General features: G+C 68.5%; 48 protein-coding genes (1 of these 48 running past the window's edge). 10 read left to right on the top strand and 38 right to left on the bottom strand.

Annotated elements, in window-relative coordinates:
• Positions 1-473: 473 nt before the first annotated feature.
• Positions 474-1,922 carry an MFS transporter gene (locus FHL79_RS05760; RefSeq protein ID WP_138757665.1) on the bottom strand — a complete coding sequence of 483 codons (1,449 nt, stop codon included), beginning with the start codon at positions 1,920-1,922 and terminating at the stop codon, positions 474-476.
• 204 nt (positions 1,923-2,126) lie between these two features.
• Between FHL79_RS05760 and FHL79_RS05765 the strand changes: the two genes are divergently transcribed.
• Positions 2,127-2,498: a heavy-metal-associated domain-containing protein gene (locus FHL79_RS05765; RefSeq protein ID WP_138757666.1), complete on the top strand. Its 372-nt coding sequence runs from the start codon at positions 2,127-2,129 to the stop codon at positions 2,496-2,498.
• Here FHL79_RS05765 and FHL79_RS05770 read toward each other — a convergent pair.
• Together FHL79_RS05770 and FHL79_RS05775 are read right to left on the bottom strand one after the other, a co-directional pair.
• Positions 2,485-3,924, bottom strand: coding sequence for a hypothetical protein (locus FHL79_RS05770; RefSeq protein WP_138757667.1), 1,440 nt, complete (start codon positions 3,922-3,924; stop codon positions 2,485-2,487). The genes FHL79_RS05765 and FHL79_RS05770 overlap by 14 nt on opposite strands.
• A 778-nt stretch (positions 3,925-4,702) precedes the next feature.
• Positions 4,703-5,773, bottom strand: a complete 1,071-nt coding sequence (locus tag FHL79_RS05775) for an AfsR/SARP family transcriptional regulator (protein WP_171058038.1) — start codon at positions 5,771-5,773, stop codon at positions 4,703-4,705.
• A 143-nt stretch (positions 5,774-5,916) separates the two neighbouring features.
• On the opposite strand from FHL79_RS05775, the gene FHL79_RS26400 reads away from it, so the two are divergent.
• Entirely contained in the window at positions 5,917-6,120 is a 204-nt protein-coding gene (locus tag FHL79_RS26400) for an Ltp family lipoprotein (RefSeq protein WP_171058039.1), read from the top strand.
• Positions 6,121-6,953: 833 nt separating this feature from the next.
• On the opposite strand, the gene FHL79_RS05785 is transcribed toward FHL79_RS26400, so the two are convergent.
• Positions 6,954-7,208, bottom strand: coding sequence for a helix-turn-helix domain-containing protein (locus FHL79_RS05785; RefSeq protein ID WP_138757669.1), 255 nt, complete (start codon positions 7,206-7,208; stop codon positions 6,954-6,956).
• A gap of 605 nt (positions 7,209-7,813) precedes the next feature.
• Between FHL79_RS05785 and FHL79_RS05790 the strand changes: the two genes are divergently transcribed.
• Genes FHL79_RS05790 through FHL79_RS05800 form a run of 3 tightly spaced genes read left to right on the top strand, consistent with a single transcriptional unit; the run spans position 7,814 to position 9,200 of the window.
• A complete protein-coding gene (locus FHL79_RS05790; RefSeq protein WP_138757670.1) occupies positions 7,814-8,719 on the top strand; it encodes an LAPAL motif-containing putative phage structural protein in 906 nt (301 codons plus the stop codon).
• Positions 8,703-8,897: a hypothetical protein gene (locus tag FHL79_RS05795; protein WP_138757671.1), complete on the top strand. Its 195-nt coding sequence runs from the start codon at positions 8,703-8,705 to the stop codon at positions 8,895-8,897. Before FHL79_RS05790 ends, FHL79_RS05795 begins: the two co-directional genes overlap by 17 nt.
• 48 nt (positions 8,898-8,945) lie before the next feature.
• A complete protein-coding gene (locus tag FHL79_RS05800; RefSeq protein WP_138757672.1) occupies positions 8,946-9,200 on the top strand; it encodes a hypothetical protein in 255 nt (84 codons plus the stop codon).
• A 248-nt stretch (positions 9,201-9,448) separates the two neighbouring features.
• Here the strand turns inward: FHL79_RS05800 and FHL79_RS05805 are convergent, their stop codons facing one another.
• The 5 genes from FHL79_RS05805 to FHL79_RS05825 all read right to left on the bottom strand — a co-directional run bounded on the left by FHL79_RS05805 (position 9,449) and on the right by FHL79_RS05825 (position 18,035).
• Entirely contained in the window at positions 9,449-9,631 is a 183-nt protein-coding gene (locus FHL79_RS05805) for a hypothetical protein (RefSeq protein ID WP_138757673.1), read from the bottom strand.
• A 225-nt stretch (positions 9,632-9,856) separates the two neighbouring features.
• Positions 9,857-12,169: a hypothetical protein gene (locus tag FHL79_RS05810; RefSeq protein ID WP_138757674.1), complete on the bottom strand. Its 2,313-nt coding sequence runs from the start codon at positions 12,167-12,169 to the stop codon at positions 9,857-9,859.
• 9 nt (positions 12,170-12,178) lie between these two features.
• Complete coding sequence (locus FHL79_RS05815) at positions 12,179-15,271, bottom strand: type I restriction endonuclease subunit R (protein ID WP_138757675.1); 3,093 nt, start codon at positions 15,269-15,271, stop codon at positions 12,179-12,181.
• On the bottom strand, positions 15,268-16,470 hold the full coding sequence (locus FHL79_RS05820; RefSeq protein ID WP_138757676.1) for a restriction endonuclease subunit S: 1,203 nt from the start codon (positions 16,468-16,470) through the stop codon (positions 15,268-15,270). Before FHL79_RS05820 ends, FHL79_RS05815 begins: the two co-directional genes overlap by 4 nt.
• A complete protein-coding gene (locus FHL79_RS05825) occupies positions 16,467-18,035 on the bottom strand; it encodes a type I restriction-modification system subunit M (RefSeq protein WP_138757677.1) in 1,569 nt (522 codons plus the stop codon). The genes FHL79_RS05820 and FHL79_RS05825 overlap by 4 nt, the downstream gene beginning before the upstream one ends.
• 745 nt (positions 18,036-18,780) lie before the next feature.
• Here FHL79_RS05825 and mobF point away from each other — a divergent pair.
• Positions 18,781-24,330 (top strand): MobF family relaxase, encoded by a 5,550-nt coding sequence (gene mobF / locus FHL79_RS05830; RefSeq protein ID WP_246080390.1) that lies wholly within the window; start codon positions 18,781-18,783, stop codon positions 24,328-24,330.
• 711 nt (positions 24,331-25,041) lie between these two features.
• Complete coding sequence (locus FHL79_RS05835) at positions 25,042-25,785, top strand: hypothetical protein (RefSeq protein WP_138757679.1); 744 nt, start codon at positions 25,042-25,044, stop codon at positions 25,783-25,785.
• A 579-nt stretch (positions 25,786-26,364) separates the two neighbouring features.
• Here the strand turns inward: FHL79_RS05835 and FHL79_RS05840 are convergent.
• The 15 genes from FHL79_RS05840 to FHL79_RS05910 form a co-directional block, all read right to left on the bottom strand.
• Positions 26,365-27,366: a caspase family protein gene (locus tag FHL79_RS05840; RefSeq protein WP_171058040.1), complete on the bottom strand. Its 1,002-nt coding sequence runs from the start codon at positions 27,364-27,366 to the stop codon at positions 26,365-26,367.
• The gene (locus FHL79_RS05845) at positions 27,363-27,776 is read right to left on the bottom strand and encodes a TIR domain-containing protein (protein WP_138757681.1); all 414 of its coding nucleotides are present in this window, start codon (positions 27,774-27,776) and stop codon (positions 27,363-27,365) included. Before FHL79_RS05845 ends, FHL79_RS05840 begins: the two co-directional genes overlap by 4 nt.
• 562 nt (positions 27,777-28,338) lie before the next feature.
• A complete protein-coding gene (locus FHL79_RS05850; protein WP_138757682.1) occupies positions 28,339-28,821 on the bottom strand; it encodes a hypothetical protein in 483 nt (160 codons plus the stop codon).
• Complete coding sequence (locus FHL79_RS05855; RefSeq protein ID WP_138757683.1) at positions 28,818-30,332, bottom strand: type IV secretory system conjugative DNA transfer family protein; 1,515 nt, start codon at positions 30,330-30,332, stop codon at positions 28,818-28,820. Before FHL79_RS05855 ends, FHL79_RS05850 begins: the two co-directional genes overlap by 4 nt.
• A 23-nt stretch (positions 30,333-30,355) precedes the next feature.
• On the bottom strand, positions 30,356-31,651 hold the full coding sequence (locus FHL79_RS05860; protein WP_138757684.1) for a serine/threonine-protein kinase: 1,296 nt from the start codon (positions 31,649-31,651) through the stop codon (positions 30,356-30,358).
• Entirely contained in the window at positions 31,651-31,962 is a 312-nt protein-coding gene (locus FHL79_RS05865; protein ID WP_138757685.1) for a hypothetical protein, read from the bottom strand. Before FHL79_RS05865 ends, FHL79_RS05860 begins: the two co-directional genes overlap by 1 nt.
• A 142-nt stretch (positions 31,963-32,104) precedes the next feature.
• The gene (locus FHL79_RS05870; protein WP_246080392.1) at positions 32,105-32,509 is read right to left on the bottom strand and encodes a conjugal transfer protein; all 405 of its coding nucleotides are present in this window, start codon (positions 32,507-32,509) and stop codon (positions 32,105-32,107) included.
• 209 nt (positions 32,510-32,718) lie between these two features.
• Positions 32,719-33,876: a M23 family metallopeptidase gene (locus tag FHL79_RS05875; protein WP_138757687.1), complete on the bottom strand. Its 1,158-nt coding sequence runs from the start codon at positions 33,874-33,876 to the stop codon at positions 32,719-32,721.
• Positions 33,873-35,180, bottom strand: coding sequence for a putative type IV secretion/conjugal transfer ATPase (locus FHL79_RS05880; protein ID WP_246080394.1), 1,308 nt, complete (start codon positions 35,178-35,180; stop codon positions 33,873-33,875). Before FHL79_RS05880 ends, FHL79_RS05875 begins: the two co-directional genes overlap by 4 nt.
• Positions 35,181-35,392: 212 nt before the next feature.
• Positions 35,393-36,919, bottom strand: a complete 1,527-nt coding sequence (locus FHL79_RS05885) for an SCO6880 family protein (protein WP_138757688.1) — start codon at positions 36,917-36,919, stop codon at positions 35,393-35,395.
• The gene (locus FHL79_RS05890) at positions 36,916-38,328 is read right to left on the bottom strand and encodes a type IV secretion system protein (RefSeq protein ID WP_138757689.1); all 1,413 of its coding nucleotides are present in this window, start codon (positions 38,326-38,328) and stop codon (positions 36,916-36,918) included. Before FHL79_RS05890 ends, FHL79_RS05885 begins: the two co-directional genes overlap by 4 nt.
• A complete protein-coding gene (locus FHL79_RS05895) occupies positions 38,321-39,085 on the bottom strand; it encodes a hypothetical protein (RefSeq protein WP_246080395.1) in 765 nt (254 codons plus the stop codon). The genes FHL79_RS05890 and FHL79_RS05895 overlap by 8 nt, the downstream gene beginning before the upstream one ends.
• Before the next feature lie 77 nt (positions 39,086-39,162).
• Positions 39,163-39,450, bottom strand: a complete 288-nt coding sequence (locus FHL79_RS05900) for a hypothetical protein (RefSeq protein ID WP_138757691.1) — start codon at positions 39,448-39,450, stop codon at positions 39,163-39,165.
• Positions 39,450-40,085, bottom strand: coding sequence for a hypothetical protein (locus FHL79_RS05905; protein WP_138757692.1), 636 nt, complete (start codon positions 40,083-40,085; stop codon positions 39,450-39,452). The genes FHL79_RS05900 and FHL79_RS05905 overlap by 1 nt, the downstream gene beginning before the upstream one ends.
• A 362-nt stretch (positions 40,086-40,447) precedes the next feature.
• Complete coding sequence (locus FHL79_RS05910; protein ID WP_138757693.1) at positions 40,448-41,206, bottom strand: hypothetical protein; 759 nt, start codon at positions 41,204-41,206, stop codon at positions 40,448-40,450.
• 260 nt (positions 41,207-41,466) lie between these two features.
• Here FHL79_RS05910 and FHL79_RS05915 point away from each other — a divergent pair, with 260 nt between their 5' ends.
• On the top strand, positions 41,467-42,450 hold the full coding sequence (locus FHL79_RS05915) for an ATP-dependent DNA ligase (RefSeq protein WP_246080397.1): 984 nt from the start codon (positions 41,467-41,469) through the stop codon (positions 42,448-42,450).
• 239 nt (positions 42,451-42,689) lie between these two features.
• Here the strand turns inward: FHL79_RS05915 and FHL79_RS05920 are convergent, their stop codons facing one another.
• Both FHL79_RS05920 and FHL79_RS05925 read right to left on the bottom strand, forming a co-directional pair.
• Positions 42,690-42,944 (bottom strand): hypothetical protein, encoded by a 255-nt coding sequence (locus tag FHL79_RS05920; RefSeq protein WP_138757695.1) that lies wholly within the window; start codon positions 42,942-42,944, stop codon positions 42,690-42,692.
• A gap of 242 nt (positions 42,945-43,186) precedes the next feature.
• Positions 43,187-43,576: an ArsR/SmtB family transcription factor gene (locus tag FHL79_RS05925; protein ID WP_218938338.1), complete on the bottom strand. Its 390-nt coding sequence runs from the start codon at positions 43,574-43,576 to the stop codon at positions 43,187-43,189.
• Positions 43,577-43,643: 67 nt separating this feature from the next.
• Between FHL79_RS05925 and FHL79_RS05930 the strand changes: the two genes are divergently transcribed.
• Entirely contained in the window at positions 43,644-45,593 is a 1,950-nt protein-coding gene (locus FHL79_RS05930) for a heavy metal translocating P-type ATPase (protein ID WP_281283853.1), read from the top strand.
• Positions 45,594-46,030: 437 nt separating this feature from the next.
• Here the strand turns inward: FHL79_RS05930 and FHL79_RS05935 are convergent, their stop codons facing one another.
• The 12 genes from FHL79_RS05935 to FHL79_RS05990 form a co-directional block, all read right to left on the bottom strand.
• On the bottom strand, positions 46,031-49,336 hold the full coding sequence (locus FHL79_RS05935) for an AfsR/SARP family transcriptional regulator (RefSeq protein WP_138757696.1): 3,306 nt from the start codon (positions 49,334-49,336) through the stop codon (positions 46,031-46,033).
• The gene (locus FHL79_RS05940) at positions 49,336-49,761 is read right to left on the bottom strand and encodes a hypothetical protein (protein ID WP_138757697.1); all 426 of its coding nucleotides are present in this window, start codon (positions 49,759-49,761) and stop codon (positions 49,336-49,338) included. Before FHL79_RS05940 ends, FHL79_RS05935 begins: the two co-directional genes overlap by 1 nt.
• Positions 49,758-50,219: a TadE/TadG family type IV pilus assembly protein gene (locus FHL79_RS05945; RefSeq protein WP_138757698.1), complete on the bottom strand. Its 462-nt coding sequence runs from the start codon at positions 50,217-50,219 to the stop codon at positions 49,758-49,760. The genes FHL79_RS05940 and FHL79_RS05945 overlap by 4 nt, the downstream gene beginning before the upstream one ends.
• Positions 50,216-50,686: a TadE/TadG family type IV pilus assembly protein gene (locus tag FHL79_RS05950; RefSeq protein ID WP_246080399.1), complete on the bottom strand. Its 471-nt coding sequence runs from the start codon at positions 50,684-50,686 to the stop codon at positions 50,216-50,218. Before FHL79_RS05950 ends, FHL79_RS05945 begins: the two co-directional genes overlap by 4 nt.
• A gap of 15 nt (positions 50,687-50,701) precedes the next feature.
• Complete coding sequence (locus tag FHL79_RS05955; protein ID WP_138757699.1) at positions 50,702-50,938, bottom strand: hypothetical protein; 237 nt, start codon at positions 50,936-50,938, stop codon at positions 50,702-50,704.
• 26 nt (positions 50,939-50,964) lie between these two features.
• Complete coding sequence (locus FHL79_RS05960) at positions 50,965-51,876, bottom strand: type II secretion system F family protein (RefSeq protein ID WP_138757700.1); 912 nt, start codon at positions 51,874-51,876, stop codon at positions 50,965-50,967.
• Entirely contained in the window at positions 51,873-52,565 is a 693-nt protein-coding gene (locus FHL79_RS05965; RefSeq protein WP_246080401.1) for a type II secretion system F family protein, read from the bottom strand. Before FHL79_RS05965 ends, FHL79_RS05960 begins: the two co-directional genes overlap by 4 nt.
• 170 nt (positions 52,566-52,735) lie before the next feature.
• Positions 52,736-54,115 carry a TadA family conjugal transfer-associated ATPase gene (locus FHL79_RS05970; protein ID WP_246080403.1) on the bottom strand — a complete coding sequence of 460 codons (1,380 nt, stop codon included), beginning with the start codon at positions 54,113-54,115 and terminating at the stop codon, positions 52,736-52,738.
• A 98-nt stretch (positions 54,116-54,213) separates the two neighbouring features.
• Positions 54,214-54,996, bottom strand: coding sequence for a CpaE/TadZ family protein (locus FHL79_RS05975; protein WP_138757702.1), 783 nt, complete (start codon positions 54,994-54,996; stop codon positions 54,214-54,216).
• Positions 54,997-55,000: 4 nt separating this feature from the next.
• Positions 55,001-55,576, bottom strand: a complete 576-nt coding sequence (locus FHL79_RS05980) for an SAF domain-containing protein (RefSeq protein ID WP_246080405.1) — start codon at positions 55,574-55,576, stop codon at positions 55,001-55,003.
• A 140-nt stretch (positions 55,577-55,716) separates the two neighbouring features.
• Positions 55,717-56,646 carry a hypothetical protein gene (locus FHL79_RS05985; protein ID WP_246080431.1) on the bottom strand — a complete coding sequence of 310 codons (930 nt, stop codon included), beginning with the start codon at positions 56,644-56,646 and terminating at the stop codon, positions 55,717-55,719.
• 20 nt (positions 56,647-56,666) lie between these two features.
• A complete protein-coding gene (locus FHL79_RS05990) occupies positions 56,667-57,257 on the bottom strand; it encodes a hypothetical protein (protein ID WP_246080406.1) in 591 nt (196 codons plus the stop codon).
• Positions 57,258-57,656: 399 nt separating this feature from the next.
• Here FHL79_RS05990 and FHL79_RS05995 point away from each other — a divergent pair, with 399 nt between their 5' ends.
• Positions 57,657-57,671, top strand: the 5' portion of a protein-coding gene (locus tag FHL79_RS05995) for a peptidase (RefSeq protein ID WP_138757704.1). It continues 507 nt past the right edge of the window; 15 of the gene's 522 nt are visible here — the first part of the coding sequence; its start codon is at positions 57,657-57,659; the stop codon falls past the right edge of the window.

Consider the following 57,671-nt stretch of genomic DNA (forward strand, 5'->3'; position numbering starts at 1 on the left):
GGATGGGGGCGGGCGTCGCCGGAGTGACAGTCACGATGCACTCCCTTCCTGCACTGCAGGGGTCGCGCGGGTCCAGGTAGCTGCACTCGTGGCACGTCCCCTCACCTCGGCACGACTGGCGCGCCCACGAGGGGGGCGAGCTGCGCGGCGGTCTGACGTGCCCGGTGAGCGCTGTCGCGCCCCCACCGATCGGTGATCGGCTCGGGAGGCCACGCTTGGGCACTCCACCAGCCGCCGCCGGTAAGCACCAGGTCGACGCTGCCCGCCAGCCTGGCGACGGTGCGGCTTGCGCTCGGCGTTGTGTCCGGTTGTTTCCATGACAGCTCCAAGTGGTTGAGCCGGGGTGAGGGTCGTGGGAGGGCAAAGCGGCCCAGGGACAACGGGCGTCTGGACTGGCGGCGGGGTCGGCTGGCTGGCGCGGCCGCCAGGTGTGACCGCGCCAGCCGGGTAGTGCCGCAGGGCGTGAGGTGGCGCTAGGCGTCGACGAGCTTGCTGTCGGTGCGGTCAGCGGCCGGGCTGGCGGCGGGCTTCTGCAGCAGCACGGCGGCGAGGACCGCACCGACGGCGGCGATGCCGGCGGCGCCGAGCAGAGCGGCGGAGAACCCGTTGGTGAGCTCGGCCAGGTTGCCGGCCTCGTCGGCACCGAACGCAGCTGCGACCGCGGTCATCGCGGCCAGGCCCAGCGCGGAGCCGATCTGGTAGCTGGTGTTGACGATCCCGGCGGCCAGGCCGCCCTCCTCCGGCGCCGCAGACGACAGCGCGGTACCGAGCGAGGGGATGAACGCCATCGCCATGCCGGCCGCGGTCACCAGCGACGCAGGCAGCACATCTACGACGAAGCTGCCGTCGGCGTCGATGAACGACAGCCACACCAGGCCAGCGGCCAGCGTCGCGAGACCCGAGACGGTCATCGCGTTCGGGCCAAAACGGGCGATGAGCCTGGGGGCGACCGCGACCATTCCGATCATGATCGTGACGGTCAGCGGCAGCAGTGCGGCGCCGGAGGCGAAGGCACCCAGGCCGAGGATCTGCTGCAGGTACAGGTTCACGAAGAAGAACATCGGGATCCAGGCGGCTCCGAGAAGCAACTGTGCGACGTTGGCAGCGGCGAGGTTCGGTGCGCGGAAGATGCCCAGGCGCATCAGCGGCTGACGGAGCGTGGCCTGCAGCGCGACGAACACACCCAGGAGCGCGAGGCCGCCGAGGCCGGCAAGGAGCGTGCTGGCAGACGTCCAGCCAGCCTCCGGGGCGCGGACGATCGCGAAGACGACCGCGCCGAGGCCGAGCGTGGCGGTGGTTGCACCGGCGAGGTCGAGCGAGCCGCGGCCGGTCTTCCCGGCGGGCATGACCGAACGGGTCAGCAGCAGGACGACAGCGGCGACCGGGATGTTGATGAAGAACACCCACGGCCACGACGCGTATTCGGTGAGGACGCCGCCGAGGAAGACGCCAGCGGTGCCGCCGGCAGGTGCGGCCGCGCCGTACAGGGCGAGGGCCTTCGGGAACTCGTTACTGCCGCCGAACACCTGGAACAGCAGGGTGAGCGCGGCCGGAGCGATGAGCGCCGAGCCGGCGCCCTGGATCGCGCGGCCAGTCAGCTCGACCGCGACGCCGTCGGCCAGGCCGGCGACGAGCGACCCGACACCGAGGATCGCCCAGCCCGTGGTGAAGATCCGGCGGGCGCCGAACAGGTCGGACAGCCGCCCGCCGAGCAGCAGCAGACCGCCGAACAAGATCACGTAGGTGTTGAACACCCAGCTGAGGTCCTGCGGGTCGAAGCCGAGATCGGCCTGCATCTTCGGCAAGGCAACGCCGATGATCGAAGTGTCCATGATGACCATGAACTGAGCGGCGGCGATGAGCGCGAGAGCGAGCCAGCGCCGGCTGCTCGTCGAACTCGCCGCGGGTGCGGTGGTTGTCATGACGGTTCCTGTCTTCTGCGAAGGACAGCCGGCGGTGGCTGTCGAGACGCAGAGTCATGTGCCCTTCTGTCCTGCCGCTGTCCTCGCTCTGTCGTCCTCGCCACGGCTCACCCGCGACAGCTGCGGCCCTCGAGATCCGTACTGACCCTGTCGCCACGCCTTTCGGGCTGGATACGTCTTCCGCGGACCGTGCTGTCGCCGCGCATGAGCTTCGTGGCCGTCGGCGCCCGCGACGACGCCCTCGTGGCGGGCGCTGTCCCGGGTCGCGTCGGTGGACAGCGGACGGACAGCGCAGCAACGCACCTTGGGTGGCGTCAGAGGAACGCCCGCTGGACAAAGGTGAGCGCGATGCTCGAGGTCAGGCTGTCGGTCGGCTCGATGCGGTGCAGGCACTGTGTGCGCGAGGTGACCGGCTGGCTCCGTGACGTCGCCGGCGTCCAGACCATCACGGCCGACGCGAGGACCGGCACAGTCGTCCTCGGCGGCACCATGACCGTCGCCGATGTCCTGGCCGTGTTCGCCGGCTCCCACTACACCGCGCGGGTTGTGGACGCAGCGCCGACTACTGCGACGTGAGCTGCCCGGACTTCGCCACGTCCCCCGAGACAGGAGGCGCGCCCAGCCGACCGGCCGCACCGACTGCATCGCCGACCTGACCCCACAAGTCGTCGAGCTCAGCCTGCTCGTGCGGCGGTGCGGGTCGCGCCGACGCCTGCCGAACCTCGGCGGCACTGCTCAGCCGCTCCTGCGCCTGGTCCCACTGATTCACGGATGCGGCCACGCGCGCCAGACCCTCCAGGCCGATCGCGAGCAAGGTCGGTTCGGTGTATTGCTCCCCGGCTGCGTGCACCTGCCCGTACCGGTCGGCGGCGTCGTCCAGCAGCCCCTCGCGCCAGTCGCACCAAGCGACACCGGCGAGTGCCTGACCGACCCACAGCGGAGTACCCAGTCGGGTCAGGCCGCGCACCGCCTCCTCGAACAGCGGCCGGGCCGTCGTCGCATCCCCGTCGATGCGGGCAATCTGCGCCCGTCCCAGGCCGGCGAGGACAACACCGGCGGCGTCCCCGACCTCCTCGGATGCAGACGCAGCTCGGTCGAACGCGGCCGAGGCTGCCTCACGCTCACCGAGAGCCAGCAACGCGACGCCGAGGTCGGACAACGCCCACTGGGCGGTGTTGAAGACCCCCGCCGAGCTCGACACCTCGATCGCCTGCTCCAGCACGGGTATCGCCTCGGCGTACCGGCCGAACTCCGTCAGCCCCCACCCCAGATGAAGGAGAACAGCTGACAGGCCCCAGGCGTCATCAAGCCGGCGGAACGCCTCCGACGCGGTCCGGCCCAACGCCCGCGACCGCGGCTCGTCGCCTCGGCGGATGAAGTTCTGCAGGCGGACGAACGCGACGACCGCATGACCCCAGTCGTCGGCCTGGGCAGTGAACTGCGCCTCCGCTTCGGCGAGCAGCTGCGCGAACCGGCCGGCGTCCGAGCCGTCGAGCAGCTCGACTGCGAGCAGCACCTTCGACAGGGCAGCGCGATGCACGTCACCCTCGGCCTCGAACAGCTGCAAGCTCTCCAGCGCCGTCTCCGCACAGCGCGGGCTGGGATGCACCAGGCAGGCCCGTGGACGCTCGACGATCGACAATGCCTGCAGCGCACGGGCTCGGGCCTGCTGGCTCCCACCGGGGGTGGCGATGAGCCTGGACAGCACCTCTCGACCTTCGACGTGCCGTCCCAGGTGCCAGAACAGCGCCAACGAGCCCGCCAGGCGTAGACCGTCTTCGACCCGACTCGGGTCGGCTGACAGCCACGTCCATGCGGCACGCAGGTTGGGCTGCTCGTTGCGCAGCCGTTGCAGCGCCGCCCGTTGCCCGTGGCCGCGCAGGCCCTGCTCGGCCTGCTCAGCGACATGCCGGAAGTACGTCGCATGCCGGGCAGCCGCCTCGTCCCGCTCCCCGACGGCGTCGAGCTGCTCGACTGCGTACTGCCGAAGCGTCTCGAGCATGCGGTAGCGCGACGGCGAGCCGGGCAGAGCACGACCATCGACCGATTGACCAGGTGGTCGAGCACGTCGAACACCTCACCGCCGGGGATGTCCTCGCCCGCGACGACGGCCTCCGCTGCCTCCAGCGTCCAGCCGCCGTGGAACACGGCCAGGCGCCGGAACGTGCGCTGCTCGGGCTCCGACAGCAGCGCGTGACTCCACTCGACGGTCGCGCGCAAGGTCCGCTGCCGCGCATCTGCGGTGCGTGGCCCGCTAGTGAGCAGCCCGAAGCGGTCACCCAGACGATCGGCCAGGTCCGGCAGCGACAGCGACGACATACGTGCCGCCGCGAGTTCGAGTGCGAGCGGCATGCCATCGAGCTGCCGGCAGACCTGCGCCAGCGCCAGCAGGTACGGCTCCGACAGAGGCAGCAGGCTCGCGCGGACGGCCGACGCCCGCTCGACGAACAGCGCAGCAGCTGCGAACTGCAGTACCTGCTCGGCCGGTGTCCCCTCGGGTGGCACCGCGAGCGGCGCGACGCTGACCTGCACCTCGCCGGGAACGGCGAGGGCTTCCCGGCTGGTTGTCAGCACGGTGACGTGTTCGGCCGCGCCGAGGATGGCGTCGACGAGCCTGGCGACCGCGTCGATGACGTGCTCGCAGTTGTCCAGCACCAACAGCAGCCGCCGGTTGGCGAGATAGGCAAGCAGGCGGGCGCGCACCGCCGCATTCGGATCGGCACCGTCCAGCGGCACGCCGAGCGCGTCCGCGACCGTCAGAGGCACGTCATCCGGGTTGCTCACCGCCGCGAGACGGGCCAGATGGACATGCTGCTCGAAGTAGTCGGGAGCTGGTGCGCAGCGGCCATGGCCAGAGACGTCTTCCCAGCGCCACCAGGGCCTACCAAGGTGACGAGGCGCTGACGGGTGAGCGCGTCGCTCAGGTGCGTGAGCTCGTCGTCGCGTCCGATCAACCGCAAAGTAGGGATCGGCAGGGTCCGCTTCGGTCCGGTGTCGGCTTCCTGGCCCACCGCCGGGGTCCGCAATCCTCGCGCGGCGGGTCCGGGCTCGGCAGGCACCGTTGCAGCCAGACCCGGCTGTGCGGGCACGGCTGCGAGCGCATCGTCCTGCTCGAGGATGCGCTGGTGCACCTTGCGGAGCCCAGCGGACGGCTGCAGCCCCAGCTCGAGATCGAGGTGCCGGCGGGTGCGGGCGAACACCTCGAGCGCGTCCGCCTGCCGCCCGGCGCGATACAGAGCCGTCATCAGCAGACCGGCGAGCGCCTCCTGCCCGGGGTCCAACGCGACGAACGGCTCGAGGTCCGCCGCCACCTCGACGTGCCGGCCCGCCACCAGGGCCGCCTCGGCCCGCTCGGTCAACGCGGCCTGCCGCAGCTGATCCAACCGGGCGGCCTCGACGGAAGCCCAGCCCTGACCGGCGAAGTCAGCGAGCGGATCACCGCGCCACAGCCCGAGCGCCCCGTCGTACAAAGCCAGCGCGTCACCAGCAGCGGTGCCGCGCGTGGCGGTGCGCGCGGCCTGCACCAAGCTCACGAAACGGTGCAGATCCACACGGTCGGCGTCGACGTCGGCGCGGTACCCGGACGCCTCCCGAACGATGACGTCAACGTCCTGCGCGGCGAGTGCCCGACGCAGCTTTGACACCCGGAGCTGCAGGGCGTTCAGCGGGTCGGCCGGCAAGGCGGACTCCGACCACAGCCGGTCGATGAGCGAGCTGGCGGCGACGGTCCGGCGCGGTGAAAGCAGTAGCAGGGCGAGCAAGCCGCGCTCGGCCGCCCCGGGCAGCTTCGCTGGGTCGTCGTCGACTCGCATCTGCATAGCGCCGAGCAGGCGGAACTCGACCTCGGTCACGGCGCACCCCTTACTGGCAGTCCGCAAGTCTGCACCCACCGACCCCGCTCGTACAGGAGACGGAACACCACTGTCCGGACGCTGTCCACGGCCGTCGGACCCGGCCGGTGGCAGACAGCGCGCCGACAGGACCGGCCGCGACTGTGACATCACCGGCCGGAACGCCGCCGGCACCAGCAGGAGGACCCCATGAGCACCGAGACCTACACCGTCATCGGGATGACCTGCGGCCACTGCAGCTGCCGTCGTCCTCCCAAGCTGGGCTGGTGCAGCAGCTATCCAGCCAGTACGGCGACCAGTTCACCACTGAGCAGGCCGAGTACGGCGTCGGCCAGGCCGGCCTCTGAACGAGGGTGCCTCCGCCGGGCGGGGCGTCAACAGGCGGAGGCGCGCTCAACCGTGGCGACCCGCTCTGTCCGGATCCTGCGCCCGCTACCGCGGTGGCACCCATTCGGCCGACATTTGCTGCACGCACCCTCTCTCCAGCTTGGTGAAGTGGTTCACCGCCACTCGCCGGCAGCCGTCCATTCAGCGCTTCCCTGCGAATTGATCTTGGTCCGTTTGCTCACGTTGACCACAGGAGATAAGCGCAGTTAGGGGTCGTATACGTGCTGAACTGAGCGAACCTTTAATTGCGATTAACGGTCATATTGAATGCCTAAAGAGTGCCTGCTGCCGTGCAGACGCGCGACGTTCGCCAACAGAGCCGCGTCGCGGCATCGCGTTTCCGTTGCCCGAATGCTTGCTTTGCTCGGTCCTCGTCGAGGGCCGCCGAACAGACGCCGCATCATCTCCCGCACCGGGAGCCCCCCGGCGGCCAGCAGCGCATGGCCGAGTTGGCTCTATCGAGCTGGCTGCTGGCCGAACTTGACTGAGCCGTGCGCTTCCGCCCCGACTTGCGCCGGCGCGGGAGCGCACGACTGCCCCGACAAAAGTCAGCCAAGAAGCTGTGCAGCGAGGGCGTGCATCCCCTCAAGCAGAAGTCCCGCCGCCAGTTGCTCGGCGAAGCGTCCCGCGAACCGCACTAGGCGACGAGAGTGCGATTGCTGGGAGGGGTGGGTTGCAGCGGCCACGATGGCTCCTGGCTGCTCGGTGGGAGGCGCTCGGCAGGAGACCAGCGGTCGCTTCCCATACTTGCGCTCGGCCCACAGCCAGCAGCGCTCGCGCAGAGGTTACCTCGCTACACCGGTGGTCTGGGGTCGATGCGTGCGGCGCCGACGTCGCGTCGCTGCACCCGGTGCTTGTCAAGGATCTTGCGGACGGCGGAAAACGACCGGTCGGTCAGCTCGGCGATCTCGCGCAGGGACCGGCCGGCGGCGTACTGCTCCAGCACGAACGCCTCGACCCGGGCTTGCACCGCAGGGTCTGGCCGGGAGACGGCGGTAGCGACGAACTCGGGCAGCGGCTGGAGCTGCGGCCGCGGCGGGTAGGGCACGGGGAAAACCCTAGGCACCTTCCGCTTCTCTGCCCCGGCCGACGGGGGGCTACCGCCGCAGGTGCCGGTACAGGCGAGGGGCGGGCGATGCCGCCCGCCCGGGCGACGTCGGCCATGAGTGCACCGGCGGCCACCGCCTGCCGGATAAAGGGCCGACCCCTCGTTGCTGTCGCGGATCGCCGTCCACGCCGGAGCCCGCTCGGGCGACCGGGCCCGTGCTCGGCGGTGAGGTCGACGATCCGCCGACGAGCGGCACGGCGTGCGGCAGCTGCGTCACGGAGCTCCGCAAGCACCTCAGGCCGCCCGTCGGCCACACCGGGAACGTAACGGGTCGGTGAGCAGGAGCGGCACCCGTCGCAGACGTAGGGAGCACCGGAGACGCACTCCGGGAGGGGGAAGGTCGCCATGGTGCCCCATCAGTTCACCGGTCGCCGTCGCTGGAAGATTGACCCGCAGGCATGCCTACTGCTGCTCAAGCTGTTGATTGAGGCGGTGAGCTCGATGTAGCTCAGGCCGGGCGCGGTCCCACGCAAGCCGGCGGGGACGGCGCTATGCGCCCGCCCGTCACGCGGCTCTGCCCGCGCTCGCCAAGTAGCTTCCAGCCCATGACTGCGGCACTTCCGGACGATGTGGACTCTCTTACCCTGCGCTTCGTGGGGGCGGAGGAGGATGGCACCCCGATCCACGAGCTGCGGGCGGCCCACGTCGCTCAGGTGCTTCAGGGGTTGGTCGAGCTGTCTAGCGACTTCGGGAAGGCTGGGGCCTTCGGCGACGGACCCGGCGGCTCGGAGGTGCTGGTCCGGCCAGCCCAAGAGGGCTCATTCATCATCGAGGTCATCCGCTTCGCGCAGGACAACTGGGAGACCGCCACAGCGATGGGCGTGCCGTCGCTGGGCACGGTTCTCTGGTGGGCGACGAAGTCGGTCAGGGCGGACGTCAAGGACTTCGACCGCCTGGAGAACGGCAACGTGAAGGTCGTCTGGCAGGACGACACCGTGGACGAGATCCCTGCGCGCGCGTGGGACGCGTTGAAGAAGAACAAGCGGCGGCGCAAGAAGCAACTCCGCCAGATCATGACGCCGTTGAGCGACGAACGGATCTCAGCACTCGAGGTGACGAGTGAGCCGGAACCCGCAGCGGACGAGGCGGACGCAGCGACGCAGGATGCAACGTCGTTCACGCTCACCAGGCCCGACTACAACGCCGCCCGGCCCGAGGATGAGGTCACGGAGACCCACGACGTCTTCGAGACCGAAGCCCGGATGTCGGCCATCGACTTCGACGACCCGACGAAGTGGAGGGTCAAGACCGCGGACGAGAAGCGGTCGGCAACGGTCGAGGACGAGGACTTCCTCCGACGCGTCGCCCGCGGCCTGGCGATCAGCCAGGACGACATCTTCAAACTGACGGTGCGCCGCGATACCGTCGTGAAGAACGGACGGACGACGACCACGTGGACCGTCCTGAAGGTCGAGAGTCACAGGAAGGCCGCGCGTGACAACGACGACTAGTCACCGTCGCCTGGACGTAGCCAGCCTGGCCCTGCTCCTCGTTGGCTTGGTCTTCGGCGTGCTCGCCTACTGGCTGATCACCGCGCACGACGTAACCCCGCTCGTCCTGATCCCATCGGTCGTGGCCATCACGATCGGGGCCACGCACCTGACCCAGCGCGAGGCGCCGCGGCGGTAACGCCGACAGGTGCGTTGCTCGGCATGGGCGGCGCCTACCGTGCGACCCATGCAGACCTGGGAGCACGGCACCCTCCGCTTGACCACCGCGCCCCTCGAACTCACATTCCATACCGCGGGCGGGGCGACCGTCGCAACCGACGGCGTCGGTCCCCGCCACGTGATGCAAGCCCTGGACGCCCTTTCCGAGGACGGCTGGGAGGTCATGGGGCCGCCGACGCCCGACCAGGCAGGTGGCGTCGTCATGGCGACCAGCTACTTGCTGCGGCGCCCCAGGTCGGCCGGGGAGCCACCGGTCCACTGACTGCACCCCGTCCGGCACGCCGCGTCCCCGTACACCGTCGGGCGGCACCCAGCGCAGCACCGGCCGGTGAAAAGCAGCGTGCCCAGCACGGAGGCGAACAGCTCCAGCGTCGCTCGCCCCCGGCGCACCTCGCACCGTGCCGCGTCCAGTGAGCCGGCGAGCGCCCTCGCCGTCTGCACCGAGCACGGCCGGCACTCCAGCTGTCCGACGTGGGCGGCCAGGTGCACGACCTGGCAGCCCTCCAACAGTCAGTGCGCGCACGGGGTCCGTCTTGCTCGACCCACCAGCCGCAGCAGCCTGCCCGACGGCGCCCGCGTGTAGTTCACGCCGCGGGCGCCGGCCAGCTCCTCGAACAGCGCCGCCGCGTGCTCATGGGCGGCGGTCGGCTGGTCGTCGAGGAACACCCGGCGCTGACCTCTGGCGACGGCCATCCGCCCCTTGTAGGAGCGCAGCCCGGACCATCTAGTCTAGGCAGAGGCTGAAGCGCCCGACCCGTTTGCTCGCAGTGGGCGGTGTCGATGCAGGAGCTACGCCAGGCGTGCACGAGGCACCGCGCTCGCGGCAACGGCCGCCACACGTCTCCCAGACGTGGTAGCCGTCAGCCTTCGCCAGCTACCCGCCCTCCCGGGGTGCCTGCCTATATGGCCGATGCCTACCTATCGCGGGCGCGCCGGCCCGTCAGCACTAGTGAATTGCTGCGCAAGGTTCTCAAGGTCCGCATCCTGGACCTGGATGCGCGGCTCATCCTCGAAGTGATACGACACATAGGAGACCGCACCTGCCTGCCGTGACTCAAAGAAGTAGACGGCATTCTTGGTTTTGCTGGTGGTTGCGCCGATACGCACCAGTGGCACCAGCTTGAGCACCGAGCTGATCGGCGCCTCCCGGGCAACGAAGCTCAACTGCTCGCTCTCCATCGGCTGGCGGGTGCGTACCTCGAACTCCTCGAAGGACGCGTTGGCGCCCCGGAGCCGCTGCGCGCGACTGTAGGTATGAAGACCGTGCTTGAAGCGCCCTTCTGCGGCCAGCACGAGGTCAACATCTTCGAAGGCGGTGCCAAGCGCCTGCTCCACCTCGCTGAGCAGCGTTTCCAGGGAGCTGAGCCAGCTGTCGAGTTGGGCCGCCGACGTCACGCCGCCGTGGGACCGCTGATTACGCACGACGCGTGCCTGGTGCAGCCGCGTCCATAGCGTCTTGTCCGCCAAGCGACGCACTAGCTCGCCGGCCGGTCCGGTCGCCCGCTCCAGGGCATCGCGCTGCGCCGTATCGCCGGCAAGCCGGCGCACGTGGCGGGCCAAGGTCGGCCCAAGGCCAAGCCACAAGGCGAAGTCCGCGCGGTCGAGTAACTGGCGACCTGGCGGGGCGGCCTTGATCAGGTCCGGCTGGACCTCCGTGAACAAGCCGAGATCCGCTTGAAAGACGCTTAGCAAGACGGCACAGCCGAACTGAGCCGTCGCCTCGAAGAAGTTGATCAGGCTCTGGACGCGGGCCTCCGTGTCGCGCTGAGCGACGTAACGCTGCAGGACCGAGGCCAGCGGGTACGGCAAGGACTCCAGCCAGCGCTTGACCGGGTCGGCCTTGGCCGCCCGCTCCAGCCGCTCGACGACACGGGTGGCGGCTTCCGGGTGGCGCCATAGGTCGCCGCGCAACCGGCCAATCGTCGCTTCCATGCTGGCGAGATGCGCGGCGGCCCGGATCACTTCGTCCTGGGCGGCGACAGGCGGCAGCGGGATGCGGATGCCGGCCAGTGCTGCCGCCTTTAAATTCGGAATGGTGCTGCCCGTGGCGACGGCTTCGCGCAGCCGCTTGCCGACCGGACTGGACAACAGTGAGGCGACGTACTCCGAGCGCGCCTTGGCCGGGTCGAGTTCGACTTCGATCAACCGGTACGGCCGCTGACCGGTCACCTCGGGCGGGGTCGTCCAAACTTCACCAGCGCCAAGCGTCGGCACGAACAGCGCGTTCGGCGGCGCCTCGTAGGGCTGATCGGGGCGCAAGTTGAGATTTCGCACGATTCCCAGTTCGCCGACCGATTGCAACTCGTCAGCGGCGAACGCGTCGGCCAGCTCGCGGTTTAGAAGGTAGGGCGCCCAGCCGCGGTAATCGAAAGAGGTGAGCGCGCCGAGCGACGACTGCTCTCGGTCCGGTCGCCGAGCCAGCAGTTGATCGATGAGGCGCGCCACCGGCGTCCGGGCATCCAGGCGTGCCACAAACAGATCCGCGGTAGCTTCACCCTCGAAGACGGCCAGGGACGACGGGATGCCTGAAGCCGGAGCAAAGCCAGCCTCAACAGACACCACCGCCGTTAGGTACAGGCCAGCATCGGCTAGCGCCCGGCGCAGTGCCATCCCTTGGTCCCCAAACCAGTTGTCAGCCGTCTGGTAGATCAACCGCCCATGCGGGGCGACGAGCTGCCGCGCCTGCCACAGCATGGCGCCGGCCACGTCGTTCACAGCGGCTGGCGTCACGACTGCGGGACCGTGCGTGGGCAGCCGAAGGCCTATAGGCGGCCCCAGCCAGACCAGCTCGTAGCGGTCCAGCGCTTCGCCAGATAGCGCCGCCAGGGGATCGCCAAGCTGCCAGTCGGCGCCCGGCAGTATCAGCTTGCCGGCTTCGAACGTGTCGTCATGAGGGACGATGCCAGCGACCCGCGCTGCACCGCCGTTGGCAAGGGCCGCCAGAGGCAACGGCGAGGTGACGTAGGGGTCGATGATCGAGACCGGTGCTAGCCGCTGAGCAAGCGCCGCCAAGAAGTCGAGCAGGTAGCGCGGCCGCCCGAAGCCCCGCTTGCCGGCCGCCGCGGCTAGATCCGTCACGTCACGCCAGTCAATGGCGATGCCGCGCTCCGTGGCCTTGGCGAGAACTCGGAAGACCTCGATCGGGCCCTCGTTCCGCAGCCGGTCCGTCTCGGCCCACAGGGGGTTTGTCCGGGGAGGGGCATTGCCACCAGCCGCACTGTGGTCAGTCATCGCAATGCCTCACCGCTCGGAGGACAGATCAAGGAAGCGCTCGAAGAAGGCACCGAGCCGGGCCAGCACGCGCCGCTTGGTCTCGCCGTGGCCGCCATCAGGCGCGAAGCGCGACACCGGCGGCAGGATCCTGGTGACGGCGGTGCCGGAGGTCGGGATGGCCCCGTCGCGGAAGGCGTGATCGACGAAGGCTCGGGCCTCCGCTGGCTTGAGGCCTTCGTCGCCGATGATGGCCTCAAGCTCAGCCGTGCGCCGGGCCTCAACGAAGCTGCGCCACTGCTCGTCAATTTCGCCGCTAGCTGACACGCGGTCGACGAAGTCGAGGATGAGGTCCTTCTTGTTTCGCAGCGCCAAGCTGCCATCGACGGCGCGGCGGATCTGGGCCGCGGCCTCGACTTCCTTATCCGTGCCGTTGCCCCGGGCCTCGCGCAGCTTTTGGACGAGCATCAGGATGTAGTCGACGTTGATCTCGACCTGCTTGATGAGCTCGATCTCAAAAACGATGTCGTCGTTGATCGACTCCTTCTCACTGTCTCCCGCCTTGCGGAAGTCGGCGTACAGGTTGAGGTAGATACTGCGGTAGTCCTGGCCCTGGCGCTCGGTCAGCAGTTCATTGCCGGCGAACTCATCGAAGGCCGTCAGGATGTTCTGCACCCGCAAGATGGCCCCGAAGAGGGCGATGAATTCTTTCTGGGCGACCTCTCCGATGATCGGCTCACCGATCGGGAACTGGTCGAGCAGTTCCTGGGCCCGCTCGGTGTATTCGGCATAGTAGTCGCCAAACGGCTGGAGTAGGACAATGCCGCGGGCTTCCTTGTTACCAAACAGGGCGATGGCGTCGTTCGTCTCGTCCTCCAGGTTACGGAACGAGACGATATTGCCGTAGGTCTTGACCGAGTTCAGGATGCGGTTGGTCCGAGAGAATGCCTGGATCAGGCCATGGTTAATCAGGCGCTTGTCGACGAACAGCGTGTTGAGGGTCGTGGCGTCGAAGCCAGTCAGGAACATGTTGACCACGATGACCAGATCGATCTGGCGCTTCTTCAGCCGCTCCGACAGATCCTTATAGTAGTTCTGGAACTTGTCGGACGAGGTGTCGAAGCTGGTGCCAAACATGGCGTTGTAGTCCTGGATCGCGCTATCGAGGAAGTCACGGGACGAATGGTCCAGCGCACCCGTGTCGAAGCCTTCGTCGTCGAGGTAGTCGTTGCCGACCTCCTCATTGGCGGCGTAGGAGTAGACGATGCCGACCTTCAGCCGGCGGTCCGGCGTCGCGTCCTGCTGCTGAGATTCAAACTCCGCGTAGTAGCGCTTGGCGGCCTCGATCGAGGCGGTGGCGAACAGGGCGTTGAAGCCGCGGACCCGCTTGCCGGCCAGGGCGTAGTGCTGGGCCCGCTTGGTCTTCTGGTCGAAGTGCTCGAGCGTGTAGGCCGCCACCTGGCGCAGCCGCTCCGGGGCCAGCAGCGCCCGCTCGGTGTCGATGGCCGCGACCTGCTTGTCGGTCAGGCCCTCCGGCAGCTTGATGGTGTTGACGTAGTCGATCCGGAAGGGCAGAACGTTCTTGTCGTTGATGGCATCGACGATCGTGTAGGTGTGGGCGGCCATCAGGTGCTGCTCGGGTGGGCAGGTGCTGGGGTCACCGTGTAGGAAGCAACCGAAGGCCTGGGCCGTGGTGCGCAGTTTGGCGTTGCCGCTGCTGCTGGCGTTGACCGCGAAGATCGGCGTTCCGGTAAAACCGAATAGGTTGTAGCGCTTGAAGGCCTGCGTGATATCGGTGTGCATGTCGCCGAACTGCGACCGGTGACATTCGTCAAAGATGATCACGATGTGGCCGTTGTAGACGGCATGGCCCTTGTTGCCGTTGATAAAGTTGGACAGCTTTTGAATCGTGGTGATGATGATCTTGGCACTGGGGTTTTCCAACTGCTTCTTTAGCACCGCAGTTGAGGTGTTGGAGTTGGCCGCACCCTTCTCGAAGCGGTCGTACTCGCGCATCGTCTGGTAGTCGAGGTCCTTGCGGTCGACCACGAACAGCACCTTCTCCACCTGCGGCAACTTCGAGGCCAGTTGGGCCGACTTAAAGCTGGTCAGCGTCTTGCCGGAGCCGGTGGTATGCCAGACATAGCCGCCAGCCGCCAGGCTCCCAAGCTGCTTGTAGTTGGTGGAGACCGCGATCTTCTGCAGGATCCGCTCAGTGGCCACGATTTGGTACGGCCGCATCACTAGCAGCAGCCGGTCGGCCGTCAGCACGCAGTATTTTGTCAGGACATTGAGCAGCGAGTGCTTAGTGAAGAACGTCTGGGTGAAGCCGGTCAGGTCCTGGATAGGCCGGTTTGTGGCGTCGGCCCACCAGGAGGTGAACTCGAAGGAATTCGAGGTCTTGCGGCCGCGCTTGGCACCGGCGCTCGCGCTGAGGTGCTGCCGCCGGGTGGTGTTGGAGTAGTACTTGGTCAGCGTGCCGTTGCTGATTACGAACAGCTGGACGTACTCGAACAGCCCCGAGCCAGCCCAGAAGCTGTCGCGCTGGTACCGGTCGATCTGATTGAAGGCCTCACGGATGTCGATGCCGCGCCGCTTCAGCTCGATGTGCACCATTGGTAGGCCGTTGACCAGGACCGTGACGTCGTAACGGTTGGAGCGGGCGGCGCCGCCGTCGCCCTGACTGATCTCGTACTGGTTGATGACCTGCAGGCGGTTGTTGTGGATGCTCGCTTTGTCGATCAGCTTGACGTTCTTGGTCGAGCCGTCGTCGCGTTGCAGAACCTGAACATGGTCCTCCTGGATGCGCACCGTCTTCTCGACGATGCCCTCGTTCGCGCCGGCGATCTTCTCGGAAAAGAAGCGCTTCCACTCGGCGTCCGAGAAGGCGATCGCGTTCAGGGTCTCAAGCTGCGAGCGCAGGTTGGTGACGAGCTGCGTCTCGGTCGCAATCGGCAGGTAGTCGTAGGCCTGCGATTGCAAGAGCTTGATTAGTTCGCGCTCCAGGTCAGCTTCGGACTGGTACGAGCTCGCCGATGCAGTGTCCGGGATGAATTCGGCGACGACTGTGCTCTCGGCACTAACCGCGATCGGCTCGTAACGAACCGGGCCCTGGCCAGTCACGCCACGGCCTCCTCGAAGGTAAGCAGCTTGTCGCGATAATGCTCATACTGTTTGCGCCGGGCGCCGCGCTCAGCACGCAGGCAAATCGAGAGATCGTCCACCAATGCAGAATAGTTGTCGAGAATGGCGACAATCCGTTCCTGTTCCGACAGTGGTGGACTAGGGATAGGGATTCGATTTAGATTCGACTGGTTTAGCTTCGGCTGCGCACTGCCCGTAATGTACGGTGAGAGGTCAATGGAATTGAGATATAGCTCAACGAATCGACGCTTTGCGTACGCGTCGAATTCCAGAATGTGAGCGTGATTATTGACCCAGGTCTTCCCTGAGATCGAGAAGGCTATCGGCGTCGACCGGGCGAGGAGGTTCGCCCCGTCTTCGGACACAAGAAGATAGTCTCCGTCAAAAATGTATTCACTGACATAATCGACAACTCCGGATGCGCCGTAGTAGGGAATCTCACCAGGCTGCCGCGCGGCTTTAGTAACAGGTCTGCGCCGTGAGTCACGGTTTCCGGCAAGTCGATCCAGCGTCGACCACTCAACGTCATCTTGGAACGAGAGCAGCGCGCTTCGGAAGTGCACGAATTGGTGTCGCCGCGCCGCCAGCTCTGCCGCTAGCTCGCCTTCGAGCTGCACGTTCAGTGACGTAGATAGGTCGAGGATGCGGACAATCTCCTTTTGTACCTCGACGGGCGGAATCGGGAATCGCACCTTCGCGAGGCGCGTCTTTGAGACGTTGTAGCGCGTGACGCCACTCGCAGTGCGAACGATCTGCATTCTTAGTCCCGACGACCTAAACAAATATTTCGCGAAATCGGGTTCGAGAATACTGACGTCATCAAGCCGGTAACCGATACAGAAGCTGTTGAGATACAGCGGCTCGCTGACCTCGTCAGTAATTACTGACGACATGCCAACCTCTTCGGGCGTCTCAGAGGACGCGGTGAAGATGACGTCACCTCGGGCCAACGTGCGCTGCTTCTCGCCAGGCGCAATCCGAACGAAGTCGTCGGCCCCAATATTCACGTCCATGTTGTTGAATGCATTCACATAAGATACGTAGCGAGATTTCCCGCCGGTAAAGTCTGCCTTTGACTTTCCGGTTAGGCCACCAAAAATCGTACCAACGTCCCCCAGGGCGGCATACTGCACACCATCCGAGCAGTGCAGGGCGATCAGGTCGTCGATCGCGCTCACGAAGCGCTCTTCAGCTCGGCGACAATGGCGTCGATCTGCGTGCGCAGCCCGCCCTGGCGCTCGACTATGCTCGCAATCTCCGCATTGAGTGCGTCGATATCGACTATCTCGCCGGTGTGTTCGGCCTCGACATACGAGGTGACCGCGAGGTTGTAGTCATTCGCCTTGATGTCCTCAAAGGGTACGAGCTTTGTGAAGTGATTAACGTCTTCGCGAGCCGTGAAGGCATCAAGGATCCGCTGCTGGTTCGCAGCAGTGAGCTTATTTTTGTTTCCCGGATGCACGAACTCGGCGGATGCATCAATGAACAGTACCGCATTGTCTGTTTTCGACTTCTTGAGCACGAGGACACAGGTCGCAATACCTGTACCGAAGAACAGGTCTGGCGGTAACTGGATAACCGCGTCGACGTAGTTGTTGTCGATGAGGTACTGCCGAATCTTTTTTTCGGCTCCGCCACGGTAGAGCACGCCTGGGAACTCGACGATCGCTGCAGTGCCGTTGACGGCAAGCCAGTGCAGCATGTGCATCGTGAAGGCCAGATCAGCCTTCGACTTCGGTGCCAGGACGCCAGCCGGCGCATAGCGTGGATCGTTGATGAGCAGCGAGTTACTGTCGCCCTCCCAATTTATGGAGTAGGGCGGATTCGAGACGATCGCCTCAAACGGCTCGTCATCCCAGTGGGCGGGGTCAATCAGCGTATCGCCGTGTGCCAGGTCGAACTGTTCGTAGTTGACGTCGTGCAGGAACATATTGATGCGGGCTAGGTTGTAGGTGGTCAGGTTGATTTCCTGGCCGTAGAAGCCCTGGCGGACGTTGTCCTTGCCGAGTACTTTGGCGAATTGCAGCAGCAATGATCCTGAGCCGCAGGCCGGGTCGTAGACCTTGTTAACCGCCGTCTTACCGACGACGGTGATGCGGGCCAACAGCTCACTGACCTCTTGCGGCGTAAAAAACTCACCGCCAGACTTGCCGGCGCTGGAGGCGTACATAGTCATCAGGTACTCGTAGGCATCACCGAAGGCATCGATGGTGTTCTCGGTGAATTCGCCACCAAGGTTCAGGTCGCCGATAGCCTCGAGCAGGTTGGTGAGCCGTTCATTGCGCTTCGCCACCGTGGGCCCGAGCTTTCCACTGTTGACGTCGAGGTCTTCGAACAAGCCCTTCAGATCGTCCTCGCTGGCGGTGCCGATAGCCGAGCCCTCAATGTTCGCGAAGACGCGGGCGAGAGTCTCGTTCAGATTCTCGTCCCCAGCGGCGCTCTCGCGAACATTGACGAATAGTTCGGTAGGCAGAATGTAGAATCCCTTTTCAGCCACCGTTTCTTTGCGCCCGAACTCTGCCCGGTCATCGCTGAGGCTGGCGTAATCAAAGTCAGTCTCCCCGGCCTTCCGCTCCTCGGCGTCGAGGTAGGCCGTCAGGTTCTCCGAAATAAAGCGGTAGAACAGCATACCGAGGACGTAGGTCTTGAAGTCCCAACCGTCGACGCTGCCACGCAGCTGATTGGCAATACGCCAGATCGTTTTATGCAGCTCAGCGCGCTGTGATTCTTTGGTATTGCTCATGGATTACCCCCATTATAGAGCATTGCAATAGCAAACAGCAGTTTAGACGGTCTGGCTGGCGGAGCTTCGGAGGTCGCGACGGGCTTGGCGTGCCTTCTCGTCCCGATTGAGCGGCTGACCACCGTCAACGGGTAGGGAAGGCGCTGCAGGAAAGATCAGCAGCGGGGCGGTTCGTCCAATGCGTCCGACGGCATGAAGCCGAAGACGAGCGGGGCGTACTGCGGCTGGTCCGACTCGTCGTTCCCCTGCAACGGCGGCCAGAGGTCGGATGACCGGCCCCGTCGTCGGTGAACATGACGGTGACGCTGACGGTGATGTGCGGGTCGAACGGTATGGGCTTCCAGCACTCCCTCTGCGGCGATGGAGGCCGACCGGCCGGACACGCCGCCTAGGTAGCCCAGTCGTCGGGGCCGTTGCCCGGGCGGTCGACAGAGAGGCTGGGTTCGACCACACCAGCCTGTGCGCGCCGGGCCACCTCGCTGCTGTCGGCTGCTTCCGGTGCTAGCTGTCCGGCCCGGCGTGCCTGATCTCCGGGATGCTCCGAGCGCCTTCCAACTCCTGGGCTCCGGACGGAGGCTCAGAGCACCTACACGCCAGCAGCGCCCTTCAGACCAGCCGACCCGGGCCACATCCGAGCGCGTCAACCGCCCGCCAGCGACCCAACAGGAACAGCGTCCGATCCGACACACCTGGTGCATCACGGATGATCTTGTCGCGGGACAGGGCTCCTTAGCGTCAGTTTGTGATGACGCTGCACAAGCTCACGGCGGGCGACGGATACACGTATCTGACCCGTCAGGTAGCCGCGCACGACGCCACGGAGCGCGGGCTGGGGGGCCTCGGCGACTACTACAGCGAGAAGGGCGAAGCTCCCGGCGTCTGGCTGGGGCGCGGCCTTGCCGGTGTGACGGACTTTCCGGTCGGTGAGCAGGTCACCCAGGCGCAGATGGTCGCGCTGTTCGGCAAGGGACGTCACCCCAACGCCGAGGCGATCCAGCACGCGGCACGGCTGGCCGGCAAGGATCCACAGCAGGTCGACAGGGCCAGCCAGCTGGGCGCGCCCTACCGTGTCTTCGACCAGGGCAACGAGTTCCGGCGTCGCTGCGCCGAAGGGTTCCGCGATTACAACGTCGCCCACGACCTGGACGCCGTCACCCCGGTTCCGGAGGCGGACCGCGCCCGGATCCGCACCGCGCTCGCACGAGCGATGTTCGTCGAGAAGTACGGTCGCCCACCGGCCGACGCCCGAGAGCTGTCGGGTCACCTGGCGCGGATCTCCCGTCAGGCCACGACGGCCGTCGCCGGCTACGACCTGACCTTCAGCCCGGTCAAGAGCGTCTCGACACTGTGGGCCATCGCCCCGCCGGAGGTTGCTGCCGTCATCGAACAAGCGCACACGGATGCCATCGCCAACACGCTCGCATGGCTGGAGGACCGCGCGACTTACACGCGGACCGGCCGCAACGGGATAGCCCAGGTCGAGGTTCGTGGGCTGATCGCGGCGGCGTTCACCCATCGCGACTCGCGAGCGGGCGACCCGGATCTGCACACCCATGTCGCGATCAGCAACAAGGTGCAGACGCTCGACGGCCGGTGGCTGGCGCTGGACGGGCGCCTGATCTACCGGAACAAGGTCGCCGCCTCCGAGCGGTACAACACCCGGCTTGAGGCGCTGCTCGTCGACCGTCTCGGCGTCGCCTTCACCAACCGCCCCAGCACCCAGCCGGGCAAGCGCCCCGTGCGCGAGATCGTCGGCGTGGACGGCGACCTGCCCGGCTTCTGGTCATCGCGCCGCACGGCAATCGACGCCCGACGGGCGCTGCTGTCGGCTCAGTTCCAAGCCGACCACGGCCGGCCGCCGACAACGACGGAGGCGCTGGCACTGGCGCAGCGGGCCAACCTGGAGACTCGACGGGCCAAGCACGAGCCGCGCTCCTACGCCCAACAGCGGTCCAGCTGGCGGCGAGAGGCGCTGACGGTGCTGGGCGGAGAGCACCGACTGCAGAGCTATCTGGACGGCGTGCTCCGTCGGCGCTCTGGCCAGGGCTGGGTCCGGCGAGCGACTGACGCCTGGGTGGCCGAGACTGCCGCGAGTCTGGTGCCAGTGGTGGCCAGCACCCGCGCTATGTGGCAGGAGAGCCACGTTCGGGCTGAGGCCGAACGGCGGACCCGCGCCGCCGGAATACGGCTGGCTGATACTGACCGCGCGGTCGACGCGATCGTCACCGCGGCACTGTCACCCCCACTGTCTATCCGATTGGGCAGCCAGGAGGCGATTGGCGAACCGGCCGCGCTACGCCGCTCCGACGGCACTTCGATGTACACCGTTGCCGGCTCGGCGTTGTACACCTCAAGCGCGGTTCTCACCGCTGAACGAGCCGTCCTAGCGGCGGCCGAACAGCGCGACGCCCGTGTCACCTCGGCCGCGTCGGTCGACATGGCACTGCTCGAGTCGGTGGCCAATGGGGTGACTCTCAACCCCGGTCAGGCGGAGCTGGTCCGCGAGCTGGCCACCTCGGGGGCCCGGGTGCAGCTCGCGCTGGCACCAGCCGGCACGGGGAAGACCACAGCACTGCGAACTCTGGCCGCAGCGTGGCGGCATGGAGGCGGCACCGTCATCGGCCTCGCCCCGTCTGCGGCGGCAAGCGCAATGCTGCGCGAGCAGGTCGGCCCCGACACCGACACCCTCGCCAAGCTGGTCCACGCCATGGGCACCGGCGTCGACGTCCCGGCCTGGTTTTCCTCGATCGGCCCAAACACCTTGGTCGTCGTCGACGAAGCCGGCATGGCAGGTACCGGTGACCTGGCCCGGGTGATCGAGTTCGTCACCGCCGCGGGTGGGTCGGTTCGGCTGATCGGCGACGACCAACAGCTGGCCGCCATCGGCGCTGGCGGGGTGCTGCGAGACCTCGCTGCCAGCCAGGGCGCGGTGACCCTGACGCAGGTTGTTCGCTTCACCGACCCGGACACCGGCGCCCCTAACCACGCCGAGGGTGCGGCGTCGCTGGCGCTGCGCGACGGCGACCCAGCGGCCCTGGCCCACTACGTCGACCACGGCCGGGTGCACGTCGGCGACCTGGCCACGGTCACCGAGGACGCCTACACCGCCTGGGCGACCGACCAGGTCGCCGGCCGCGACGCCATCATGCTGGCGCCCACCCGCGAGCTGGTCGCCGAACTCAACGACCGAGCCCGCCGCGAGCGCCTGGCCCAACGGACCGAGCCGATCGGCGCTGACGTCCCGTTGGCCGACTCGTCGCGTGCCTCCGCCGGGGATGCGGTGATCACCCGCCGCAACGAGCGCACCCTCCCCGTCGGCGCGACAGACTGGGTGAAGAACGGCGACCGATGGACCATCGCCGCCGTCCACGAGTCCGGCGCCCTCGATGTGATCCACCGTCGGACCGGCCGGCACGTCACCCTCCCGGCCGACTACGTCCAAGCGCACGTCACCCTCGGCTACGCCACCACCGTGCACGGCGCCCAAGGCGTCACCGCGGACACCTCCTACGCCATCGCCACCGGCTCCGAGTCCCGCCAGCTGCTCTACGTGGCCCTGACCCGCGGCCGGCACGCCAACCACGTCTTCCTCCCCATCGCCGGGGATGGCGATCCGCACAGTGTGATCACCCGCGATGCGCTGCTGCCGCCCACTGCTGTCGACGTACTCGCCCGCGTCTTGGCCCGCGACGACGCACCGACCTCGGCCACGAGCACGCTCCGCGAGCTGGCCGATCCTGCTGTCCAGCTGCATGAGGTCGCCGACCAGTACCACCACGCCCTCACCACCGCGGCAGAACAACGGCTGGGAGCCGAGGGCCTGGCCGCCATCGACTCGGCCGCCGAGGCCGCGGCACACGGAGTGACCACGCAGGATTCCTATCCCGTGCTGCGCGCGCACCTGGCGCTGTGCGCTGTCACCGGTAGCGACCCGGTCGACGTACTGCGCCGGGCACTGGCGGTCTGGCGCGGTCTGGACGACGCGCGCGACGTCGCCGCGGTCCTGGACTGGCGCATCGACCCCACCGGGCATCGCTCGACCGGTGCGGGACCGCTGCCGTGGTTGCCCGCCGTCCCCGAGACGCTGCGGACCGATGCCGAGTGGGGCGACTACCTCACCGACCGCGCCGACCACGTCACTGCCCTCGCCGCCGCCGTCGTCGCGCGCTCGCGCACCTGGACACCGGCCAGCGCACCGGCTTGGGCCCGCCCGACGCTCGACCATGACGCCGCTCTGGTCGCCGACCTCGCCGTCTGGCGCGCCGCTCACGGCGTTGACGACGGCGACCGCCGCCCCACCGGACCCCCGCTGCCGGCGGCCGCCGAAGCCCGCGTCCAAGGCGGGCTCAACGCCCGCGCCGACCGACTGCTCGGGGACCCGGGCACGGTCACTGCGCGGTGGGCGCCGCTGGCCGAGAGGATCGACCCACGTATCACCGCCGACCCCTACTGGCCGGTCCTGGCCGAGCGACTGACTACCGCCGAACGCGCGGGCATCGACATCCCCGCGCTCGTTCGCGCCAGCACCGAGCGCGCGCTCCCCGACGAGCAGCCGGCGGCCGCGCTGTGGTGGCGGCTGACCCGGCACCTCTCCCCCGCCGCGATGGCCGCCGACGCCTCCTCCGCACGGACGGTGCGCCCGGACTGGACTCTCGACCTGGCAGCCACCCTCGGGCGCGCAGCCGCCGACCGGATGATCGCTGATCCGAGCTGGCCCGTGCTGGCCGCCGCCGTCGACCAGGGTCGGGATCATGGCTGGCGGCCAGACCAGCTGCTGTCCACTGCGTACGACCTGCTGCGCGCTGGTCACCCTGACGACGAGCCGTTGCGCCCAGACGAGCTGACCACGGCTCTGGCCTGGCGAATGGGCCTGCTCACCGAGCCGACATCCGCGGGGGGCAGCGACGCGGCTCTTCCGCCGGATGACCTGAACCAGTACCCGGCGCTGAACGCTGCACCCGACCGGGACTGGCTGGCCGGCCTCACGGAACCCGACGACACCGAGCCCGCACCCGAACCGCTCGGCTGCGACCCGGTGAGTCTTCAGCACGCCGAGCGCCCCGACCAGGGCGACACGTCCCGTTTCGACCGGAACCGGCTCCTCGAGCTCAACCAGGAGGCCGCTGCCTTCTTCGCCGCCCGGTATCGGGACTCCTGGGCGGCGGCCTACCTCTCCAGGCGGGTGGGCACCGACCTCAGCGACGACGAACGCTTCACCCTGGGCTACGCCCCCGCTGGCTGGACCACCTTGACCGACCATCTACGCGACCTGGGCGCCTCCGAGGCCGAGATCGTCGCCGCCGGCCTCGGGAGTCGGGCCTCCACCGGCCGGATCATCGACCGCTTCCGCGACCGGATCGTCTTCGCCATCCGCGACGGCGATGAGATCCACGGCTGGATCGGCCGCCGGAACCCGGCCCTCGACGATGGCAGGGACCACGCTGCTCCGAAGTACCTCAACACTGCGGAGACCGACCTCTTCACCAAGGGCCAGGAGCTGTACGGGCTCACCGAGGGAGCAGCTGCGCTGGCCACCGGCGCGACGCCGGTCATCGTCGAAGGCCCCCTCGACGCGTTGGCGGTCACCCTCGCCAGCGATGGCGACTACGTCGGCATCGCGCCCATGGGCGTGGCGTTCACCGACGCACAGGCCGACCGACTCCGAGCCTTCATCGGTGCGGAACGCCCCGGCGTCATCGTCGCCACGGACGCCGACCGCGCCGGGCAGCTCGCCGCCCAGTGCATCTTCGGGCAGCTCACCGCCCGAGGCGACGACCCGCGTCACGTCGCCGTCCCGACCGGAAAGGACCCCGCCGAGCTGCTGGAGACGGCCGGCCCCGAGGTCCTACGGCAGGCCCTCGCCAACTCCCGAAGTCTCGCCAGCGCGCTCATCGACAGCCGCATAGCCGTCTACGCGGAGCGGCTGCACACCGTCGAAGGCCGGGTACTCGCCGCACGTCGCGCCGCCCCGATCATCGCGGCGCTTCCGCCGACCAGTTGGCCAACGCACCTGGTGTCGGTTGTGGTGCGCACCGGCATCGCACCAGAAATTGCGCTCGACGAGGTCCTGGACGCCGCCCGGCGCCCCAATGAGGTTGCCCGCCCGCGTCGCAAGGTGTTGCCCTCTGACCAACCGCTCTCAGGGAACGTCAACATAGATTCGACGGTGAACGCCTCCGTGAGGGCAATGGTTTTGGCGGACGCAGGACAGGGGACGCTTGCCAACAGCGTTCAACAAGCTCGGCGGGCTGCCGCCGGAGCTGGTTCCCGCGCAGGGCAGAGACTGCGACCCTGAGCGAGACGCTGGACACGATGGCCTGTGGGTCGAGCCCTGCCCCTCAAGGCGGAGGTAGCACCCGCCGTCACCGCGGCCTAAACACCCCACCCGACGAGTCAACTGAAGTAGGGCAGTCCTTCGTCTCGTTTGGCAACTCGCGACGACGGACTGGCAGTTTCTAGACTGACCACAATCCGGCACGCGCGCATCGGGCTCGGGGCGGTTGCATGACCGCGACTCAGGGGTCATCCTTCTGGAATCGGCTCGTCTACGGGGGTCGCATACTCGTTTACAGGCGCGCCTCATCGGGGACATGCGCTTGCGCTTCGAAACTCAGCCGAGGAAAACACAGTGATGCGAAATCAAGCTGCGCGAACTCGCAAGGCTCGCAAGGCTCGCTCTCGTAACGCGCGTGTGCAACGGTCAGTTGTACTCTTACGGTCATTCAAAGATGACACGCCGAGTTGGACTCTAGCGCTCAACCTTTCAGCACTTCTGGCCGACGTTAAACTCACCCTTGTCGGATCAGAGGCCGAGGGCCAAGCGTTGCGCGACGCGTGGTTTCGAACTAGGCAAACCAAAGAGTCGTTCGAGCAGCACATTGAGTTTATCACCGCAGATGACAACTCATGGCGTAGGCACGTGGTAGAGGCTCTGGGAAAGGCGGACTGTGTCATCCTTCATCTCGCGCCTAAACGCAAGACATGGCCAATATTGAGGGTCCCACACATGCGTAAGGAAGGCTTCGGCGACTTCTTCTCCGCTCCACTTATGGATCTCATTACAGGACCCAGCGTGCTCCATGAGATCGCCTACCTGGAACGGCTAAACTTATTACCGCGCACAATCCTCTGGATTCATCGCTCTCATGCTGGCTACTTGCTCAGGATCATGGCGCACGCGCTTCCCCATGGCGGGGGCTGGTTTAAGAGGGTTGACGCCACGCACGTTCGTGCGCTTACTCCCAGACTGTCCGCACGCAACCGGCAACTCGGCAAGTTGTGCGGGAGGCATGGCATGGTCCTGCATCGCTCACGCGACGTAAAGACGTATCCGCGGCGATCCAAAAGTTTACTGGAGCTTCGCGACCAGGTTCTGCTGGTCCTCTCCAAAGAGAGACGCATCAAGAGTCACTTCCAGCCTACAACCAATGCCCTCGTGGGGAAATCCCCACTTCCCCGACGCCTCCCGCCTGATGGCGAACTGAAGGTCATACAGTTCGTCAACGTCGAGGATCTGATGCGGATCCCGCCCTTTCGCATTAGCGACGTCGATCCGGCTACGGTCTTGAAATCATTGTCGGCCGACTCGATTGCGCTTGGATGCCCGTCTTGCCAATGCCCTATCAAACAGATCTTCTTTTATACCCGAGATCGAGAGCATTCCATCGTTAGGGGGCGATGTCAGGAATGTGAAGGGTACATGACACTAGAAGATGATGGCACATTATTTCTCGCCACGTATCTGCTGTAGGCGACCACCCGTCTATGGCCGACTGCCCCGCCGAGGAACGCCACCCGCGCCACTCCGAATGCGGCCACGATTGGCATCTCACCTGCATGTGGCGGGCGATTTAGCGCCGACTGGCCCCTTCTGGCCAGACGACTCGAATGTCTCGTTCCCGTGCGCGAGCGTAGGCGACGACGTCCCCAGTCCCGCCTTTTCCGGCCGCTGGCTTTCCGTCCCAAACCGCAACGAGGATCTCGCAGCGGTCGACAACCTCGTGACCGGCGGCCAAGTAGGCGTCTTCGTCGGGTGTTGAGAAGGGCAGGATTGTGGTAGCGCCCGCAAGGGCTCGCAGGGCGGTATAGGCGTCCCGCGACGAGCTGGAGTCGAAGCTTTGCTCGTAGCTCTCGCTAGGGATGATGGCGTGCAGAAGGCCGCCGGCTGCAAGGACTGCGAAGCCGAAGATTTGGTCGGCGCCCTCCGCGAGGCTTGTGAGGCCGGTCAAGTCATCTTCTCCCTCGACAGCGAGGATGTCAGCGATGGCGACCGCGACGTTGCGTCGGGTGGGCGATGTCAGGCCTTGGTGACCGGTACACCCAATTCGCGTCACAGCAGACCTTTATCGGCCAGTCGCCAAAAATACCGCCCAAGCGGCGTCAGGTAGACGTGACCGCTTTCCATGGCCACCCAGTAGTGATCTCGCCGCTCGTCTGTGGTGACCAAGTTGGCGTTGCGCAGTCGTCCGACGTAGTCAAACTCCTGCTGCTCGACACTACCGGGGTTGCCCCGCTGTAGCGGTCGACCTTCACCTTCATGGGCGGGGCTCAGCTGCAGGCGGTGATCCTCTGACGGGAAGTGATCGGGAAGTCTGCGCAGCAGCTCACTGTCCAGCCATGGTGGTCCAATTCGCAATAGCACAGGTTCAGTAAGATAGGTCTTCAAGACAGGGCGCTGCTCCCAGGCGTCAAATGCCGGGCTGACGTAGCCATACAAGCTGAGCGCAGTCACGTTACCGCGGTGGTCAGTCGCGCCGCCCTCCAGGCCGTCTAGCAGTACCCGGGTGAACGCGCCATGCCCCCCAGCCTCTTGAGAGGGTTCGGTTCCGCGACTGGCAGCCATGATGGTGACATTCTCGCGCACGACGGCCTTGTTGAGGCGGAAGTTCTCGGCCACTCCTGCTGCCTGAAGTCCCGGAGTGTTCCCCGTGTCACCGCTGAAGCAGCAGTCCAAGAGGATGGTGACGCTGCGAGCAGGCGAGTCATTGGCCAGTGTGACCAAGTCGTTCATCGAGACGCCAAGGCTGTTTTGCGCGGCGTCCTGAGTGACGAGGTCTGCACCCCACAAGGTCTGCGCTCCGTGCCCCGCGAAGAAGAACAGCAGGTCGGCGTCACGGGCATTGGCGAAGAGGGCCGCTAGGGCGCCGCGCAGCCTGTGCCGCGTGATGGTCGCCGAACCCGCTTTACCGGTAATCAGTTCAGTGCGCCAGTTGGGCGACCCGTCGGCGTGCCGAGCGAGAGGATGGCTCAACGCGGTGGCGTCGGCGACGCAACCGGTCAGCGATCCGACGGTCGGGTAGTGATCAATTCCAACAAGCAGCGCGCGCTTCACGCGTTCTTGCCCTCCCCCATCATCTGATCGACGGCGGCGGCGATAAGGTTCCACCTCCACGCGATGGTGCGATTACGCTGTAGGCCTCCCGGCAGCGCGCTGCTGCTGCTGGCCCCGTCGACATAGACACCGAAGACGGGAACGTCGAGGTCCTTCGCCATCTCGATTTCCTTGACCACTCCGGTTGCCGTGGCCATGGAGGGTCCGACCAGGACGATGCACATGTTAGTGCTTGCCATCTTCATCTTAATCAACCGCTCCCACTCCGCTTGGGGTAGGGCCGTCTTGCTCGACCAGTCATGGATAGTGAAGGGCGTCGGCGAGTCACTCTTCGCCTGGCCGACGAAAAGAATCTTTGAGAGCTCGTTATGATCAAAGTCAAAACTGACAAAAGCGCGTGGGTCGGACATGAACTCCTCCTCGGTACAGGCAGCGGCTTGGTACCACGTCAAGCACGGGTACAAACACGCAGCGTTACGAGGCGCCCGACCCGAGCGGTGCCGGGTTTGGCCCCTACTAGCCTGCTCGCGCCGCTGGCTCGCGACCATCACCAACATCAAGCCGCCGCTTCGTTGCGTCCTTCGCGGTGGGCCGCCTTGCCTGAAGTGCCGTTGGACCGTGGTGATCCACAGGATGACGCGGACAGCATTCGACCCGCAGGCTGACGCAGAGAACGGATGGGCAGTCCCGCAGCAATCAAGGGGGCACCCGAGGACCCCGCGCCATACACCTCTGCGGGCTTACCTGCACCAGTGTGTCGTGAGGCATCTGCCTCACACTGTCGTGAAGCCGTGGCGGCTGTCCCCAAGGCCGCCCTCAGGGCGATGGTCGCCTTGACGCGCGGTCCCAGCCGCGGCGTCCTTGGCGTCACCGCGCAGGCCTCGGCCGACTGCTGCGCCTGAGTCGCGCCCGAGGCGCGTCATCCGGCTCTCTGCCGCATGCCCGCCGGCAAAGCGGCGGTGTCAGCGGTCGTCAGCTAGGACGAGACCCGAGGAAGGCCGAATAGCGGCTTTCGGCGGGCCAGGTCTGGTGTCGACCGGTGCGGCAGGTGCTCTCCCCGAGGCGTTCGACCATGCGGTCGCAGAACATCGGGAAGGCGTAGCGGTTCCACTCTTCGATCAACTCAGGACCGGCTGAGTTCTCCGCCTGCCAGCGCAGCACCGCCAGGACGGGCAGCTCCCGGGCGATGTGGGGATGGTGGGGCCAGCAGGCCGGGATCATTTGCGCGGGTCGCCAGGCGAACTCGTGATTCACCCAGGCGGCGACGCCGTGACACCAGGTCCACACCGCCGCGCTGAGCTCGCCACTGCATCCGGCCGGTTCCCACGGGCGCTCCAGGTCCGAGACGAGATCGGCTCGGGCCGGCCGCGCGGAGTCCCGTCGCCGAACGTCCGCAAGGAGTTCGAGCGCCCCGAGGACGGGGAGCGGCGGCGGCGGAAACGGCAGGACGTTCACCAGGAGTACTCATCGGGCAACTGCGCGAACGGCGAACCGGAAGCGTGGTCGTCACGGCCCGGGGTGAGTCGGTGATCGCGGGCGTAGGCCAGCGCCGCGGCGGTGCGCTCGGATACGTCGACCACCGCGGTGCGAGCCCGGGTGACGTGCGCGCGGGCGGCGTCCAGCTCGGCCTTCAACCGCTGCCCGTCCTTGCCGTCGAGGCAGCGCTGCAGCCTGGCGATGATGGGCGGCGCGGTGCCCGCGACCACGAGGGCGTGCCGCTCGGGCACGCGACGGATGTCGCCGGGGCGCAGCACCCGAACGTCCTCGCCGGAGCGGGACGTCCCGATTCCGCCGGGGCCGTCGGTGACGGTCTGCCGGCTGATCCGCACGTCGTCCAGGAGGTCGGACAGCTCCCGGTAGAAGTGGACGTCCTTGCCGCCGCCGAAGACGACAAGGGTGTTGGTGAGCCCGAACAATGAGCGGGCCTCGTCCTCGCCATAAGAGACGACCATCTGCTTCCAGGTCTGCGCGGCGTAGATGAACGACAAGCCGAGCGCGCGTTCGTTGGCCATCCGTACCCGCAGTGTGGGCAGCGGGGTGGTGGAGGGCAGTTCGTCGAGGCAGGCCAGGAAGCAGGGGGTCATCCGCCCGTGCGGTGAGGTGGTGGCGACCTGCAGTGCGGTGTCGAGGACGTGCTCGGCGACGGCGGTCATCAGCGGCGCTGCGGAGGCGTAGGGGTCGTCGCGGCCGAGGAGGTACACCGTTCCCTGCCGGGTGATCAGGTCGACCAGGTCGGTCGCCGGCCGTCCAGGCGACGGCACGCAACGGGCGCGGATGTCCGGCTGGAAGAACAGGGCCATGGCCTGCTGAACAGTGGTGACGGTGTTGCCGACGGTGTCCGGGCTGCCGTGCAGGGCACCGGCCAACAAACCGTCCCAGAAGCGTGCGGCGTGCGGGTGCTGCTGCAGGATCTCGGCCGGTTGCTCGGCGGCGACCGGGTTGGCGACCCATTCCAGGACGTGGTCCAGGGTGCGGCCGGTGAGCGCTGCTGCGTGCAGGAAGCCCTGCAGCACCTTGGCGGTCTCGGCGGCGTAGAACCGCGCTGCGTTGTCCTGCCGGCCGCCGGTGACCGCACCAGAGACCGTGCCGGCCGAGAACGCCTTCGCCCGTCGTTCAGCGATCTGCGGATCGACGCAGCCAGCGATCGGATCCCACACCAGTTCCGGGATCCCGGGGGCGGCACCGAACGGGTCCAGCACGGCAATCGGGCGTGGCGGGCCGCCGAGGTGACCAGGCTGCTGACGGCGTCCGGCAGTCAGCAGGAGGTCGTCGACCTTGGTCAGCGTCGCCAGCCCGGCGCCAAGGTGAGCCAGCAACGCCGGGGCCAGCAGGTCCAGTGTCTTGCCGGACCCCTGCTCGCCGTAGACACCGGTGGTGCGGTCGTACCGGCACCACAGCTCGACACCGCGCGGTCGGGAGGAACGGCCCAGCCGCCAGCCGACATCGGTGGGCTCGAACCGGGACATGCGCGTTGCTCTCCCCTTCTCCATCAGCGTGCCCGGCCCGGGCCGGGCGTCCGTCCGCGGGCCGCCTGGAGCTGCCGCTGCGTTTCCTGCGTGGCGGCGCTCAGCGCACTCGCTGTCTGCGGCTGATCGAGCAACGCCTGGTTCGCGGCCCACGCCCGGCGCGGGAAGCCGCCCGTCGTGCGCACGCCACCTTTGGCAGCCTGAGTCGCCACGGCGAGTGACAGCAGCCGGGCGTTGTGCAGGGCACCGGCGACCGGCTGCAGGTCGACGGCGTCGGCGCGGACCAGCCCGCCGGGCCGGTAGCCCCTCAAGTAGGCGGCTACCCGCTCGTCCCGCGGCGGGAGGTCGCGCGCGTAGGCCACGAGTGCTCCGGTGTCTGCCCAGGATCGGACGGAGCGGTAGAGCAGCTGGGTCGCCAGGGTCGGCAGATGCTGGGCCGCCGCTGCGACGACCGCCCGCAGCGGCTCCGCCCGCAGCGCTGATTCCAGCCCAGGGCGGCTGAGCGATGCGTGCACACGGATGGCCGCGTTCACGGCCGGCGGTACGTGCTGGTGCTGGTGGCGGCTGCCGTCGTCGTAGGGCCGCAACGCCGCACGCACGGCTCTCCACGCCTCCGCTGCTGTCGCCTGCCTGGCCGGCGACTCGGTGATGGGTCCGAGCCGTTGTGCGGCGTCGCTGAGCGTCTGGGCGCCGAGCGTGTACGCCAGCACCTCGGCGACCGACGGCGGCTCCGTCGTTCTGGCGGTGGCGTGGAGCAGGACCGCGACCGCATCCGGCACCACCCGCGCAGGGTCCGCACTCGCCGGAACCGAGGGCCCGGGAATGGGCCGGTCGAGGATCGCGACATGAGCCCGTGACGGGGGCTGCAGCGCTGCTGTCTGCTGGACCAGCACGGACTGGCGCTCGATCTCGGCGAGCCACTGTGCCGCTGGACCGGCGGGCAGGCCAGGGGCGATCACCTCGGCCAGCGGCGTGATGGTCTCGGCCACGACGGTGGCGGCAGCCCAGCGGGTGGCAACAGTGGTCTCGTCATGGAGGACGGCGAGGGTGTCGGCGGCGGCGGCCGCGAGCCTGGTCAGTGTTGACTCAGTTGCCGGAGCACGAACGGCCAGCTGGGTGCAGGCGGCGGCCAGTGCGGCGACCTGCTGCTCACGGCGGTCGCCAGCAGCTGGCGAGACGCCGTCGCGGCGCAGTTGGGCCAACGCGCGGCCCAGCTGCCCGATCGCGGTGCCTGCGTCGGCGCGGGACCCTGGACTGGAGTCGGTTGTCCGCGCTGTGTCGGCGAGGGTGTCGAGCAGCTGCCCGAGTGAGGTGGCCATCAGAGCGCTTCCCGCAGCGCCCGCCGGCCGTGCCGCGCCGCGGCCAGCACGTCGGGGTGCGCGAAGTTGTCGGCGTCCAGCCGGCCGAGGATGCGCAGAGCCTGCGTGACGAGCTGTTCAGGGTCGCTGGCGTCGGCGGTCGCGGGCACTGGGCCGCTGGGCACACGCAGAGCGGTGAGGGCGGCGAGGCAGTGCAGCTGCGCCGTCGTCCCTGCCTGCTCGTTTCGGGCAGCAGCGGCGAACAGAGCCGCTGCTTCTGTGCGGGCGGTGGCGAGTTCGCTGCTGTGGCCGCTGTCGGTGGGCAGTGTCATTGCAGGGCTCCTTCTGGTGGCGGAACAAACGGATTTGCGTCGGAGAGCGGTCGACGTTGCTTAAGACGGGAGCTGTGCACCGGGCCGGTGAGCGCATCTGTGGATGTCGTCAACACCTGGGGACCGCCCTGTTGACGGGCGCTCATCGACCGGCGCGACGTCGACCGTGGGCGGCCTCCGGGCGATAGCGGTCCGGGCGGATGACCGATCTGGCAGCGCGAAGCTGGCGGATTCCGAGGGCTTGCTCTGCCTCGTTGCGGCTGGCCATGCCGTTGCCGCGGGGTCGGAACCGGGCGATGCAGATGCCGACGGCGACCGCAGCCGCGAGAAGGGTCGCCTCGGCCAGTGCGATGCAGGCGTACGTCGGCACGGGTCGGGCGACCCTTCGGAGTTGCTCTGGAGGCAGGCCGCGCCCGGGCTGACCATGCAAGAGCCCGTCGAGGACCCGGGTGATCGTCTCGGTGCCGTGCGGCCACACCCAGCCACCGCCCCACAGCGCCGAGGCGAGCCCGAGGCCAGCCAGTGCTGCTAGGACGACGAGGATCACCGCCGCACCGGTTACGGCGACTGCCAGTTCCCATCCCCGGCTGAGCGGCTGAGGATCACGGCGACGCTGGGACGGCGTAGTCACGCGCAGGCCCCGGGGTGGTGGTGGCTGTGCATGTTCCTGGTTCGCCTCTCTGTTCATGCAACGTGTCGGACGGCGACGATCTGGTCCTGCCCGCGGTGGCCTCGGCCGGCTGGACCGGGACCTGGTCAGCCGGCGGTGGTGGCGGCGTGCAGGTCGACCCCGTGGTCGGCCAGCCAAGGCACGGGGTCCACGGGTGCGCCGTCGAGACGGACCTCGAAGTGGAGGTGGACGCCGGTGCTGTTGCCGGTGGAGCCCTGGAAGCCGAGCAGCGCACCTGCATTGACCCGCTGGCCCGGAGTGACGGTGTAGCCCGAGAGATGGGCGTACCGGGTGGTCACCCCGGCGCCGTGGTCGAGTTCGACGAGGTTGCCGTAGCCGGCCAGGTCGAGGTTGCCGTCGCGGTCGCAGTAGGCGCTGGTGCACGCGGCGGTGAGCACGGTGCCGGCCGCGGCGGCGTACACGGGAGTGTTGCGGGGCCCGGCAAGGTCGGCTCCGGCGTGCTGGCTGCCCCAGCGAGTCCCGAAGCCGGAAGTGAGGATGCCAGCGGTGGGCCGGGCCCAGGCTCCGTCCGGCACCGGCAGGCCGGGGCAGACACCGTCCAGCGCACCGGCCGGGTCAGCAGCCGCAGCCGCAGCTGCGGGCCACAGCATCGCGGTGAGCTGCCGAGCGAGCGGCTCCCAGCGGGTGTAGGCGTCCGCGGAGGCAGACACCTGCACGGCCTGCGCGGCTCGGGTCAGCGGGATGGTCTGCCAGTTGGGCACGTCGAGGAGCCGGGAGTAGAAGGCCTCGGCGGCATAGACGGGATCCATCAGCTGGCCGACGGTGCCCCAATTCGCGATCCAGCGCTGCTGGAAGGTGTTGACGCTGTCGTGGTCGGAGCCGAGTCCGTCGTGGGGGTAGGTCAGGCTGGTGGCGGTCACCCCGGCCTGCTCGGTGGTCAGGTCGGGGCTGCTGCCGTCGTTGGCCAGCATCCGCAGCCGCGACTCCTGCCAGGCGGTGGCCAGCGCCACCGTCGTGGCATACGGCGGTAGGTCGTGCGCGGCTGCGACGTCGGCGATGGTCTGCGCGTGGCCCATCTGGACGGCGTCCAGCGCGATGCCGGCGACGGTGACTCCGGTCCCGCCGGTCGAGCAGACCGATGATGCGGCTGGCGTACGCGCCGCTGGTCCGGCGAAGACCGCCAGCGGGACCAGCAGCAGGATGAGCGAGGCAAGCACCGGGATCACGAGGAACGCGGCCAGCCATGGCCACGCCCGGGGCACGCGCTGCGCCGCGCCGGTCACGCCGGGCCGCCTGTCAGGGCGTCGTTGGTGTCGGTGAGGGCGACGTCGATCGAGGTGCGGACGGTCTGCACCTTCGCGACGTGGCTGCCGACCAGCCACAGGGCTCGCCCCCTGGCTGCGGCGGCCCAGTCGGTGACGATGCGCTCGGCCATCGGGTTGAGGCCGAGCAGGTCGGAGAGCTCGTCCCCAATCTGCTCGTCCTGACCGAGCAGCACCTTGGTGGCGCAGAGATGGAGCAGGTCCTTGGCGATGGCCACCGCCTGGCTGCCAGCGTCGCCGATGGTGAGCATGTCCGACGGCTTGTGTGCCACGACTACCTGGATGCAGCCGTCGTTGCGGGACAGGCGCAGGTCAGCGTCCAGCGACTTGACCGCCTCCGTGCCCAGTCGCATCTGCTTCCAGCACTCGTCGCGGACGACGATCCGCATGTCCCCGGGCTCCGCCAGCTGGGTCATCGCCCGGCCCCAGGAGTTGAGGCACGTCAGCGCCACGCCGACGGCTTCGTCGCCGAGCGGGTCCAGCCGGGACAGGGACAGGGACTGGATCGGTGCGCGCCAGTCCACCGAGACGGTGGTGGGGGCGTCGAACAGGCCGGCCAGGTGCCCGGTGACCAGCGCGCCGAGGGCGTCACGCAGCGGCCGGGTCTCGTCGAGGAAGTGCTGCCTGGTGGCGTAGCGGCAGGCGTCGACGAGGTCGTCGGTGGGTGCGCGGAGCGCCTGCCACACCTGCGGGATGGTGATCTCACGCATGCGGTCGGCACCGTCGGAGTAGCCGGTCAGGTCACGGATGACCTGGCCGACAGCGGTCTCCGCGGTCGGTCCGAACGGCACGTGCTGCGACCCGACCAGACCCCGGATGAGCAGCAACCACCGCGCGAACACCATCGCCGCACGGCGTCGTGCCTCGGCGCCGGGCAGCCTGGTCCAGTCGTTGCCGAGAGGACCGAAGTCCAGCGGGTTGATCCGCGCGGGCAGGCCATGGCCGACCGCGTGCGGCTCGACCTGCAAAGCCCGGCACAGCGGCTCGTACTCGTCCTTGACGTCCCCGAGCACCAGCGTCCGATAGCCGTAGGCCATCTGACGCAGCGCGAACATCTTGACCGTGCCGGACTTCCCCCTCCCCGGCGCGCCAAAGAAGATCATGTTCGGGTTGGTGACGCCGGCGACGCCATTGAGCGTCCAGCCGATCGGGTCCGCTGAGAAGGCACCGCCGGAGAGATGGTCGACGCCCAGCAGCGCACCGGCGGGCGGCAACCCAGCACCGGCGATCAGCGGCCATATTCCGCCGACCTGCTCGGACGTCATCCGGTAGACGGCAAGCGGTGCGGGCACCGCCGTCCAGCCCGCCGCTCGACCCGTCCGGCCCCGTCGTCCGACCAGCGAGGTGAAGGGCACGGCGTCTGCCGGGCGGACCGATGCGCTGGGCGGCATCGGCAGCTGGTGCCCGAAGTCGGAGACCAGCTGGGCTACTCCCCTTCCTTGAGCGATCCGCCGCCGGTGACCGGCGCGCCGGCCGATCACTGGACACCGCGACGTCGAGGCAACCCGATCCCCAAGGGGATGCACGCGGCGGCGAACGCCGAGTCCTGCGCGAGGTCCAAGCGGAGCGGCTTGAATCCGCTCGCGGTGACGCTGGCCTCCAAGCGGCGGCCGTAGTCGGTGATCGACCACGTGTCGGGCACGGTGACCGACACGGCCAGGCCGACGCGGACGAGCGCGCTCCCCTCGGACAGCCGGGTGTCCCGTCCTTCGACGCGTGCCGAGTCACGACGGTGTGCTGCGCGCTCCTTGAAACCGCCGCGGCGTCGCATCTCGGTGGCCAGCTCGGAACTCATCGACTCGTTGCCGACCATCCGGTCGGCCTTGGCAGAGCTGATCGGCTCGAAGAACACCGTGGCGCACCGTCGCTCCCCCGCCGCCGTGGGTGCGAGCACCGGTGCCAAGGCACCCATGACCGCACCCTTGTCGGGCAGCAGGACCGTGCACGTCGCCGAGTGCCAGGCGTCGTGTGCGTAGTGGCGGCGCGCCGGCGGCAGTGCCGTCGTGGGTCCGGCAGCGGCCATCGGCAGTGCGCCGACCTTCGGATCGATGCCGCGGTCGAGCTCAGCGGTCGTGAGGGCGGCTCGGTCGTCGGGGGCGAACCCAGTGCGGATGGCCGCGGCCAGGGACGACGAGTCGAGCCAGGTGACGCTCGTGCAGCCGACCGGTCCGACCAGGCGGGCCTCAACCTCGCTCATCACGCCCTGGAGGACGCGGGCGCGGCCGTCCACACCGCCGCCGGCCTCCTTGGCCTGCCGCACGATCCGTCGTTCGGGCACGACCACCGTCAGGAATGCCTCGTGGCGGACGCCGGCCTGGCTCATCATGGCCGCGAGCTCGGCCGTGGCCATCCGCGCCAGCGCCGGGGAGTCCTGCCGGAGATGGGCCCGCTGCCAGGAGAGCCGCTCGGCACCGTCGTCAGGCAGCGTCCGAATCTGCAGGGCGACGACCGAGACCAGCTCTGTGGTGGCCGCGCCCTCGAGCAACTCCGCGAGCCCGGTGCCCATCCGCGCCCGGGCTGGGGCTTCGGTCAACCCGATGCCGGGGTGCGTGAGCCGTGCGACTACGGCCCAGGTGCGCTCTCGAGCGTCGGAGACGATCACCGGACGGACCAGCAACGGGCCGAACGGCGGCCCGTCGTGGGTCTGGATCCCGGACAGCACTCCCGGCAGGTCGGCGTCGTGGAGATTGGCTGCGGTTCCGGCGGCGGCGTGGGATTGCCAGTCGGTCCATCCTATGGCGGTTCCGCCGGTGCGGTACGCCCAGTCGAGCGTCCAACGGAGCGCCGAGCGACCGCGCACGGGCACGGCGACCAGGACGATCAGCACGGCCCACACAGGGATCAGTCCGAGTGCGAGCAGCCACTGGTGCGCTCCCACGGCCAGCAGCACGGGCAGCCCACCGAGCCCGACGGCGGTCCACGCCTTCGCACTGAGGCCGCCGAACCAACCGGGCTTGTCCTTCGACCACGACCCGTAGCGGATCGGTCCGGCCTGCCCGCTCACAGCGCCGCCCCCGCCGCTGCTGCTTTGCCCGCTCCACCCATCGCTTCGCTGTCACGGGCCCAACCGCTCAGCCCACTGCTCGGGGCCGGCGGCATCGGTGGCTCAGGCAGCGGCACATGACCTAGGCCTCCCCCATCGGACGCCGGACCGTCAGGACCCGCTCCATCAGCGCTGGACGTTCGGCTGCGGCTGGCACCCGCGCCACCGTTCGAACGGTGACGGCTCGGCTCGTGGGCCGGTGGTGTCCGGTAGCCGGGATGCCCGACACCGCTCGAGCCGAGCACATCGGAAGCGATGTCGACGGCCCGGTGAGCCAACGAGGCCGCTGCCCCGGTGCCAGCACCCGCTGCCGAGCCGACCGTCCCGAGCATCGAGCTCAGCCGGCTCACGGATTGCGCCTCGGCGGCCGCTTCGCCCTGTGACCGGCCATCACCACCGCTCTGCGAGGCGGCGGCGCTGCCCACGTGCTGCCTGCCACCGGACACAACCCCGGACAGACCGCCGGCGTCTCCCCATGACTGACGCAGCGCAGATCCCGACGCGGTTCCCGGGTCGACGAAGGCCAGCAGCCGGAAGACCACCAGCGGACACACCGCACCGATGGCCACCATGACCGCGCCGATGACGGCCGTGCCCGCCGCCTGGGCGGTGGAGTCCCCGTTGCCTGCGACGACCCCTGCCGACAGCTGCACGCCGATGCCGAGCACAAGGGCCGCCATGGGGGCGATGAGCAGGCAGGAGAAGAACCAGCGCAGGCTCTTCCAGAACCACGACTTGGTGCTGTCGCTGACCAGCCCGGCGGCGGCGATCGGCGCGGTGGCGATGAGGATGATCAGCGCCGCCTCACGCACCAACATGATCACCAGGTAGAGGAAGGCTGCGGGCACGACCAAGAGCAGCGATGAGAAGCCGAGGACGGTGGCCGCCGTCGTGTCGACCACCTCGCGGGGCCAGCTGCTGCTCGGGTCGAACTGCGTCAGGCTGTCCACGTCGAGCATCGAGCGCAGGACGCCGCGAGACAGCCCCGCGGCAGCCGCGACCAAGCCGCCGGCCATTCCCAGGTAGCCGACCCAGACGAGACCGAACTGACCCACGCCCGCCAGCACCCGGCCCAGTGACCGTCCGTCGCGACGGAGGAGGGCCACTGTCAGCTGGACGAACATCATGGTCACCGCGACCGAGGCCCCGAACCACAGCGTGGTGGGCAGCACCCTCCCCATCGGGCCTTCGGCCGAGACGTCCGGGGTGGTGAACGCGTCGATGACCTTGAACGACAGGGTGAGGAGCCAGAGACCCGCCGACCAGATGCTGATCATCGCCGCCTTCCAGACGTCGGCGGCTGCTGCCGAGGCGGCGTCCCCGAGCCAGTTCATCGGGTTGAGGTCGACGGCCACGACGTCGTCACCCATGGCGGAGGTCCCGGTAACCGACCTCGATGGCCAGGTCGGTGCCAGGCCACACGGACGGCGGAACCGCGGGTTCCGCGCCCGGTCCGATGAGCCAGCGGTCAGATCGCCAGACCATGCGCTGGCAGTCCGCGATCCCTCCCCGAGCGGTCTGGTTGAGCGTCAGGTCGAGCTCGAAGTCGACGCAGGGGATGACGAAGTCGGGTCCGACGACTCCCTTGACCTGACCCATGAGAGGGGTGAAGACGATGGCCAGCTCCGACGAGCCCTCGCCGGACAACTCGGTGGCGCTGAGCACCGTGCGCATCGCCTGGACCCCGGACCAGCTGGTGGTCGTCGGTCCACCGGGGACGGCCCATTCGCTGATCACGGCACGGGCGCCGTCCATCGACCCGGACTGCATCGCGGTCTGGTCGATGGCAGCCAGCTGGGCCATGGCCCCTTCCGGCGTGTGCGGGAAGCCGGTGGGCACACCGGCGGGACCGACCTCGGTGGCCGGCGGGAGCACGATGGGCGGACCGGGGTCGCGCTCCGAGACGGGCCCTGGCCGGGACGCCGACAGGGGCACCGCCGGCATCGGCCGGGCGGCCAGCTTGTCCTGGGCTTCTCGGACGGATTGCGTGCCGGTCGGGTCGGGCACGGCCGTGGCCGCCGCCGAACCGGTCGTCGGTCCGCCCTCCGCTGGGCCGTCGGAGGGGTGCAACGCGTGGACGACGGCGATGACCAGACCAGCAAGCAGCAGGAGGACCGCCCCAGCCACCGCGGCGAGGAGCACCAGGAGCCGCCGTGGTGACCACCGTGCCTCGGCAGCCGTTCGGATTGCTCGACGGCCGCCCATCAGCAGCCAGTCCCGACGATCGACAGGACGATGACGTAACCGACGACGTAGAGGATCGCCCCCACCAGGCAGATCAGGATGCCGTCCATGCCGAGGCGGGCACCACGAGGATGGTGGGTGACCCGGCCCCAGATGAGCATCCCGACGCTTGCGAAGAAGCAGACGCCCAGGATGGCGAGCACGCCCCACTTGACCCAGGACAGGATCTGGTTGGCGTAGACCTGGACCCCCGGCGGAGCGACAGGGCAGACGGCGGCCGCCAGCGTGTCGGTGAGTTGGGTGACCATCAAGAAGCGCTTCCTCGAGTCGAGAGTGGGCCTGCGAGTGCCGCCGGCGCGCCTGGCGCCGTCGGACCGGCAGCGAGTTGGAGCAGGGAATGGCCGGATGCGCGAACCGCCTTGGGAAGGGGGCTGGCGGTGAGCCCGGTGATTGCCAGGCGCCGGTCCATCGGCATCGGGATCACCCGCCCGGCGCTGCGCAGCGCGCGCAGTCGCGGGCCGAGGCCGGCGGTCACCTCACCCGGCCACTTGGCGGGGCCGATTGCGGCGATCGCCAGCGGTTGCTGCGTCAGTGAATCGAGCAGGTGCTCGGTGAGTCGCGTCCCGGGCACGGTGGGCCGACACACCACGACGGTGCACGTGTAGCCCTCCGCCGGATCACCGTCAGCGAGACCCAGGTCGACGACCGTCACCCCAAGGCGTTCGCCCATGGGCGGGAGTGGCCAGTCGTCGACTGCTGCGTCGGTCGCCCGGCGGTCGATCGTGACCTGCCCCCGCCGGCCTCGGCGCCAGACCTCAGCCGCGTCGCAGCCCAACTCCGTCGAGGCGGCAGCCACCAGCCCTGAGCTGAACGGATGCACAGCCTCGATCAGGTGGGTCATGTGGCCCGTCTCGGCCGCAGCATCGCTGATCGCCAGAGCCACCGTGGAGGCCCCCGCCCCGGCATGAGCAGCCGCGACAGTGATCCATTCGGCCGTCCGGTCGCCGCTGTCACCCCTGATGTCACCCCGGCGCTTCAGCGGCTCCGCCGTGGCGTCACCCCAGTCACTCGTGCGCGTGCGCCGCCTGCGCTCCGCCCTGCTCTTGGCCGGTGCGGCCCGGTGCCGTGGAGCCGGCCGCGGATCGTGGTCTGGGCTGCGAGGTGGCTTCGTCTCTGGCGGGACGGATCGGGTCTCGCGCGCCCGCAGGTCACGAAGGGCTTGCTGGACCTCGGCGACGGACAACGAGCGAGGACTCCCCTTGACCCCGCGTCCTGAGGCCTCTGCGGGCGTGGATGTCTGCGTGCTCACGCCACCGCCGCCAGGTACTCCAGGGCGACACTCCGCAGCGCCACCAACGTGCGGTTCCGACGCCGGTACAGCGTGCGCGTCGAGATGCCGTGCTCGGTCGCGACGATGGAGTCACCACCGCGCTGGCCGCTGTCGCGAGCGCACTCCGTGCGGGTGAGCAACGCCAGATCGGTGGCATCCACGCCTGACCGCACGGCCCACTGCAGGAGGTCGACGAGGTCGACGTCCTCTGCTTCGCCTAGCCCGCCGGTCGCGGCCAGGCGATTGATGTCGCCGTCGGCAGTCAGGACCTCGCCGCACTCCGGATGCGACCGGCTCCGCGGGCGCAGCTCGGCGAGCACTGCGCGTCGTGTCTCGGCTCGTAAGTTCGCGGCCACGGCGCGCGTCCGGCGTTGCCACGGGTAGCGCCGGATCTGACAGGTGAGTTCACCGACGACCACGGCGACGATGTCCGGACTCAGGTCGCCCAGCTGGCGGACCATCGTCCACACCAGCCTGCTCAGCAGGTGCAGCAGCAGCTGGAGCGCGTCGTCGTCTCGTCCACCGTCGGCCGCGGCCAGCCGGACGAGCGCGGCGAGGACAGCGTCACTGCGCTCGTGGCTGGTCCGCTCGGAACAAGCCTCCAGGAAGTCGGAAGCGTGGGAGAGCCCCGCGAGTGCTGGCTCCGCAGCGGCCCAGCGGGTCAGGATCCCGCCGCTGTCCAGGCGAGCGGCGAGCGCCGGCCAACTACCGACGATGGTGGGGTCGTTGAACATGTGTGCGTCCTCCGGCATTAGTGCGATGCCGTTGACGCTCCGGGGAGACGTTCAGGAAGCTGTCAGCCCTTCTCGCAGAGACGTTCCAGTGCCCGTCACCCCAAGTACCGGTCCCGTGGGGTGACACCTCACGCTCCACACGTCGCCTCCGAGGGGGCGTCGCCCACCAGCCGGCCGCGTCTTCCAACGGTCACTCGTCAGAGGCATGGGGGCCCGGATCTGCTTCTCGATGTCGGCCCGGGCGGGAGATGGTCCGCGGCATGGCGGCGGTCCCCTCTCAGCTGCGGGGCCCAGTCGTCGTCGCCCTCGCGCGAGCCGAGCGAGACATCCCCCATCCGGGTGCGCTCCCCGGCGGCTGCCTGTACGAGCCCAAGTGGGACGGCTACCGACTGGTCATCGTCCGTTCCAAGCAGGCGGTGCGGCTGTGGTCCAAGCAGGGCAAGGACCTCAGCGCCCGGTTCCCCGACATCGCCGCGGCCGCGCGCGAGCACCTGCCAGCCGGTGCCGTGGTCGACGGAGAAGTAGTCATCTGGAACGGGTCCCGCCTGGACTTCGACCTGTTGCAGCAACGCATGGTCACCTCCCCGAGCAAGGTCGCTGCGTTGGTGGCCGCCCACCCCGCCTCCTATGTCGCCTTCGACCTGTTGGCCGCCGGAGGTGAAGACCTGCGCGCACTGCCTCTGACCGAGCGGCGCAAGCAGCTCGAGCACGTCACTCCCTGGATGCCGCCACTGCAGCTGTCCCCGGTCACCTCCGACCGGGAGGAGGCCCGCGGCTGGTTCATCGCCTACCGGCCCGCCGGCGTCGAGGGCCTAGTGGTCAAGGGTGCCGCCGGCCGGTACGCCGGCGGGCGACGGAACTGGGTCAAGGTGAAGTCGCGGGAGACCACCGAGGTCATCGTCGGTGGGGTCATCGGCACCCTAAAAGCGCCGCGGCAAGTCGTGGCCGGGCGGGTGCAGGCAGGAGAACTGGTGATGGTCGGCCGGTCCACGGTGCTCAGCTCGGTGCAAGCCGCTCAGCTGGCGCCGCTGCTGAGTGAGGCGGGCGCAGAGCATCCATGGCCGACCATGATCGGTTCCGGACGCTTCGGCGGCGGCCGAGACCGGGTCCCCCTCACCCGCGTCGACCCCACCGTGATCATCGAGGTGTCCGCGGACACCGGCCTGCAAGCCGGCGCTTTCAGACACCCGCTGCGGTTCGTACGGGTTCGGCATGATCTGGGACCCGACGACCTCGACGACTGATGCCCAAGTCATCGACAGACTGATCAAGGGCCCCGCCCGAGAAGCGGTCGCTTCGCTCGACCTCACATTTCCGCGCCGCCAAGCCGGCTGGGTTGGCTCTCCTCCCGCGTCCATGGCCTGGTCGCTCTGCCGGTGCCCTCCGCCCTGCATGGGCATCTGGATCGCTGCCTCAAGCACTGAGGACCACCGGGCACCGCCCATCCACAGCTGTGGAAAACACTGATGTGCCAGACGGCCGCTCAATCCAGCGTTCGCAGGTCGCCAGCCAAATGCCAGGCCAGCTCGGCGCCGTCGAAGAAGCGCCCGCGAAAGATCGTGGCCAGCCCAAGCCATGCGCCCTCGGTTGTCTGCAGCCGCCCCCAGAGCCAGCCCGTTGCCTTGTCCTCCGTGGTCAGCGCGACCGGTCGCGGAGGCGACACCCACGAGGCACCCGGTTGGGCAAGCGCTGCTGTCAGCTCGTCCTTCAACTGCCCGTCGGGCTCCGGGGTCCACATGACGTTCACGCTATTGCCGCCGCCGGAGACGCCGAGCGGGCAGCACGCCGGCTCAGGCCTCGGAGGCACCGACCCCTGCTCGTGGCCATGACTGAACGCCTGGGCATCGACCGACTTGCCACCCATCACTGGCGGCAGTCAACCGATGTTTCTTTTGCCGCGGGCGCCGCGTCGGCGGCGTTCTAAGGGTTCTGGCAGCCCGGTGGGATCACTGGCGCTCGTGCGCCCGCGGGGGTGTTACGTCAGCTCTGATTGGCGGCGTTGGCCGGCGCCGTGCTGTGAGCCGAATCCCCGCTGTCACTCGGTGCCGTTCGACCGACCCGGTGGTCGGCGTGCGACAGAGCTTGGCGAACCAGCTCGCCGATGTGGTGGTCTGCCAAGGCGTAGTAGATGAAGTTTCCCTCGCGCCGGTTGGTCACCAGGCCGGCCAAGCGGAGCTTCGAAAGGTGTTGACTGACCGCAGTGGGCGACGTGCTCGCCAGGTCGGCCAAGCAGGCAACCGAGGTCTCCCCCTGCATGAGGGCCCACAGGATGTTCAGTCGCGTGGGATCAGCCAGCATCCGCAGCGCGTCGGCGGCCCGTCGGACGTCGTCCACCGCGGGCATGTCGAAGCCATCGATTCCACCGTGCACGGCTCCACCCTACTGACCAACCGCTCTGATAGCGCACCTTCGCATCTGCGAAGGTACTGTGGCTCCAGTGACGACGGCGACGACTTCTCTGCCCAGTGCGACGCCGATGCGTGCACCCAAGCGCCGGTCAGTGCTCTGGTCCCTGCCGGAGGTCCGGTGGGCAGCGGGTGCTCTGGCCCTGTTTGTCCTCGGTGGACTGGCGCAGATAGGTGGCGCACCGGCGCCGCTCTACTGGACGCTCTACCTTGCGTGCTATGCCGTTGGCGGCTGGGAGCCGGCCTGGGCGGGGCTGCAGGTGTTGCGGGACAAGGCCCTCGACGTGGACCTGCTGATGATCGTGGCCGCGATCGGCGCGGCAGCCATCGGCCAGGTCCTCGACGGCGCGCTGCTCATCGTCATCTTCGCCACGTCCGGGGCACTAGAGGCATTCGCCACCCGTCGCACCGCCGATGCCGTCCGAGGCCTGAGCGACCTCGCTCCGGAGCAGGCCACGCTGCTGGACGACGGCACCGAGCGCCAGGTGGCCGCCGCGGACCTGCAGATTGGTGACCGGGTCTTGGTGCGCCCCGGGGAGCGCATTCCTGCCGACGGACATGTGGTGGAGGGCGCATCGGAGGTGGATCAAGCGTCGATCACCGGAGAGCCCCTGCCCGTGGACAAGGCATCAGGTGACGAGGTCTTCGCCGGCACCGCCAACGGCACGGGGGTTCTGACCCTTGAGGTCGTCCGGGCCGCTCGCGACAGCGTGGTGGCTCGGATCGTGACCATGGTTGAAGAGGCGTCGGCTACTAAGGCCCGCACCCAGCTGTTTATCGAGAAGGTCGAGCAGCGCTACTCCGTCGGTGTCGTCGTAGCCACCGTCGCGGTCTTCGTCATCCCGTTACTCGTCGGGGAAAGCCTGCAGAGCGCGCTGCTGCGGGCAATGACTTTCATGATCGTCGCCTCACCCTGTGCCGTCGTGCTCGCCACGATGCCGCCCCTGCTGTCGGCAATCGCGAATGCCAGTCGCCACGGGGTCCTCGTCAAGTCCGCAGTCGTCATGGAGCGCCTGGGCACCGCCACCATCGTGGCCCTCGACAAGACCGGCACCCTCACCCACGGAAAACCCACGGTTGTCGCCGTCCGGGCGCTGCCCGAAGGCCCCTGCGGAGAGGACGACCTGCTCGCGTTGGCGGCTGCCGCCGAGGCGCCCAGCGAGCATCCGATCGGCCGGGCCATCGTCGCCGCAGCCCGAGCCCGAGGCACCCAACTGCTGCCAGTGCAGGACTTCCGCGCCGACGTCGGCCGTGGGGTCAGCGCGACCGTGGCCGGCTGGAAGGTGGAGATCAGCTCCCCCACCGCGGCGGTGGCCTCTGAGCATGTGGCGATCGTGGCCATGGTCGACGGCGAGCAGAGCCTTGGCCGCACCGCGGTCGTCGTCAGCCTCAACGGCCGCCCGGTCGGGGTCCTGGCCTTGGCCGATCGGATCCGCAGCGAGGCCGCGCCCGCGATCGCGGCCCTTTGGGCCAGCACGAATCACGAGCCGGTGCTACTGACCGGGGACAACCCTCGCGCCGCGGCTGCCCTGGCTGCCGACGTCGGCCTCACCGATGTGCGCGCCGGTCTGCTGCCAGAGGACAAGGTGAGTGCGGTCCACGAGCTCCAACGCGATGGCCGTCGCGTTCTCCTCGTCGGCGACGGGATCAACGACGCACCCGCGCTGGCCGCGGCCGACGTGGGCGTGGCCATGGGTGGCGTTGGTTCAGACCTCGCGCTCACCAGCGCTGATGCCGTCATCGTCCGCGACGACCTTGGAACCCTGAGCGCGGTCATCCGCCTGTCCCACCGCGCCCGCCGCCTCATCGTCCAGAACCTGGTCATCGCCGCCGTCGTCATCACCACCCTGGTCATCTGGGACCTCGTTGGGCACCTGCCCCTTCCCCTCGGCGTCGCGGGTCACGAGGGATCCACGATCCTGGTCGCCCTCAACGGCCTGCGTTTACTGCGACGTTCTGAGTGGAAGCCTGCCAGCGCCTGAGCCATCCCGGCTGAAGGCAATGCCGGTCGTTACTGCCGCGAGCGGGTGGGGTTGTCACCCCGCGGCTAGCATCGCTGCGGTGAGCTTGGTGGCCCTCTCTGCGTCGACCGCGGCGCCCGTGCCGACGGTCAGGGCCGCACCACTGGATCGGCTGCCCGGGTCCGCTACCGATGACCCGTTCCTGCGCCTCGCGGCCGCGTGACTGGTCGGCTACCCAAGAACTCCCCCACCGCCTACCGCCGCGACCTCGAGGCGTGGTCGACCTGGTGCGCGAAGCTCGCGGTGCACCCTCTTGCAGCCGAGCGCCATCATGTCGACCTGTGGGTCCGTCACCTCACGTTGCCGCGTGGGCTGTCGAACTGGGCGGCGATGTTCCAGCTCCAATTGTTGGAGCTGCGGCGGCGGCACGCTCGGCGTCTAACGCTGGCCGCTGATGATCAACCGCTTCCGCTCGGCCACTGTCGTCGGAAAAGAATCTCCGCCGTTCTGGGCGGTAGATCCTCCTCGACGTCGGCGTCGTGGTTGGCCAAGATCCGGCTGACGTAGGCGTCGGCCTCAGCCTTGTTGCCCTGCGCATCACTGGCTGCGACTAGATCAAGGAGCGGGACGTCCTCGAAGCTGCCGGCCCGTAGTGCCACCTGGGCGGCGGCCGCGGCCAGCTCTGGCTGACCGGCGCCCAGATAGTGCGTGGCGACGGTGTGCGCGACGTCGACGATCATGGCGGCGTACTCGTGGTCGAGCCGGGATCCTCCGTCCACCAACCACGTGTAGCCGCCGGCCGCTCCGCGACGAGGCGGAGGCACGTCGAACGGACGGCCGCTGACCAGTTCGAGTGCCGCGCTCAGGTCAGCGACACCGTCGACTCCCCGAGCGTGGCCGCGGACGCGGAGCCGACGGAACAACTCTGCGTCGATGAGGATCCCGTTGATCCTGTAGCGCCCGGCCGCCGCGGCACTCAGCCCGGAGGGCAGGTAGTCAGCGCCTGTCACCGGATCGGTGCCCAGCCACGCCCTCACGACAGAGATGGCTTGGCGCACCTTCGTCTTCCCGACCACGTCTGGTTCGTCCGGCCAGATCGCGGTGGAGTAGCGCTCGCTGGTCACTCCGCCTGGTCGAGTCGCCAGGTAGGCAACGATCTCGGTGTGGAATTGCCGCCGCGGATTGCGCGCCGGCAGTGAGCCCTGCGCTCGAACCTCGACCGGACCGAGCAAGGTCAGCTTGGGCCTCGGCGAGGATGGGTCCGCCCAGTCCGCGAGGTCACGGTCGAGGTCGGCATCGGCGTCTTCGACCTGGCGTCGGACAGCCTCGTTCGTGCCGGGCGCAACTGCCTTTAGGTCGAGCTCGGTGGTCGCGGCGTGGTCGAGATATGACTGGTCGGGTAGAGGCAGAACTGAATCAAGGGACCTTGTGCGGTCGTCGCCCAGCCGATGCATCGGCTCGTCGTCCAACGCGTCGTGGTAGGCCAGTGGACCGGTCGACTGGCCGAGTCGATCGGTTCGCAGGCCTCCGCAGGCATCGGAGGAGCCATCCCAGCTCGCTGTCCCATGGGCAAGCGGGATCGGGACATCGACGGTGACGGCGGCCAGCGCCAGTACTTGAGCCAACTCTGCCGCTTCCTCAACCGGGAGTTGGTGTGGACGAAGTTCGAGCTTGAGCGCTGGGACGTGGAGCAACCCCCTGTCGTCGATCGACAGCTGCCATAGGACGTCGTTGCCGAGGTCGGCGCCTGAGTCGAGCCCGCTGACGATGACCACCGCCAGTGCGCGTCGAAACGACTCCTTCTTGAGCGCGGTGAGCAGCTGCTTGAGCTCGTCGCCGTCCGCGGCAACATCCGGCGTGACGAGCAGGACGTGCGGTGACCAGGAGTCCGCATCGACATCATGCAGACGTCCCTCAAGCACATCGGTGTCGGCGAACCGCAGTGCCTGCGTCACTGATTCGAGCCTTCCGCTCGCTGCCGCGACGGCCGCGCCGACGTCTTCCGTGTAGGTCAACCGATCTGGATTCAGCTCGGCCAGCTCCCCGCCGAACCCGACCATCGTCACGTGCAGCATCTCGGACCAGGTGTTGTGCGCGAGCTCAGCAGCCAGGAAACGGACCAGGTCGAGGCCACGCTCGGCGTCGCCGGCGACGGACATCGCCCCGATCCGTTCGAGGTCGAGAAGCCAGTGTTCCCCCTCCGCTGTGGAGCCGACCGAGGCGAGCGCTGGGTACGGGGCGAAGAAGCGGGATCGATCGAGCTCGTCGTACGGCAGCGGGTCACCTCGCCGCACTGACCACCGGGTGCCTGCCTCATCGACCGTCCACGGTGCCGGGACTGGCGACACCGAGCTGGTCAGAACGAGGGTCAGGACGTCGTCGGTCATGCAGACCGCGACCACATCGGGCAGCCGAGCGCCCTCCGCGTTGGCCAGGGCGTGCACCAGGCTGCGCAGGGCCTGGTCCAGCCACGTGACGTCGGCGCTGCCGGCCGACTGCAGTGCCCGCTCTACCCGCACCAGCTCAGGCGGGGTGCTGGCGATCAAGCGACCAGGGCGCCGGTGTCGGAACTGTCGTCGTCGGTAGCGCGTCAAAGCTGCCAAGGACACCCCTGCCAGCAGGGTGCCACCGCCGACGTAGAGACCCAGCGCGGAGTCCGATGCTTGCTCTGTCGAGCTTCGCGCGTCAGTGGATGACGGCCCGGTGCTGACTTCCCCGGCTGACGTGGATGCCGGGGCGGGAGCCGGCGAGGTCGTTGCAGGCTCGACGTCTGGTGGCGGGAGTGCCGGGCCTGCCGGAGGGCCGTCTGGTTGATGGTCAGGCAAAGGGTCAGTTGCCTGTATAGGAGGCAGCGCAGGTCCCTCCGTCGCCGGGATGCTCAGCTCCCAGCCCGGCCGGATGAGCGCGGGGTCGGTGAAGACCGCCCCGTCCGGCTCGCCTCGTCCCCTGTTCGCCTGCCAGACCTCCCGCCAGTTCTCTCCGTCGCCGCTGACGTCCTCGGCGATGCTCCACAGGGTGTCCCCCGGTTGGACGGTGACCATCTCCACCGCAGCCGGTTCAGGAGAACCGGTTGCTCGGGAAGTAGGCAACCCGGTTGCATCGGGCGGTAGAACCAAAGCGGTGCCAACGACGATCTCGTTGTCCGGGCCCACGGCAGTCGGATTGAGCTTCAGGATCTCCGGATAACGGAGCGGGTCACCGAGGTAGCGCTGGGCAAGCGCCCACAGGGTGTCTCGCCGACCAACTTCGTAGACGATCGGCGCTGGAAGTGGCTCGTCCGGAGTGGAGGACGCGGACGCTGTCTGGAGGCCCGCTGCCGTCACCTCCGTTCCTGACTGCGTCAGCGGGAGCCCGGACGAGACCGCCACTGGCAGCGGCGGCCGCGTGGACGCGGGCCCGGAGTTTCCCGAAACCACTGGGGCGACCGTCAACCCGACCGCCACTGCTGCCAGCAATGCAGCCGCCGGCTGCTGGAAGAGCCTCAGGCCCGGAAGAGCGAGCGCGGGTCGTGCCCGTGCGAGCGAGTAGACCTCCGCCGCAGTCGAAGCGGTGAAGAGCAACCAGCACACCCAAGCTCCCGCCGCTAGGACGACCTGGATCAACTGCCCGTCGTCTCGGCTCCTCAGAAGAACGACGACGTCGTCGAACGCCGGCAAGCCGTGCGGCACCAGGTGCAGCAGACCCAGCAGCACCGGCACGCCGACGATGACCGCGGCGAGCACCATGAACGCCGCCACGGCTTTGAGCAGCCGCGCTGCCTGCATCACGAGACCCCTTCCCCATGAGTGACCCCGACCTGCAGCTGGGCGGTGTGCGTTCTCGTCTGTCGGACCACGAACCCCAACAGCGGGGTAGAGGCGCTGACGGTGACGCTCACCTGGACGACGCCTGGCCCGAGGACGCTGACCTGCCCCGTCGCCCCGGCCTCGACCAGGTAGGACCCGGCCGCGGCGGTCGCCAGACGCACGTCCTCGACTCCACCGGCGGGCACTGGACCAACCGCGATGCTGGCCGCGCGGGCCGCTTCGGCCGAGTAGGTGTCGGCGCGGTTGCCCGCTTGGATGGCGGTACCTGCGTCCACCAGCGCCGTGACCAGCAGACCGGCGATGAGCACGATGAAGCAGAACAGCACGGCCACGGATCCGCGCTCGTCATGGCGGACAGCGTGAGTACTCGCGATGCCCTTCACGACACGTCCCGTGCCGGGTCGAGCGGACTCGTGGCGCTGTCGCGGAGCGTCCGCGAGCCCGGCAGCCCAGGCACGCCGACATCCGACAGGTCGACGGTGCACGTCACGTTCACGGTGACCGCCGCAGCGGTGCCCGGCGCACTGAGGAACCCCGAGACGTCCACGGCGACCTGGATGTCGGCGCAGTGCATGTGCCGACTCGCCAGCGCATCGGTCGCGGACGCGGTCGCCACCTGCTGCGCGGCAGCACTGGACCGGGCGAGCGACGCATCCCGAGCCGCGATCCCTGCGACGCCGCTGATGCTGCTGCCCACCAGCGCGATGCGGGCGCCGATCACCAGCATCGCGATGACGAGGACCGCGACCGGAAGCAGGATCGCCAGTTCCACGGAGTCGGAGCCGCGGTCGTCCCGCCACCACCGCATGAGCGCCGATCGCCGCGGCAGCCCGCGTCTCATGGCGAGTCCGCCGTGGTGAAGCGTTCCTGCCCGCGCACGACGGTGACGTCCACGGACGGATCGAATCCGGGAAGCGGGATCACGTTGGGCACGTCCGCCGTCACCCGCACCGAGACGCTGGTAGCCGTCCTCGCCTCGTCGACCGAGTAGCTGGTGATGGCCCCGGTGCCCAGCTGAGCCAAGTAGTCCTCTGCCGCTTGCTGCCCCACTCCGTCGGCCGCCGCCAGCACGCTGGCAGCGCGTGCGCCCGCCTGGGCCGCGGCGTCGGCCGCTTCCCGGGCGAAGTACCACAACGCCAACTGCGGCCCGGCGAAGAGCAGCATCACAATCACGGGGAACAGGACCGCCCACTCCACGCTCGACGAGCCACGCTCGCCTTGACCGCCGCCGGACAGGGCGGTTCCTGGCCGCATCACTCGGGTGACGCCCGGAGCAACCGACCGGTGGGACATGTGGAAGACCTGCACCCGGGCGCCGACGCTCTACTTGAACAGTGCCGTCTTGCTGGCCACGAAGGCCACCGCCGCCGCGGAGACCGCGCCGCCGAGCGCGATGGCCAGGATGACCATGAAGGCCTTTTCGGAAGAGTCCGAACCTCGATCGTCGGTGACGTGCTCGGCCCGCAGCCAGCCCAGCAGGAAGATCGCCGTCGCGAACAGCGCAGCGGACATCGTCGCGACGACTCGTGCGCCGCGGTCGAACAGGGACGACGTGGACATGAAGGACCTCTCGATCAACGGTGGGTTCATGAGGTGACAGCGAACATGCGGAGCAGGAAGGGAACGAGCACGAACAGGGTCAGTCCGGTGACCAGGAGGGCCAGCGGGCGAGACATGCGCTCGCTCACCTCGTTGGCCTGCCGACGGGCGTCGGACAACTCGGCATGCCGCAATGTGCGGGCGCTGGCCAGCAGGGTGTTGTAGACGGACGCTCCGTCGGCAGCGACCGCCGCGATGTCGGCCAGGTTGCGCAGCTCGGCGACGTCCAGTTCGTCACCGAGGGCCCGGAGGTCGGCCCACGGCTTTCGGCCGGACAGCGCGGCGCGCCGGATGGCACGGTGGATGCGGATGAACGGTGCGCTACCCGAGACTTCCGCCGCCTCCTCGAGCGCCTGCTCCACCGATCCTCGAGCACGCCGCTCGCCGGCGACCAAGGTCAGGAAGGACTCGAGATTGCTGCGGAACTCGACCCGCGCGCCCCTGGCCGTCTCTCGCGCCTCGGCCGAGGGGAGCAGCCATCCGACGGCTGCGAGCGCCACGCCCACAACGGTCGGTATGACGAACGGGAACGGGACGCCGACCACCGCCAGGACCAGCCCGATGGATGCGGGGGCGAAGAGCCCGCACAGGGCCAGAGTCAACTTGCGCGCGGCCAGGTCTGACGGAGTTCGACCGATGATGGCCAGGTCTGCAGCTGGGACGCCGACGTGTTTTTCGAAGAAGCGCGCCACCGTGGTCGGCAGTCGGTCCCACCCCTGAGCTGGTCCACGCACTGTGGTGTCGGTTGTCACGATCGCTGGCCGCTCTCTCGGAACTCCCGAGAGCTGCTCGAGCGCGGCAGCCAGCGCTGGGGGCGCGGGTCGGACAGCCCGGACGCCGAGGACCAGCCCGAGCGCCATGAGCATCCCGCCGAGGGTGGCCAGCTGCAGCCCGGTCACCGTGCACCACTTGCCTGCGCCGGGTCCACGAGCACGCGCGGTGACGTCGGGGGGTCGGACAGGCGGCGCATCCACCGCAGGGCCGTCCCGAAGAGCGCGAAGTCAGCCAGCAGTGCCACCTGCCCGACGGCCGTCGAGTAGCCCGACAGGAAGGTCTGGGCGAAGAGCACCATCCCGACGACCAGGATCAGGGTGGTGACCACGATGGTCCGCATGTTCGACCGCGGTTTGGCTCGTTCCGCCTCGACCTCACGGAGCATGCGGGAGCGTTCGTCCAGGTCCGCGGCCAACGCGGTGAGCACCTCGGCCAGTCCTGGACCGCCATTGCGCTCGCGGAGGATGAGCACCATGGCGATCTTGTCGGCGGCCGGGTCGTCGACGTCCCGTGCGAACTGACGCAACGCCGGCTCCACCCCCTGGGGCACCATGCGGGTCACGAGGTCGGTGACGGCTGGGCGGATCGCCGTGGGCGCCGAGTTGAGCGAGCGGCGCAGCGCTTCACGCGTCGAGCCAGCAGCCCCAGAGCTGATCAGATCGGCGAGCCGTCGGGTCCAGTCCGACAGTGCGTCGGAGGTGGCGATCGCTTGTCTGGACGCCTTGGTCCCACCGAACACCTTCGGCAAGAAGATCGTGGCGCCGACGGCAGCCAGCGCCGCGACAGGCCAGCCGCTGACCAGCAGGACCAGCACGCCAGCAGCGCACGCACCGAGGTGCAGCTTGGTGAGCCGCCAGCCACCTGATCGCCGCGTCGCAGACCGCGTCGACGGCAGGACGTTGCCACCGCGGACGGCGACAGCAATCCCAACCAGTCCCGCCGTGGTGACGACCCCGGAGAGAGTCAGCAGGAGCGTCCCGGCCGTCACGAGGCAAGCCCGTGGTCACGAGGTGCAGTCGGCCAGTCGGAAGCGTCGGGATGCAGCCAATTGACGTCGAACCCGGCCGCGGTCAACCGCTCGGCCAGTGCGTCGCTGAGCATCCCGGCGCCCCGAGCCCTCGCGCGCCCGTCCCCGGGCCGAGGGGCGAAGACGGGCACGAGGTCCGGTCGACCGGAGTCGCCGACGGCACCGAGCTCGTAGATGCCGGAGACGAAGCGGGAGTACGCGCGGTCGCGGTGCACGTGCACGACCAGGCCGAGGGCAGCCAGCGACCTCAGGACCAGCTCGGTCGACGGTGTCGGATGTGCCTTCAGCGCGTTGATGAGGACCTTGTCGAACACGCCGTCCGCCGACGGCGAGTGGATGGTGCACATGACCGAGGCGATGCCGCTCGTCGCGGCCTCCAGCAGCGAGGTGACGTAGGCACCGCGGACCTCACCGACCAGCACCCACGTCGGTGAGGCTCGCAGCGCCAGGTGCAACGCATCGCCCATGTCGAACCCGCCGCGACCTTCGGCGTTGGGCAGGCGCGATTCGAACGGCCGGCACACGGCGTGCCGTCGGACCAGTTCTCGGCGGTCGGCGTCCCACCGTGGCAGGTGCAGGCCGAGCTCGCGCTCGTCCTCCACCGTGACGACGACGTTGTTCCAGGGGATCGCATTGCCGAGCGCCCGCAGCAGTGTCGTCTTCCCGACACCAGGCGCCCCGGTCACGAGGGGCGACACGCCCGCTTCGATCGCCGCCTGCAGGAAGGCCCGCACCGGGGAGTCGACCATGCCCAGTCGCTGGAGGTCGTCGAGGCTCGGGTCGCTGAAACGGTGCACACGGATGACGCCCGCCGGTCGGGGCAGGACGTCCATGGCCGCTTGCAGGCGCGCGCCCAGTTCGGTGACGCCTTGCAGCCGGACGTTGAGGATCGGGCTTGCGGAGGAGAACTCCCGGCTGGTCTGCCCGCCGTCCGAGCGCGAGGCGATGGACCGCAGCAGCTGTGCCAGTTCCTCATCGCTGGACGCGATGGGTGGCCCAGCTACGAGTTGTCCATCGACCCTGCGCAGCATGGTCGGGTCGCACCCCTCGAAGTGGATGTCCTCCACGTCGCTGCGAGCCAGCAGGGGCGCGAGCCGGCCCAGTCCGTCGAGTTCTGCCAGGACTGCGGCGAAGATCCCGTCCTCCGTGCTCACAGCCGGCGCCGTCCGCCCGCGGTGTGCCTCGTGCAGCAGCCACTGGTCGTACTCGTCGCGGATCAGGCTCTTCGTCAGCTCCCTGCGGGGACCAGCTGCGTAGTTCCTGTCTTCGGCGGTCAGCCGGGTCGACACCCGGTCGCGCAGCTCGGCGACCACGCGGTACTCGACCTCGGTGAGCACCTCGCGGTCACTCTGTGCCGAGGCGACCGCCTTCTGTCCGCGAGCTCGCGAGACGGGCGGTGGTGCGGACGGCATCGCGGTCCACGTCTCTTCGATCGTCACCCGGCGACCGCCGCGCGCTCGCCCGCGGACCCTGCTGTGACGGCCAGTTGTGCGGCGAGGCTCGCCGTCGCTCGCAACAGTGAGGACCGCCTCAGAGTCCGCGCGCTCACGGATCCTCCGTCGGAAAGGAAGGACGCGGTGGTCGGGTCGTCGGGTAGCACGCCGACGAGAGGCAGTTGCAAGGCGCCGGCCACTTCGCTCGCTGAGTACGGCCCGCGTCCCACCACCAGGGCCGACACGGTGGACAGGTCCCCGAGCTGCTGACGCAGCCGTTGGGCAGCGTCTTGCGTCGCGTGCACCGACCGGACGCTCGGGCGCACGACCAGCAGGACTCGGTCGGCCGCTCGCAGCACAGGCCAGCCGCCGCGGTCGCTTCCCAACCGGCCTGTGTCAACCAGCACGTCGCGCTCGGTCGTCGCCGCAGTCGCGGCCAGCGACCGGGCAAGTCGTTCCCACGCCTCAGTCGCGAATGAAGCGCCCTGCACGCCGTTGGCGAAACCAGGGATCAGCGACAGGTCAGCCTGCTCGGGAACTCTCACTGCGTGGTCGCTGAGCAGCGTGGAAGCCGCATCCACCGACAGGTCCCGGCGGGCGGCGGTCGACCAGGACAGCAGTCCGCGGTCGACGGTGACCCGGCCCGCGAGCAGCCCGGGTGCCATGTCCCCGCCGGCTGGGTCGCAGTCCGCGACCAGGAGAGGTCGGGTCCACGCGAGAGCCAGGGCCCAGGTCGATGTCGTCACGCCAGGCGCGGCCTTGCCGGACGTCAGCACGGTGAACACGGCGTCACCCAGCCGACGGCAACAGGACGACCGCCAGCGCTCCGGTCGAGGCCAGTCGGGCGACCGTCGGACCGTCATCTGCGGGGAGTCGGACGTCAACCACGGTCACCTGGGTGGTCGGGTTCGACTGCCCCACTTCGGCAACGGTGGCTTCGATCGACCGCGCCGGGCCCGCCTCCGGTCCGCCGTCGGTCGTTGCGGCCGTCGGGCCCGGTGTCGGCACGATCAGGATCGGCTGTCCGGGAGTGAGACCGCGGGCTGGGAACTGACCGTCCCGCAGCGGAAGAGCGACTAACAGCTCCCCCGCTGCGAGCCCGTTCCCCGTGCTGACCTGCGCCTGGGTCAGCAGCTCACCCCGGGACAACGGGACCTGCGCGACCAGCCCGACGACCTCGGACAGCTCTTCGGCTGGGATGGGCAGCAGGCTGGGATCGGCAGAGACACTGGCGGTGGTCAGGTCATCCGCTGTGATCGTCGAGCCCACTTGCACGTCGCGGGCCACAGCCAGAACCTCGTTGTGAGCGGTCAACATCTGACCGGCGGCAAGAGCCAAGAGGCCACCCAGCAAGACGACCAGCACGCTGAGGACCAGTGAGCGCCGACTGACGCGTCGTCTAGCCGCGGCAGTTCTCACGGGCGGAGCTGGTGATGGTCCAGCCCCACCGACAGCCGGCGCCGCGCTGCGTCCTGCTCCGTTGACCGCCTCGTCGACCCAGGCCGTCACCCGGTCACCACGGACTGGACCTCGGCGACGGCGAAAGATGCACTGGACGTCGTCGTCAGCGCAGGCAAGGTGCCGCTGGCTCCCGTCGACGACCGCCACGCGACGGACCACTCGATGCCGTACACAGCTGTGACCTCCTGGCCGGGCTCGTGGATCGATGAGTGCAGGTATCGGTAGTCGCACCCCGCCGGAGACGGCGCCCAGACGCCGTCGGTCGGCTGCCAGGCCACACCCGGGCCCGGGCAGGAGACCGTTGCGCCCCCGTCGCCTGGCGTGAAGCTCAGAGCGGTCGGAGTGACCGTCACCTCGGCCGACACCCCGCCGGCGTCCGCACGTGCGGTGAGCACCCCGAAGGAGGCCGCGTCGGTCCAGAACCACGTGTAGGCGTTGACGACCGTGAACGGCTGGCCGCTGTCCAGGGAGCCAGCCGGGTACCGCCCAGGCGTCGGCTCGGGAACGCTCAGGCTCTGTAGCGCCTGCTGGGCGAGCGCGACGGGGTCGACGACCGGAGGGCCGGCTGGAGCAGTGGCCGACCAGAAGGCGAATCCGTTCGTGCCAGGAACGCTCGTGCCTGTCGACAGGAACGTGCAGAGATAGATGGCGCCGTCCGTGTGGCCACCCCAGACGGCTGTGCCCATGGGTGGTTGGTCAACGAGCACCTTCACGTAGCACTGCATGCTCTGCGCCCACCACGCGTCGCCGTCCTGGCAGGGCACCTCAGCACCCGAGGCGGTGAACGTGCAGAGAGATTGGGTGTAGACGGCACCGCGATTCGAGGTGTCTGCCGTCGATTGGGTCGGCGCTGCGGTCGCTCCACCGGTCCCGACCTGCACCACGCAGAGGCCGTGCGAGTCGTACTGCTGACAGGAGGCAGGGGCTGCGATGGCGTCCGACAGCGTGACTGCGAGCAGGCAGCTCAAGAGCACCAGGCCAGCAAGACCGGCGGCTACTCGTTGCACGAACGCGCCTGCATGTTGGGTGCTGCGCTCACGCGCCAGGAGCCGACGTCTGGGTAATCGATGTTGACCACCGTCAACTGCGCGACGAGATAGTCCGGGCGATCGGCCGGCACGACCGACACGCCGGTCGCATCCGTCGCCTGCACCTGGCTCACGTCGACACAAGCGGTCACGACGACGGTGGGCAGCATTGGCGACGGGGAAGCCGCCGGATCGTCGGTGAGGTCAATGCTGCTCACCGACGTCGTCACCAGCTGCGACCGGCCGACCTGCCGGTACCCCTGAGCGCGGAACGTCCCGATGGCAGTGGCCTCGCTCGTCGCCTCTGAGGCGATCGCCACCCCGTACAGGTCGTCGAGGGACCGTGACGCGTCCAGGTACAGGTCGTCGATCGTCGAGAGGTACGTCGTCACGTGCGCGACCGCCTGCGCTTCCGCCTCGTCACTCGGATCCGTGCTGCTTCTCGCGGCACTCGTCGACGGCGCGCTCGACGACGCGGGACTCGAGGATGCCGAGGGGTCACCGATTGAGGCCGAGCAGGCAGCAACGATGGAGGCGAGGACGACGGCCAGCGCCATCGCTCCTACTCGCGTCGCTGTCACGTGTGACCGCCTCTTCCGGGTAACCGATGGGTAGCGAGACTGCCTGTTTCGATACGCAACGAACACGGTTCCGCCAGAGAGTCACCCGATCGGGTGACAACGGACCGCAGCGCCTTGTCTGTCATCGGGTCTGGTGTATCGCACTCCTGTGCCACTTCATGGTTTTCCACAAGTTGGATGTGCGGAGCGACCGCTCACCTTCCGGCGACCAGGCACGCGACGTGCCTGGTCGATTGAGCGCACCGCCCACGAGGACTGGTGAGTTCAACGTGGTCGGCCGCGGTTCTCACCGGGGCGTTGTGCAGTGGACTGGCCGTTCCGGCATGGACTGCAGGAGGCCTCCGCCACCTGGGTAGGTCGGACTTGAGGACGCCCGTGCTTCAGATCGTC

The organism is Modestobacter altitudinis, assembly GCF_005930475.1.
Lineage (GTDB): Bacteria > Actinomycetota > Actinomycetes > Mycobacteriales > Geodermatophilaceae > Modestobacter > Modestobacter altitudinis.

Bases quoted from the DNA above. Each gene is read 5' to 3' on its own strand.
- FHL79_RS05760 (WP_138757665.1), bottom strand. From the start codon at position 1,922: ATGACAACCACCGCACCCGCGGCGAGTTCGACGAGCAGCCGGCGCTGG.
- FHL79_RS05765 (WP_138757666.1), top strand. From the start codon at position 2,127: ATGAGCTTCGTGGCCGTCGGCGCCCGCGACGACGCCCTCGTGGCGGGC.
- FHL79_RS05770 (WP_138757667.1), bottom strand. From the start codon at position 3,924: ATGCTCGAGACGCTTCGGCAGTACGCAGTCGAGCAGCTCGACGCCGTC.
- FHL79_RS05790 (WP_138757670.1), top strand. From the start codon at position 7,814: ATGACTGCGGCACTTCCGGACGATGTGGACTCTCTTACCCTGCGCTTC.
- FHL79_RS05800 (WP_138757672.1), top strand. From the start codon at position 8,946: ATGCAGACCTGGGAGCACGGCACCCTCCGCTTGACCACCGCGCCCCTC.
- FHL79_RS05805 (WP_138757673.1), bottom strand. From the start codon at position 9,631: ATGGCCGTCGCCAGAGGTCAGCGCCGGGTGTTCCTCGACGACCAGCCG.
- FHL79_RS05810 (WP_138757674.1), bottom strand. From the start codon at position 12,169: ATGACTGACCACAGTGCGGCTGGTGGCAATGCCCCTCCCCGGACAAAC.
- FHL79_RS05825 (WP_138757677.1), bottom strand. From the start codon at position 18,035: ATGAGCAATACCAAAGAATCACAGCGCGCTGAGCTGCATAAAACGATC.
- mobF (WP_246080390.1), top strand. From the start codon at position 18,781: ATGACGCTGCACAAGCTCACGGCGGGCGACGGATACACGTATCTGACC.
- FHL79_RS05835 (WP_138757679.1), top strand. From the start codon at position 25,042: ATGCGTAAGGAAGGCTTCGGCGACTTCTTCTCCGCTCCACTTATGGAT.
- FHL79_RS05845 (WP_138757681.1), bottom strand. From the start codon at position 27,776: ATGTCCGACCCACGCGCTTTTGTCAGTTTTGACTTTGATCATAACGAG.
- FHL79_RS05855 (WP_138757683.1), bottom strand. From the start codon at position 30,332: ATGTCCCGGTTCGAGCCCACCGATGTCGGCTGGCGGCTGGGCCGTTCC.
- FHL79_RS05860 (WP_138757684.1), bottom strand. From the start codon at position 31,651: ATGGCCACCTCACTCGGGCAGCTGCTCGACACCCTCGCCGACACAGCG.
- FHL79_RS05865 (WP_138757685.1), bottom strand. From the start codon at position 31,962: ATGACACTGCCCACCGACAGCGGCCACAGCAGCGAACTCGCCACCGCC.
- FHL79_RS05880 (WP_246080394.1), bottom strand. From the start codon at position 35,180: ATGACGTCCGAGCAGGTCGGCGGAATATGGCCGCTGATCGCCGGTGCT.
- FHL79_RS05890 (WP_138757689.1), bottom strand. From the start codon at position 38,328: ATGGGTGACGACGTCGTGGCCGTCGACCTCAACCCGATGAACTGGCTC.
- FHL79_RS05900 (WP_138757691.1), bottom strand. From the start codon at position 39,450: ATGGTCACCCAACTCACCGACACGCTGGCGGCCGCCGTCTGCCCTGTC.
- FHL79_RS05910 (WP_138757693.1), bottom strand. From the start codon at position 41,206: ATGTTCAACGACCCCACCATCGTCGGTAGTTGGCCGGCGCTCGCCGCT.
- FHL79_RS05915 (WP_246080397.1), top strand. From the start codon at position 41,467: ATGGCGGCGGTCCCCTCTCAGCTGCGGGGCCCAGTCGTCGTCGCCCTC.
- FHL79_RS05920 (WP_138757695.1), bottom strand. From the start codon at position 42,944: ATGTGGACCCCGGAGCCCGACGGGCAGTTGAAGGACGAGCTGACAGCA.
- FHL79_RS05935 (WP_138757696.1), bottom strand. From the start codon at position 49,336: ATGCAGGCAGCGCGGCTGCTCAAAGCCGTGGCGGCGTTCATGGTGCTC.
- FHL79_RS05945 (WP_138757698.1), bottom strand. From the start codon at position 50,219: ATGAGACGCGGGCTGCCGCGGCGATCGGCGCTCATGCGGTGGTGGCGG.
- FHL79_RS05955 (WP_138757699.1), bottom strand. From the start codon at position 50,938: ATGTCCACGTCGTCCCTGTTCGACCGCGGCGCACGAGTCGTCGCGACG.
- FHL79_RS05990 (WP_246080406.1), bottom strand. From the start codon at position 57,257: ATGGCGCTGGCCGTCGTCCTCGCCTCCATCGTTGCTGCCTGCTCGGCC.